The organism is Bradyrhizobium sp. SZCCT0148 (genome assembly GCF_018129985.1).
Classification (GTDB): domain Bacteria; phylum Pseudomonadota; class Alphaproteobacteria; order Rhizobiales; family Xanthobacteraceae; genus Bradyrhizobium; species Bradyrhizobium japonicum_H.
The window spans coordinates 113442-170340 of record NZ_JAFCKT010000012.1 but is presented as its reverse complement, the minus strand read 5'-3'; the positions used below and the strand labels follow the sequence as shown (position 1 = coordinate 170340).

49 protein-coding genes (1 of these 49 running past the window's edge) are annotated in these 56899 nt (G+C 65.5%); 29 read left to right on the top strand and 20 right to left on the bottom strand.

Annotated features, from left to right (window positions below):
* Positions 1 to 294 carry the 5' portion of a hypothetical protein gene (locus tag JQ580_RS27500; RefSeq protein ID WP_212283502.1) on the bottom strand. Its footprint begins 39 nt before the window's first position, so the window shows 294 of its 333 coding nt (coding positions 1–294); its start codon is at positions 292 to 294; the stop codon falls past the left edge of the window.
* 283 nt (positions 295 to 577) lie between these two features.
* Here JQ580_RS27500 and JQ580_RS27495 point away from each other — a divergent pair, with 283 nt between their 5' ends.
* On the top strand, positions 578 to 811 hold the full coding sequence (locus JQ580_RS27495) for a DUF3551 domain-containing protein (protein WP_212283500.1): 234 nt from the start codon (positions 578 to 580) through the stop codon (positions 809 to 811).
* 238 nt (positions 812 to 1049) lie between these two features.
* Entirely contained in the window at positions 1050 to 1994 is a 945-nt protein-coding gene (locus JQ580_RS27490; protein WP_212283498.1) for a hypothetical protein, read from the top strand.
* A gap of 51 nt (positions 1995 to 2045) precedes the next feature.
* Here JQ580_RS27490 and JQ580_RS27485 read toward each other — a convergent pair whose 3' ends face one another.
* Together JQ580_RS27485 and JQ580_RS27480 are read right to left on the bottom strand one after the other, a co-directional pair.
* Entirely contained in the window at positions 2046 to 2564 is a 519-nt protein-coding gene (locus JQ580_RS27485) for a hypothetical protein (RefSeq protein ID WP_212283496.1), read from the bottom strand.
* A 184-nt stretch (positions 2565 to 2748) separates the two neighbouring features.
* A complete protein-coding gene (locus JQ580_RS27480) occupies positions 2749 to 4296 on the bottom strand; it encodes an acetolactate synthase large subunit (protein WP_212283494.1) in 1548 nt (515 codons plus the stop codon).
* A gap of 251 nt (positions 4297 to 4547) precedes the next feature.
* On the opposite strand from JQ580_RS27480, the gene JQ580_RS27475 reads away from it, so the two are divergent.
* From JQ580_RS27475 to JQ580_RS34275, 3 genes are all read left to right on the top strand, one after another.
* Entirely contained in the window at positions 4548 to 5126 is a 579-nt protein-coding gene (locus JQ580_RS27475) for a L,D-transpeptidase (protein ID WP_212283492.1), read from the top strand.
* A gap of 81 nt (positions 5127 to 5207) precedes the next feature.
* Positions 5208 to 6023 carry a DUF2927 domain-containing protein gene (locus JQ580_RS27470; protein ID WP_212283490.1) on the top strand — a complete coding sequence of 272 codons (816 nt, stop codon included), beginning with the start codon at positions 5208 to 5210 and terminating at the stop codon, positions 6021 to 6023.
* On the top strand, positions 6020 to 8527 hold the full coding sequence (locus tag JQ580_RS34275; RefSeq protein WP_212283488.1) for a glycosyltransferase: 2508 nt from the start codon (positions 6020 to 6022) through the stop codon (positions 8525 to 8527). Before JQ580_RS27470 ends, JQ580_RS34275 begins: the two co-directional genes overlap by 4 nt.
* Before the next feature lie 22 nt (positions 8528 to 8549).
* Here JQ580_RS34275 and JQ580_RS27460 read toward each other — a convergent pair whose 3' ends face one another.
* On the bottom strand, positions 8550 to 9677 hold the full coding sequence (locus tag JQ580_RS27460; RefSeq protein ID WP_212283486.1) for a threonine synthase: 1128 nt from the start codon (positions 9675 to 9677) through the stop codon (positions 8550 to 8552).
* A 110-nt stretch (positions 9678 to 9787) separates the two neighbouring features.
* Here JQ580_RS27460 and JQ580_RS27455 point away from each other — a divergent pair, with 110 nt between their 5' ends.
* The 5 genes from JQ580_RS27455 (at position 9788) to JQ580_RS27435 (ending at position 14263) form a co-directional block, all read left to right on the top strand.
* On the top strand, positions 9788 to 10423 hold the full coding sequence (locus tag JQ580_RS27455) for a VOC family protein (protein WP_212283485.1): 636 nt from the start codon (positions 9788 to 9790) through the stop codon (positions 10421 to 10423).
* Between the two features lie 277 nt (positions 10424 to 10700).
* Entirely contained in the window at positions 10701 to 11957 is a 1257-nt protein-coding gene (locus tag JQ580_RS27450; RefSeq protein ID WP_106948944.1) for a GTP cyclohydrolase II, read from the top strand.
* Positions 11958 to 11964: 7 nt separating this feature from the next.
* The gene (locus tag JQ580_RS27445) at positions 11965 to 13203 is read left to right on the top strand and encodes a URC4/urg3 family protein (RefSeq protein ID WP_212283483.1); all 1239 of its coding nucleotides are present in this window, start codon (positions 11965 to 11967) and stop codon (positions 13201 to 13203) included.
* A 154-nt stretch (positions 13204 to 13357) separates the two neighbouring features.
* Complete coding sequence (gene upp, locus JQ580_RS27440; protein ID WP_166474048.1) at positions 13358 to 13987, top strand: uracil phosphoribosyltransferase; 630 nt, start codon at positions 13358 to 13360, stop codon at positions 13985 to 13987.
* A gap of 63 nt (positions 13988 to 14050) precedes the next feature.
* On the top strand, positions 14051 to 14263 hold the full coding sequence (locus JQ580_RS27435; protein ID WP_212283481.1) for a hypothetical protein: 213 nt from the start codon (positions 14051 to 14053) through the stop codon (positions 14261 to 14263).
* A gap of 16 nt (positions 14264 to 14279) precedes the next feature.
* On the opposite strand, the gene JQ580_RS27430 is transcribed toward JQ580_RS27435, so the two are convergent.
* Positions 14280 to 15392 (bottom strand): M48 family metallopeptidase, encoded by a 1113-nt coding sequence (locus JQ580_RS27430; protein WP_212283479.1) that lies wholly within the window; start codon positions 15390 to 15392, stop codon positions 14280 to 14282.
* 3 nt (positions 15393 to 15395) lie between these two features.
* A complete protein-coding gene (locus tag JQ580_RS27425; RefSeq protein ID WP_311982495.1) occupies positions 15396 to 16550 on the bottom strand; it encodes a DUF898 family protein in 1155 nt (384 codons plus the stop codon).
* A gap of 295 nt (positions 16551 to 16845) precedes the next feature.
* On the opposite strand from JQ580_RS27425, the gene JQ580_RS27420 reads away from it, so the two are divergent.
* Positions 16846 to 18111: a cytochrome P450 gene (locus tag JQ580_RS27420; protein WP_212283477.1), complete on the top strand. Its 1266-nt coding sequence runs from the start codon at positions 16846 to 16848 to the stop codon at positions 18109 to 18111.
* Between the two features lie 167 nt (positions 18112 to 18278).
* On the top strand, positions 18279 to 19553 hold the full coding sequence (locus tag JQ580_RS27415) for a cytochrome P450 (protein ID WP_212283475.1): 1275 nt from the start codon (positions 18279 to 18281) through the stop codon (positions 19551 to 19553).
* Positions 19554 to 19828: 275 nt separating this feature from the next.
* Here the strand turns inward: JQ580_RS27415 and JQ580_RS27410 are convergent, their stop codons facing one another.
* The gene (locus tag JQ580_RS27410) at positions 19829 to 20749 is read right to left on the bottom strand and encodes a LysR substrate-binding domain-containing protein (protein ID WP_212283474.1); all 921 of its coding nucleotides are present in this window, start codon (positions 20747 to 20749) and stop codon (positions 19829 to 19831) included.
* A 126-nt stretch (positions 20750 to 20875) separates the two neighbouring features.
* On the opposite strand from JQ580_RS27410, the gene JQ580_RS27405 reads away from it, so the two are divergent.
* From JQ580_RS27405 to mdlC, 4 genes are all read left to right on the top strand, one after another.
* Complete coding sequence (locus JQ580_RS27405; RefSeq protein ID WP_212283472.1) at positions 20876 to 22045, top strand: acyl-CoA dehydrogenase family protein; 1170 nt, start codon at positions 20876 to 20878, stop codon at positions 22043 to 22045.
* 10 nt (positions 22046 to 22055) lie between these two features.
* A complete protein-coding gene (locus JQ580_RS27400; RefSeq protein ID WP_212283470.1) occupies positions 22056 to 23159 on the top strand; it encodes a CaiB/BaiF CoA transferase family protein in 1104 nt (367 codons plus the stop codon).
* A 14-nt stretch (positions 23160 to 23173) separates the two neighbouring features.
* Positions 23174 to 24025 (top strand): HTD2 family dehydratase, encoded by an 852-nt coding sequence (locus JQ580_RS27395; protein WP_212283468.1) that lies wholly within the window; start codon positions 23174 to 23176, stop codon positions 24023 to 24025.
* 175 nt (positions 24026 to 24200) lie between these two features.
* The gene (gene mdlC / locus JQ580_RS27390) at positions 24201 to 25823 is read left to right on the top strand and encodes a benzoylformate decarboxylase (RefSeq protein WP_212283466.1); all 1623 of its coding nucleotides are present in this window, start codon (positions 24201 to 24203) and stop codon (positions 25821 to 25823) included.
* A gap of 125 nt (positions 25824 to 25948) precedes the next feature.
* Here the strand turns inward: mdlC and JQ580_RS27385 are convergent, their stop codons facing one another.
* Together JQ580_RS27385 and trhA are read right to left on the bottom strand one after the other, a co-directional pair.
* Entirely contained in the window at positions 25949 to 26743 is a 795-nt protein-coding gene (locus tag JQ580_RS27385; RefSeq protein WP_212283464.1) for an SDR family oxidoreductase, read from the bottom strand.
* A gap of 59 nt (positions 26744 to 26802) precedes the next feature.
* Positions 26803 to 27498: a PAQR family membrane homeostasis protein TrhA gene (gene trhA / locus JQ580_RS27380; RefSeq protein ID WP_212283462.1), complete on the bottom strand. Its 696-nt coding sequence runs from the start codon at positions 27496 to 27498 to the stop codon at positions 26803 to 26805.
* A 178-nt stretch (positions 27499 to 27676) separates the two neighbouring features.
* Here trhA and JQ580_RS27375 point away from each other — a divergent pair, with 178 nt between their 5' ends.
* Positions 27677 to 29146 carry a YcjX family GTP-binding protein gene (locus JQ580_RS27375; protein WP_212283460.1) on the top strand — a complete coding sequence of 490 codons (1470 nt, stop codon included), beginning with the start codon at positions 27677 to 27679 and terminating at the stop codon, positions 29144 to 29146.
* A complete protein-coding gene (locus JQ580_RS27370) occupies positions 29143 to 30171 on the top strand; it encodes a YcjF family protein (protein WP_212283458.1) in 1029 nt (342 codons plus the stop codon). Before JQ580_RS27375 ends, JQ580_RS27370 begins: the two co-directional genes overlap by 4 nt.
* Positions 30172 to 30351: 180 nt before the next feature.
* Here JQ580_RS27370 and JQ580_RS27365 read toward each other — a convergent pair whose 3' ends face one another.
* Complete coding sequence (locus JQ580_RS27365) at positions 30352 to 31857, bottom strand: glycosyltransferase family 39 protein (protein ID WP_212283527.1); 1506 nt, start codon at positions 31855 to 31857, stop codon at positions 30352 to 30354.
* 392 nt (positions 31858 to 32249) lie between these two features.
* Between JQ580_RS27365 and JQ580_RS27360 the strand changes: the two genes are divergently transcribed.
* The 4 genes from JQ580_RS27360 to JQ580_RS27345 all read left to right on the top strand — a co-directional run bounded on the left by JQ580_RS27360 (position 32250) and on the right by JQ580_RS27345 (position 36249).
* The gene (locus JQ580_RS27360) at positions 32250 to 33983 is read left to right on the top strand and encodes an adenylate/guanylate cyclase domain-containing protein (protein WP_212283456.1); all 1734 of its coding nucleotides are present in this window, start codon (positions 32250 to 32252) and stop codon (positions 33981 to 33983) included.
* A gap of 337 nt (positions 33984 to 34320) precedes the next feature.
* Positions 34321 to 35520, top strand: a complete 1200-nt coding sequence (gene sorA, locus JQ580_RS27355) for a SorA family sulfite dehydrogenase catalytic subunit (protein WP_212283454.1) — start codon at positions 34321 to 34323, stop codon at positions 35518 to 35520.
* Positions 35521 to 35531: 11 nt separating this feature from the next.
* Positions 35532 to 35840 (top strand): SorB family sulfite dehydrogenase c-type cytochrome subunit, encoded by a 309-nt coding sequence (gene sorB, locus JQ580_RS27350; protein ID WP_212283452.1) that lies wholly within the window; start codon positions 35532 to 35534, stop codon positions 35838 to 35840.
* Positions 35841 to 36048: 208 nt separating this feature from the next.
* Positions 36049 to 36249: a cold-shock protein gene (locus tag JQ580_RS27345; protein WP_008134691.1), complete on the top strand. Its 201-nt coding sequence runs from the start codon at positions 36049 to 36051 to the stop codon at positions 36247 to 36249.
* 169 nt (positions 36250 to 36418) lie between these two features.
* On the opposite strand, the gene JQ580_RS27340 is transcribed toward JQ580_RS27345, so the two are convergent.
* A complete protein-coding gene (locus JQ580_RS27340; RefSeq protein ID WP_106948963.1) occupies positions 36419 to 36880 on the bottom strand; it encodes an Lrp/AsnC ligand binding domain-containing protein in 462 nt (153 codons plus the stop codon).
* 114 nt (positions 36881 to 36994) lie between these two features.
* Between JQ580_RS27340 and putA the strand changes: the two genes are divergently transcribed.
* The 3 genes from putA to JQ580_RS27325 all read left to right on the top strand — a co-directional run bounded on the left by putA (position 36995) and on the right by JQ580_RS27325 (position 42110).
* Positions 36995 to 39994: a bifunctional proline dehydrogenase/L-glutamate gamma-semialdehyde dehydrogenase PutA gene (putA, locus tag JQ580_RS27335; RefSeq protein ID WP_212283450.1), complete on the top strand. Its 3000-nt coding sequence runs from the start codon at positions 36995 to 36997 to the stop codon at positions 39992 to 39994.
* A gap of 115 nt (positions 39995 to 40109) precedes the next feature.
* Positions 40110 to 41315, top strand: a complete 1206-nt coding sequence (locus tag JQ580_RS27330) for a CaiB/BaiF CoA transferase family protein (protein ID WP_212283448.1) — start codon at positions 40110 to 40112, stop codon at positions 41313 to 41315.
* A gap of 147 nt (positions 41316 to 41462) precedes the next feature.
* Positions 41463 to 42110 carry a glutathione S-transferase family protein gene (locus tag JQ580_RS27325; RefSeq protein ID WP_212283446.1) on the top strand — a complete coding sequence of 216 codons (648 nt, stop codon included), beginning with the start codon at positions 41463 to 41465 and terminating at the stop codon, positions 42108 to 42110.
* A gap of 120 nt (positions 42111 to 42230) precedes the next feature.
* Here the strand turns inward: JQ580_RS27325 and JQ580_RS27320 are convergent, their stop codons facing one another.
* The 6 genes from JQ580_RS27320 to JQ580_RS27295 form a co-directional block, all read right to left on the bottom strand.
* Positions 42231 to 42395: a hypothetical protein gene (locus JQ580_RS27320; RefSeq protein WP_212283444.1), complete on the bottom strand. Its 165-nt coding sequence runs from the start codon at positions 42393 to 42395 to the stop codon at positions 42231 to 42233.
* Between the two features lie 34 nt (positions 42396 to 42429).
* A complete protein-coding gene (locus JQ580_RS27315) occupies positions 42430 to 43938 on the bottom strand; it encodes a P-loop NTPase family protein (RefSeq protein ID WP_212283442.1) in 1509 nt (502 codons plus the stop codon).
* 92 nt (positions 43939 to 44030) lie between these two features.
* Positions 44031 to 45035: a hypothetical protein gene (locus JQ580_RS27310; RefSeq protein ID WP_212283525.1), complete on the bottom strand. Its 1005-nt coding sequence runs from the start codon at positions 45033 to 45035 to the stop codon at positions 44031 to 44033.
* Positions 45036 to 45347: 312 nt separating this feature from the next.
* Entirely contained in the window at positions 45348 to 45845 is a 498-nt protein-coding gene (locus JQ580_RS27305) for a TPM domain-containing protein (RefSeq protein WP_212283440.1), read from the bottom strand.
* A 5-nt stretch (positions 45846 to 45850) separates the two neighbouring features.
* Positions 45851 to 46741 carry a TPM domain-containing protein gene (locus tag JQ580_RS27300; protein WP_212283437.1) on the bottom strand — a complete coding sequence of 297 codons (891 nt, stop codon included), beginning with the start codon at positions 46739 to 46741 and terminating at the stop codon, positions 45851 to 45853.
* A 132-nt stretch (positions 46742 to 46873) separates the two neighbouring features.
* The gene (locus JQ580_RS27295) at positions 46874 to 47482 is read right to left on the bottom strand and encodes a LemA family protein (protein ID WP_100178068.1); all 609 of its coding nucleotides are present in this window, start codon (positions 47480 to 47482) and stop codon (positions 46874 to 46876) included.
* Between the two features lie 179 nt (positions 47483 to 47661).
* On the opposite strand from JQ580_RS27295, the gene JQ580_RS27290 reads away from it, so the two are divergent.
* Genes JQ580_RS27290 through JQ580_RS27280 form a run of 3 tightly spaced genes read left to right on the top strand, consistent with a single transcriptional unit; the run spans position 47662 to position 50873 of the window.
* Positions 47662 to 48516: an enoyl-CoA hydratase gene (locus tag JQ580_RS27290; RefSeq protein ID WP_212283435.1), complete on the top strand. Its 855-nt coding sequence runs from the start codon at positions 47662 to 47664 to the stop codon at positions 48514 to 48516.
* A gap of 5 nt (positions 48517 to 48521) precedes the next feature.
* Positions 48522 to 49661 carry an acyl-CoA dehydrogenase family protein gene (locus JQ580_RS27285; protein WP_212283433.1) on the top strand — a complete coding sequence of 380 codons (1140 nt, stop codon included), beginning with the start codon at positions 48522 to 48524 and terminating at the stop codon, positions 49659 to 49661.
* 15 nt (positions 49662 to 49676) lie between these two features.
* Positions 49677 to 50873 (top strand): acyl-CoA dehydrogenase family protein, encoded by a 1197-nt coding sequence (locus tag JQ580_RS27280; RefSeq protein ID WP_212283431.1) that lies wholly within the window; start codon positions 49677 to 49679, stop codon positions 50871 to 50873.
* Between the two features lie 199 nt (positions 50874 to 51072).
* Here the strand turns inward: JQ580_RS27280 and JQ580_RS27275 are convergent, their stop codons facing one another.
* Both JQ580_RS27275 and JQ580_RS27270 read right to left on the bottom strand, forming a co-directional pair.
* Positions 51073 to 53397, bottom strand: coding sequence for a xanthine dehydrogenase family protein molybdopterin-binding subunit (locus JQ580_RS27275; RefSeq protein WP_212283429.1), 2325 nt, complete (start codon positions 53395 to 53397; stop codon positions 51073 to 51075).
* A gap of 196 nt (positions 53398 to 53593) precedes the next feature.
* The gene (locus JQ580_RS27270; protein WP_212283427.1) at positions 53594 to 54469 is read right to left on the bottom strand and encodes a dihydrodipicolinate synthase family protein; all 876 of its coding nucleotides are present in this window, start codon (positions 54467 to 54469) and stop codon (positions 53594 to 53596) included.
* 177 nt (positions 54470 to 54646) lie between these two features.
* Here JQ580_RS27270 and JQ580_RS27265 point away from each other — a divergent pair, with 177 nt between their 5' ends.
* Positions 54647 to 55783, top strand: a complete 1137-nt coding sequence (locus JQ580_RS27265) for a GGDEF domain-containing protein (protein ID WP_212283425.1) — start codon at positions 54647 to 54649, stop codon at positions 55781 to 55783.
* Positions 55784 to 55799: 16 nt separating this feature from the next.
* Here JQ580_RS27265 and JQ580_RS27260 read toward each other — a convergent pair whose 3' ends face one another.
* On the bottom strand, positions 55800 to 56765 hold the full coding sequence (locus JQ580_RS27260; RefSeq protein ID WP_212283423.1) for a VOC family protein: 966 nt from the start codon (positions 56763 to 56765) through the stop codon (positions 55800 to 55802).
* Between the last annotated feature and the right edge of the window lie 134 nt (positions 56766 to 56899).

The following is a 56899-nucleotide window of genomic DNA, read 5'->3' as shown; positions in this document are numbered from 1 at the left end:
GGGCACCGAGCTGCGATAGCGCGCGGGCACGGTGCCGCTGTCGACCGAGTGGTCGATCTCCTGCTGCCGCGTCATCTTCTTCGCCGGCTTCTTCGACGCGCTCTTCTTGGCGTCGGTCGGCTGGCTGGACGTGTCGGTGGCCGCAGCCGGCGCCGTCGTCGCGGCCGGCGCAACGGTCGTTGCCGCGGGCGCGGCGGTTCCGCCGGCAGCCGGCGTGGTCTGGGCCGGAGCGAGCGATGTTTGCATGATGAGCGCCAGCGCCGCTGTCGCGGCCAGCAAATATGATCTTTGCATGAGAACCTCCAAAAATGACCTGACCCGAACGAGACAGCATGAGCCTCAGGGAAAGCAACGCGAGCGGGTTCGATCACGTTAGGCCAAACGGCCGTCCGCGAACTGTGGCCGAGATCACATTGCTCGCCGCTGCTTGGCGCATCATAGACGCATGTCGAACGCAATGCCCACTCCGGACACCAAGACATATACGACAAAGTGTCGGGCCCATCCCGGAACCCGCGCATCGCGCTGCGTGTTCTCTCGTCAACTGTTCTTCCAACCATCCTTCAAGGAGACCGAAATGCGCCGCACCATCCTCACCCTTGCCTCGTTCGCGGCCCTGATGGCCGCGATGGCTCCGATGGCTCAGGCTCACGCCGCAAACGACAGATATTGCCTGCAGGGCCGCATGTGGGGCTATCCCGGCAACTGCCAGTTCGCGAGCTATCAGCAGTGCCAGGCCTCCGCCTCCGGCACGTCGGCCTATTGCGGCATCAACCCGCGCTACGCCTATTCGCAGCAGCGCGCCTACTGACGAGACGACGGCTGAAGACATGCGGCGTGCGTTGGGACGCACGCCGCGCGCCGGGGGGACCAAGCCTATGGCTTGGGCCGTCCTGGCCGTCGCGTGTGGTGCTCACTTGCCACAACGCCTCGCGAACAGACTGCATGTTCGAGGCTGCCGATTGCCCGGTTTCGGCAAGTCATGACAATTGGCGTCAGGATGCCTATTCCGATTCGCATGGCATCGTGACAGGCAGTCCGGGGACGTCGTGCACAAGGCAGCATTCATCGCATCCGGCCTCTTCATCCTCACCGCTCCGGCATTCGCCGCCGATCTGCCGATCAAGGCCATCAGGCCTGCCGAGCCGTTCAATCCCTGGCAGATCGAGGTCGGCGCACGGTACTGGTACAGCATCGGCCGCACGGCTTACGACTTGCACACCAGCGGCGCACGATCTTCCCCGGTCATTTCGCGGCTCGACTATCACAACATGAGCACGCATTCGGGAGAGATCTTCTTCCGGATCGACAGCCCCGCGAAGTTCTTCGTGAAGGGCTATGGAGGCTTTGGCGGCATCAGCGGCGGCACCATGAACGACGAGGATTTCCCGCCGTTCTTCAACGGGCCGTACACGAAGACGGAGAGCCAGACGCGCGGCTTTCTGGGTTACGCCAATCTCGATGTCGGCTATTCATTCTACGAATCCCGTCCCGTCAATGCGGAGCCGCGCCTTCGCCTGGGTGGCTTCGTCGGCTATCATTACCGCGGCGAACTGGCCGACGCATGGGGCTGTCGGCAGACCGTGCCCGGCGGTCAGATCTGCGAAGCTGCCGGCGTCCTCGCCGGCAACGTCAAGGTCATCACCGAGCGCGACATCCTGCACACGGTCCGCGCGGGCGCCGTGGCCGATCTCTGGTTTACGCCGGCGCTCAAGCTGACCGTCGATGCCGCCTACACCTATTCCGACGTGAGAGCTTTCGACACGCACTACTTCACCTTCGGCACCGAGCCCTCTCGCGGGTACGGCCACGGCTTTCAGCTCGAGACGGTGATGTCCTACGCCGTGACGCCCAACGCAAATGTGGGGATCGGCGCTCGCTACTGGCACGCCGGACTCAACAACTTTACCGAGCCGGCTGCCCAGGCCGGGCAGGCGGAGACCTATCAGGTCGACCGCTACGGCACCTTCATCCAGAGCAGCTTCAGGTTCTGAGCAAGGAGCCCTCGCCAGGGCCGCTCGAGAATCTACCGCGAGCCACCTCCCTCATGACGTCCCGGCAAGACCCGCCTCGTTCAGCCGATCGGCGAACCACACCGCCAAGGCCCGGTCGGGCACGCCGCCGAAATAAACGTCCGACAACACGACGCCGGATTTATCCAGCACCAGCAGCACGCCGATCGTGTAGGCGAACCAGATATGCGGATCGGTGAGCGCCCTCAGCTTGTGCTCGTCGTGCTCCAACGGTGTATGATTGCTGGCCTTGCGGATCTCCACGGTGAGCAGATTGTTCGGGATCTCGCGCTGGTGCACGGCGACGTCGGGATAGATCGACTTGCCGAGATGGTCGTCGGTCGAGATGATGGTGCCGTGCGGCAGATGCAGCGTGCGCTCGCCGAGCCGGTCGTAGTTGCAGTCGACCGACCAGCCGGCGAACTGCTTCTCGAGATGCACGGCGAAGCGGTGCGTGACCGCGCGCTCGCCGACGTCCTTTTCGAACAGGAAACCTTCTCGGGCGTAGAAGTCCCCGAGCGCCGCGATCACCTTGTTCAGCTCGGTCTGCATGATGCCTCCGGGCTCCACGCGCACTCACGTGCGCCGCCGCCGGACCCTCATGGTAAGGATGCGCGGAACGCGCGTCTCGAACCATGCAGGCCCGTATCCCGCCTCTAGCCATCCTTCGAGGCGCCCGCGTGCCGCGGGCCCCTCAAAGATGAGGCCAGGAATTCGCGGCGCGATCGGCCAGACCTTACATCTGCACTTCGATCAGCCGCGGACCCGGCTCGGCCACGGCCTCGGCCAGCGCCTTGTTGAACTCGTCGGCATTGGTGACGGCGCGGCCGGGCACGCCCATGCCCTTGGCCAGCGCCACGAAATCCAGCGTCGGCCGGTCGAGCCGGAGCATGTCGTTGGCGCGCTGCCCGGGTTCGCCGGCACCGACATTGTCGAATTCGCCGCGCAGGATCTGGTAGATGCGATTGGCGAACACGATGGTGACGATGTTGAGGTTTTCGCGGGCCTGGGTCCACAGCGACTGGATCGTGTACATCGCGCTGCCGTCGCCGACCATGCAGATCACCTTGCGGTCCGGGCAGGCAATCGCGGCGCCGATCGACAGCGGCGTCGAGAAACCGATCGAGCCGCCCATGTTCTGCAGCCAGTCGTGCGGGGCGGCCGCCGCGGTTGGCGGGAAGAAGGCGCGGCCGGTGGTCAGCGACTCGTCGACCAGGATCGCATTCTCGGGGATCGCGTAGGCGATCGACTGCGCGATCGAAGCGTGGGTCAGCGCACCGGTGGGCTTGACCAGTTCCTGCAAGGCTTGCGGCTTGACATCCTTGGCGCTGGCCTTCACGGCCCCGGCCAGCGCTTCGAGCGCGGCGACCGAGTTCTCACCCCAGGCCGTCATGCGGTGCACGTCGCAGCCCTCGGGCCTGAGCACGCTCGGCTTGTTCGGATAGGCGAAGAACGCCACGGGATCGTCGGACTCAACCAGCACGATGTGACGGAACCTGGCCAGCATCGGCAGCGCCTGATCGATGACATAGTGGATGCGGTCGATCGAGTAGCGGCCGCGGCCGCGGGCCATCCTGGGCCGGAAGGTCGGACCCATCACGGTGCAGCCGGTCTTGGCGGCGATGCGCTCGGCGAGCGCCAGGCCCTCCTCCGAGAGCGCGCTGCCCGTCATCAGCAAGAGCGTGCCCTCGCCGTCGCCATGCAGGATCTTTGCGGCCTGCTCGACCGCCTGGGGCGAATAGCTCGCACGCTGCTGCTCGGCGGGCACCTCGGCGATGCCGTCGGCCTCGTTCCAGGCGGTGTCGGCGGGCAGGATCAGGGTCGCGATCTGCGGCGGCGCGCTCTTGGCGGCGGCAATGGCGGCGGCGCCGTCGGCGGCGACCGACTTCGAATCCGGTGATGTCCGGACCCAGGACGACATGGGCCGGGCCAGGCCTTCGATGTCCGAGGTCAGCGGCGCGTTGTAGCCGATGTGGTAGACGGCGTGCTGGCCGACGATGTTCACGATGCCGGAGTTGGCCTTCTTGGCGTTATGCAGATTGGCAAGGCCGTTGGCGAGGCCGGGGCCGAGATGCAGCAGCGTCGAGGCGGGCGTGCCCTTCATGCGGAAATAGCCGTCGGCGGCGCCGGTCACCACGCCTTCGAACAGGCCGAGCACGCAGCGCATGCCGGGCACGCGGTCGAGCGCTGCGACAAAATGCATCTCGGAGGTGCCTGGGTTGGTGAAGCAGACGTCCACCCCACCCTTGACCATCGTCCGCACCAGGCTTTCCGCACCGTTCATCCGCAAGCTCCCGCAACCGCCATATCCAGAGTTCCGTTTGATCAATCATTGTTCGCTCGCCCCGTCAAAGCAATAGGCGGCATCGCGGCCCTGCCCTGTGTGGGTTTGGCTAACGCTTTTCGGCAAACGGCATGGTTGCCGATTTGATAACGCCTGTGCCCGACGATGTCCCTCACGGGGCCGTGGCTTGCGAAAAGCCCGCAAATATGGCCTGTGGCCTTTGTTGAATGGTTTTTTTGCTGGGGGAAACAATGATCCGGTTTTTTGCCGCTCCGATTGCCGCCATCGCACTGCTGTCGGCCATGGCGGGCGGCGCACGCGCCGAAGAGTTCGACTCGCGTGACATCATGGGCGGCGGCCCGAACTTCTTCCGCGGCGGCTCCAGCCCGATCCCCCGCACCACCGTCATGTACAACGGCAATTACGCCCCCGGCACGATCGTGGTGAACACCACGGAGCGCCGGCTGTATCTGGTGCTCCAGAATGGCCAGGCCTTGCGCTACGGCATCGGCGTCGGCCGCGACGGCTTCCGCTGGGGCGGGGTGCACAAGATCACCGCCAAGAAGGAATGGCCGGACTGGACGCCCCCGTCGCAGATGCTGGCCCGCCGGCCCGATCTGCCGCGGCACATGAAGGGCGGCATCGACAATCCGCTCGGCGCGCGCGCGATGTATCTGGGCTCGACGCTGTACCGCATCCACGGCTCCAACGAGCCGGAGACGATCGGCCAGGCGGTGTCCTCGGGCTGCTTCCGCATGACCAATGAGGACGTCAGCGATCTCTACGGCCGCGTCGGGGTCGGCACCACGGTGGTGGTGCTGAACAACTAGGCGCACGCTTTCGGGAACCCGCAGGCCGCGTAAATCTGCGGTCTTGTGCGCCCGACGCGAATACGGCAGCGTCGCACGACGATGAGCGCACTGAATCCGTCCCCGGCTGCCCTTCGCATCGCGCTGCTGGCGTTCGCCGCGCTCACATGCCCGCCTGCCCCCGCAACCCCGGCGGCGGCGGGCGAATTGCCCGCAGTCGCCTCGCGCCAGCGCGCCGAGAAGAAGAATTTTACCGACGGCGAAATCGTCGACGGTTTCCTGAAGACGGCGTTCGGCGCCGAATATCATCTCGCGGGCCGTGTCGACCGCATCCGCAAATTCGACGGACCGGTGCGCGTCTACGCCGAGAGCGACCGCGCCGACCGCAAGACGCAGCTCGCCAAGGTCGTGGCCGACATCGGCAAGCGCGTGCAGCATCTCGACATCGCGATGATCGACAGCAACGAAGCGGCCAACGTGCGGGTGAAGCTGGTGCGCGACCGCGATCTGTTCCGCACCCTTACCAGCTTCTACGGCGCCGAGAAGGCGCGCGAGATCCGCACCTCGCTCGACCCGCAATGCCTGTCCGGCTTCCGCAAGAACGACAATTTCGAGATCGAGCATTCCGACGTCATCCTCACCGTCGACAATGGCGATTTCGTCTTCCTCGACTGCGCCTATGAGGAGCTGTTGCAATCGCTCGGGCCCATCAACGACACCGCGAGCGTGCCCTGGACCATGTTCAACGACAACGTCTCGATGGGCTATTTCGACGTCTACGACCAGTACATCCTCAATCTTCTGTACGATCCCCGCATCAAGGCAGGCATGACCATCACCGAGGTCAAGGCGGTGCTGCCCACCGTGCTCGCCGACGTGCGCCGCTGGGTGAAGCGCGTTAACGATCTGAAGGAGTGAGCGGCCTCTCGCTTCCCATTGCCGATCTGTCGGGAGCGTGTATCCTCCGCAAAGGCTTGCATCGTGACCGGCGCAGGACGTCGCGGCAGAAGAAAACAATTGTCGCGGCAGACCAGCAGATATCGCTCTTTTCGGCAGACTGCCTGGTTTTCAGGCCCAGCCGCGAACCGTTGCATAACGACGATTTCAGGCGTCGCCAAGGATCGGCGCCGTCACGAGATGATATTTCCGAACGATCAGGCAATTTCCGCATGCACGACGATTCCGTCCGAGTCGGCTGGATCTCCCCCAGTACCGAGGCAGATAAGGTCGCTCTCCTATCGGGTCTGACGGAGGACCAACGGCGCATATTTCCGTGGACCCTGTCCCGCTTTGCATTCGGGAATGATCGCGAGACGCTTCAGGCCATCCACGCTGCCGCGTCGTCGCATGACGGCTTCATCGTGTCGGGACTATCGCTCACACAGATCGAATCCCTCTTCAATCTCCGCGCGTTGCAGCTGCTCGATCGCCAGGCGCGGTATGACATGCCCTCGGTCATCATCCTCGAACCGGGATCGTCACCGACATGCTTTCACCGCCTCGGTGACCGCATGCGCAGCGGCTGGCCGTTCCGGTCGGCGCTCTTCGTCGGGGATCCAGACTGCGTCGAACGACTGCGCAACGAGGGCCTGTTCGCCCTCGCGCACGCGGAGGCGAACCGGCACGGCCTTGCCGCGCTGCTTGAACGCCGGGACGGCGCATTCGAGAGCATGCTGGCGGATCAGGTGCTCGCCGTTCAGTTCCAGCCGGCCTGGTTCTACGGAGGCAGCCATACGGTTTTTTCCAACCAGATCGAGGCGATGCTCGACCGAGGGTGGTTCGTCCTGCGCATCATCGTCGAACCGGAAGGCTGCCCCGGCCCCACGATGCGGCGGCGCATAGCGAAGTTCGTCGAAGAAACAAACGTCGATGCGACAACGCACATCGACACGCTGGCATGCGCCACCGGCTTGCCGCCAATCGTCGACGATCGCGAGGCAGACGAATATTTGCGCCATTCGATCCGCGGCCGAATAAATCTCGTCATTCCCGACGATCTGATGTCGGATCTCGTCGCGCGCGCCGACATTGCCGTCATCAACTATGTCTATCACATGGGCTTCGCACTCACGGCGTGTCCCGCCGCGAAATATGTCCTGGAAACCCACGACGACATCACCTGCATGCGGCTGACACAGTGGCGCGTGCTGCCCGAAGCGCCCGCATTCTCCGCGCCCGGAACCTTGAAAAGGCATCTCAGGCTGGAGCGGCTCGCCTGGCGCACCGTCGACGTCTGCATCGCGCTGTCGCTCTCGGACCTCAGGAAAATCCGCCGGCACGCGTCCCGGTTTGTCTTCGTTTTGCCGAGGCCCTACGCGCGCCCCGCCCTCAAGGCCGGCCCCGATGCCCTCTGGGACATCCTGATCGTGATGAACCCACACCATTTCAACGTCCCGGCGCTCGATCGCTTCCTCAACGACGTCATCGCCTGCGATCCCGTGCTGGCAAACCTCAGGATCGCCATCGCGGGCCGCGTCAACGAGGTCCTCGAAGCGGATTGGAAGCACAGGCTGCCCGCGACGCGATGGTTCGGCTTTGTCCCGGACATCGATTCCTTGCGCGATTCATCCCGCATTTCGGTGTGCCCCGACGAGCATGGTACGGGCATCGCGATCAAGACGCTGACGGCGATGGCAGCCGGCCACCCCATGATCGCCACGCCCACCGCGCTGCGTGGGCTGCCTGACGAAATTCTCGAACTGATCCCGCCCGCGAATGGCGCAGCCGAAATGCAGAATCAGATTGGAACACTCTTGAGCGACGAGAGCCTGCTGGAGCAGCGACGCAACGCCGTTGCCGTCGCGGCAGGTCTGCTCTGGCCCGCGACAGGTCACGGGCAGGCACTGAGCATGGCGATGGAGTCCGGCCCCGGCACGTCGCGACGTCGCGCGGACTTCCTGGCCTCGCTGGGGCAGGAATTGCCTCCTCCTCCAATCAACCTGGATGAGAGGTGCATTCGCTTCGGCGCCGGGGGCAATGACCGACCTTTTCTCGGCCGCAACTGGCTCAACGACGAACCGGGTGGCCGATGGAGCGACGGATCGTCAGCGACCGTCAGGCTTCCAGGTGCCTGGATGATGGCGGCCTGCCGGCTCAAGATCACGTTCATGGAGTCGTTCCAATGCACGAGGATCACGCTCAGACATCGCGGCATCTCGCTTAAAGGGAGGGTGAGATCGCCCGGCAAGATGACGTTCGATCTCGACCTCGAGGACCGCGCTCACGACGACGTCGTGGAGCTGGAGATATCGTGTCCAGCCGCCTTCTGCCCCAGCGAGGACGGCATCGGCAACGACGAGCGCGTGCTCGGCATGCACATTCGCACGATCGAGATCGTCCCTCAGCCCTGGCACGCCGCGCTCATCGCAGGAGTACGAAAGAAGTTCGGCGACAAGACGCTGGTCCAGCGAACGAGCGCCTGAGCGCCGCCTCCGCGATCGTTCCCTACTGCACGAGATCCGCGACGGTGGTCGCGGCCTTCAGGCCCGTGCCGGTAAGGACGACGACCGTGGTCTCGCTTACATTGATGGCACCGGCAGCGGACAGCTTCTCCAGTGCGGCGGCCGCGCTGGCGCAGGTCGGCTCGACGAACAGGCCCTGGCGCGCGAGGCGACGCAAGGCGGCGACGATCTCGTCTTCGGTGAGCGCGACGGTGCCGCCGCCGCTCTCGTGCAGGGCAGCGATGATCTCGCGCAGGCGCAGGGGATTCTTGATCGCCGTGCCCTCGGCGATGGTCTTGCTGACCTCGCGCGCCACGGGCGTATCGACGCCGGCCTTGAAGCTTGCATCGATCGGCGAGCAGTTCAGTGGCTGGGCCGCGAACAGCCGCGGCAGCTTTGTGATCTGGCCGGCCTTCCTGAGCTCGCGGAAGCCGAATGCGCAGCCGAGCAGGCTCGAGCCGGCGCCGACGGGAACGATGACGTTGTCGGGCGCGCGGAAACCGAGGTCTTCCCAGATTTCATAGGCGAGCGATTTGGTGCCCTCCAGAAACAAGGGCTGCCAGTTGTGGCTGGCATAGAAGGTCTGGCTCGACTGGCGGATCGCCTCGGCCTCCGATTCCTCGCGCGGACCCTCGACGAGCTGCACCGTCGCGCCATAGGCGCGCACCTGCGCGATCTTGGCCGGCGACGTCGAGGCTGGCGCCAGGATCTTCACGCGGAGGCCGCCGGCGGCGCCAAGCCCCGCCATCGACGAGCCGCCATTTCCTGAGGAGTCTTCCAGGATGGCGTCGACGCCGATCTGCCGCAGGAAGGACAGCATCACCGCCGAGCCGCGATCCTTGAAGCTGCCGGTCGGGTTGAACCATTCGAGCTTGAACAATGGCCGCAAATCGCCCCACGCCTGCTGGACCAACGGCGTACAACCCTCGCCGAGCGTGATCGGCCTTGCGATCTCGACCGGCAGCGCCGCGCGATAGCGCCAGAGCGATCGCGCGCGGGTGTCGATGTCCTCGCGCGAGATGCCCGCTCCCGGCGTCACCATCAACGGCGTGCGCTCGTCCGAGCACCAGCGCGGCTGCTCGAGCGGATAGAGCTGTCCGTTGCGGGGATCGATGTAGCTGGCGGCAGGCATGGGGGTCTCCGGGGCAGAGCCGATCCAGTCGATATGTCTGAATATGCTGATCTTATCCAGTCAATCGTTTGGAGGGTGTGGACGCGGCCAATTCGTGCAAGATGGCGGCCATGCTTCATCTCGACCACATCACCGTCGCCGCGAACGACCTTGCCGAAGGCGTCGCCTATGTCGAAAAGGCACTCGGCATCGCCCCGCCGGCCGGCGGGGCGCATCCGCTGATGGGGACGCATAATCACCTGCTGCGGCTAAGCGGGACGAGCTTCCTCGAAGTCATCGCGCCGGACCCGCAGGCCTCCGCGCCAAGCCGGCCACGCTGGTTCGCATTGGACGATCCGCAGACGCATGCGGCACTCGCATCCTCGCCGAAGCTGATGACCTGGGTCGTGAGCACGTCCGACATCAAGTCCGCGTGTGCCAACATCCCGGAGGCAGCGAGGCCGGCGATCACGGTGACGCGCGGCCATCTCGAATGGCTGATCACCGTTCCGCCCGACGGCTCGATGCCGTTCGGTGGTGCGTTTCCGACCCTGATCGAATGGCCGGAAGGCCCGCATCCGGCCTCGCGCATGCCCGACCTCGGCTGCGCGCTGGTGGCGTTCGAGATCCGGCACCCCGCGGCGGACACGATCCAGGCGGCGCTTTCGGGCGTTCTGGACGACGCGCGCATCCGCTTCCGCCTCGACCCGGAGCCGTCGTTTCGCGCGGTGATCCGGACACCCCGGGGCGAGCGGGAATTGGGCTAGCCGGGTCCGGACCGCCCCTTAAAAAACGCAAACAATTTCATATATATAATCAGCCATCCCAAGGGCCACGCCGGTGCCGGCCCACCATTCGGGGGCGGCACGCCGATGCCGATATGAACGGCATCGACCGTGAGACGGCGCTGTCACGCGACACCATTAACTTGTCTGTCGCGGCTCGCCGCTACAATATGTTGGATTGATCTTGCGCCGCCGGTGGCGGCGCGACCAAGCCAGGCCCGTCCGAGCGGCGGGCCGTCGGCTTTTTGGGAGTTTGGTCATGAGCCGCGCGAACCGTACCGACCACATCCGCCTCACCTCCCATCCGGAGCCGGGCCGGGCAGCTGCCTTCCCGATCCATTGGGGCGCCGCGGACGCGCGCGCGCGAGGGCCGATCATCGGCACGGTGTCGCGCGCCGGAGATCGCAACGTGATCGGCAGCCATGGCGGGTCCTATGCGATGTACCGCGCGCTGGCAGTGTCCGCCGGCGCGCTCGATCCCATTCGCAGGCCCGATCTCACCAATACCTTTCCGGCGGCGACCATCGGGCCGTTCGAGCAATGGCGCGATCCCGCCAAGATCGTCGCGCTCGATCCCTGGGGGCATCTGGTCGCCGAGAATTTCGGCAAGGAGATCGCAGAGGGGTCCGACATCCGCCCCAGCATCGCGGTGACGCGGGCGCGGCTCGACCTGCCAGAGATCCGCGAGGCGCTGGCAGCAAAACGCCTGCGCGCCGACGGCGAGGTCGTGCACGCCAATGGCAGCGTGTCCGTGGTGAAGATCGCGATCGACCCGGTCTGGTACCTGCCCGGCCTCGCGGAGCGCTTCGGCACCGGCGAGACCGAGCTACGCCGCACGCTGTTCGAGCAGACCGCCGGCATGTTCCCCGAGCTCGTCACGCGTCCGGACATGAAGGTGTTCCTGCCGCCGATCGGCGGCACCACGGTCTACATGTTCGGCGATGTGACCAAACTGCCGGACCATCGCACCAAGATCACCTGCCGCGTGCATGACGAGTGCAACGGCTCCGACGTGTTCGGCTCCGACATCTGCACCTGCCGGCCCTATCTGATCCACGGCATCGAGGAATCCGCGCGCGGTGCGCAGGAGGGCGGCCTCGGCCTCGTGATCTATAACCGCAAGGAAGGCCGCGCGCTCGGCGAAGTCACCAAGTTCCTGGTCTACAACGCGCGCAAGCGCCAGGAGGACGGCGATGCGGCGGCCGCTTATTTCGAGCGGACCGAATGCGTCGCGGGCGTCCAGGATGCGCGCTTCCAGCAATTGATGCCGGACACGATCCACTGGCTCGGCCTGAAACGCATCGACCGCTTCCTGTCGATGAGCGACATGAAGCACGACGCGCTGACCTCGCAGGGCATCGATATCGTCGAGCGCGTGCCGATCCCGCTGGAGCTGATCCCCGCCGACGCCCATGTCGAGATCGCCGCCAAGAAAGCCGCCGGCTATTACTCGACCGACATCGCGCCGGAGAAGGACGTCAACGGCGTGGTCGGTCGCTCGCTGGAAAAATACTGATCGCGCGATGGCGGACGCTTTGGAATTGCAGGCACGCTCGCTGCTCACCGCAGATGCGGTGCGCGCGCGGGCGGGGCAGATGCTGGAGATCGGCCTTGCTGGCGGCTTGAGCCATTTCACGATCGATCTCGCCCGGATGGACGGCGTCGCGGAGGCCGTGCTCGCGGTGACACGCAAAGCCTATCCGACGCTGAAGATTCCGTTTCACGCGCGCTGGCGGCACTTCGTGCTCGGCGGCGTCGATCGCTGGGCGAGGCTTGCAGATGCGGCCTCGTGGCCGGATCGCGCGGCGCGGGCGCGCGCGGAGTTCGACCTCGCCATCGTCAGCGTGCTGCTCGATGCGGGCGCGGGTGCGGCGTGGCGATATCGCGACGCCGTGACGGGCGAAAGCATCGGCCGGTCCGAGGGGCTGGCGATCGCGAGCCTCGACATGTTTGCGGGCGGCCTTTTCTCGGGTAACGCGCAGAGCCCCTTCAGGGCCGATGCCGAGGTGCTGGCAAAACTGCCGCTCGCCGCACTCACCTCAGCCTTTCAGGTGAGCGATGCCAATCCGCTGGTCGGGCTCGACGGGCGCACCGATCTGTTGCGGCGTCTGGGCCGGCACGTGGCCGAGCGCGCCGATGTCTTTGGCTTGAACGATCCGCCGCGCCCGGGCGGCCTGTTCGACCACATCGCGGCGCAGGCGAATGCCGGCGCCATTGCCGCGCCCGCGATCCTGTCGGCGGTGCTGAACCAGCTCGGGCCGATCTGGCCGTCGCGGCTGGAGCTATCAGGCATTCCGCTCGGCGATTGCTGGCGACATCCCGCGATCAAGGCAGACGACGGCACGGCCGGCCTCGTGCCGCTGCACAAGCTGTCGCAATGGCTGAGCTATTCGCTGATCGAGCCGCTGCAGCGCGCCGGCTTTGCGGTCACCGACATCGACGGCCTGACCGGGCTTGCGGAATATCGCAACGGCGGGCTGTTCGTCGATCACGAGATGCTGCGCCTGCGCGATGCCGCGGACGCCGAGCGGGCGCATGCGGTGGATTCGCTGCTGGTCGTGGAGTGGCGTGCGCTGACGGTGGCGCTGCTGGACCGGCTCGCCGAACTGGTTCGCGCAAAGCTCGGCCGGACGCCGGAGACCTTGCCGCTCGCCAGCATTCTGGAAGGCGGTAGCTGGGCCGCTGGCCGCGCCATCGCCTTTTCGCGTCGTCCCGACGGCTCGCCGCCGCTCAAGGTGATCAGCGACGGCACGGTTTTCTAACCCTCTCCTTTGGGAGAGGGCGCCTCGCGAAAGCGAGGCAGGTGAGGGGTCTGTCTCCGCGGGCATATCTCTCAGTGAAGGTCGCGGAGAGAACCCCTCATCCGGCGCTTCGCGCCACCTTCTCCCGCAAAGGGGAAAGGAAGAAAGGCATCCCATGGAAGGCGTCACGATCGTCGATCATCCGCTGGTGCAGCACAAGCTGACGCTGGTGCGGGACAAATCGATTTCGACAAAGTCGTTCCGCGAGCTGATCAAGGAGATCGGCATGCTGCTGTGCTACGAGGTGACGCGCGACCTGCCGCTCGCCGACACCGTGATCGAGACGCCGCTGGCAACGATGCACTCGGCCAAGATCGCGGGCAAGAAGCTGGTGTTCGTGCCGATGCTGCGCGCCGGCACCACCTTCGTCGACGGCATGATGGATCTGGTGCCGACTGCGCGCGTCGCCCATATCGGGCTCTACCGCGAGCCGCACAGCTTTGCCGCGGTCGAATATTTCTTCAAATCGCCGTCCGACCTCAGCGAACGCCTCGCCATCGTGGTGACGCCTGTGGTCGCCACCGCCAACACGACTGTGGCGGCCATCGACCGGCTCAAGGAGCGCGGCGCCAGGGACATTCGCCTCGCCTGCCTGATCGCAGCGCCGGAAGGGCTCGAACGGCTCCGCGGCCTGCATCCGGACGTACCGATCTGGACCGCGGCGGTGGATGAGGGCCTGGACGACAACGGCTTCATCCTGCCGGGCCTTGGCGATGCCGGCGACCGCGCCTACGGAACGCGATGAGTATCCCCATTTAGGAACCGCGACCCCGGCACGAGGTTCTCCTGCTCAAGCATGGAGACATTGATGCCCCTTCAGAACGATAATCCCGGAACCAACCGAGCACGCCGCAACAGCCCGGTCGGCTGGGTCATCGGCGCGATGTTCGTGATGGCCGTGATCGCCACCGTGTTCTTCTACAATGGGCGCCAGGTTGGCCCTCAGACCACGACCGCGAACCCGAACACGGCGCCAAACGTCACGACCGGGTCTAACCCGCCTGCCGCGCCGACGAAGTAACGCTGAAGGCGCGCCATCACACCTTGCCGCTGCCGCAGATCAGCTTCAGCGACTGCCACTCCTTGTCCGACAGCAGCGGCGGGCCGGAGGCCGGGCGATCCTCTTTCGTCATGCGGGCGAGGCGGTCCTCGGTCAGCGGGTGGCTGGCGAGGATCGAGGTGAGCGTCGAGCCGCCCTCCTTGCCGGTTATGCGGAACATCAGCTCGGCCGCGGGCTTCGGCGAGCGGCCGAGCCTGTGCATGACCTCGATCGCGAACGTATCGGCAGCGGTCTCGGCCTCGCGCGAATAGGAGGCTTCGACGACGCTGCGCGAGGCGAAGATCACGGCGGACGAGCCGGTGACGTCGCCGAACAACAGGCCGATCAGGAACGAAGTGCCGCCGTTGTAGATCAGGCCGCGCATGTTGTCGTAATGCTTGAGATGGCCGAGCTCGTGGGCGAGGATGCCGGCCAGCTCGTCGGGGTTCTGCGCCTTGTCGAGCAGGCCCCTCAACACATAGACCTTGCCGCCGGGCAGCGCGAACGCGTTCGGGACCGGGGTCGGCAGCACGCCCGCCGTCATGGAATCGTCGTCGAGGCCTGCGGCATCGCGCAGGCGGTTCACCAGCTTGGTGAAGGCGGCCTTGCCTGCGGGGTCTTCACACACGCTGCGGCCGAAGATGGTCTTCACCTGGACTTCGGAGGCATCGCCGATGCGCCGCTCGAGCGGTTTCGGCACCAACGGCGCGAGACGGTCGGCGGCGAGCGGCACACCGAACAGCACGACGCAGACGATGGAGATGGTAGCGGCCATCGACCAGCCGACGATCCTTGCGACGCCGCGGGGTGAGGTCCCGTGCTCGTCGAGGTGAGTGCAGCGGGAGGTCACGTCGGCGGCGAGCGCTGCGTCGCGGATCTCGAGCCGCGCCAGCGGCGGCGCCGTGGTGCACGCCAGGCGCAAAATCCCGGCCGGACTGTCGGCGCGGCGGATCTCGGCATAGGCCCATCGAACCGGCGCCGCGCCCTCCTCGAGGATCTCGAGGGCATCATGGAGCACCAGGGTCACCTGCCGTCTTCGGCTCGACGTGCCGTCGAAGAAGATGGTCGGCTTGGCGGACTGCGCCGGCGCCTCGGCAAACACGTCACTCACAGCTCAGAATCCCGCGACATCGAGACCGTCGGCAAAACCTTCGCCGAGCGCGCTGGCAAGCTGACCACTGCCGCGCACGTCCGCCGCGGCCGCGATATCGTGCAACTCGACGGTCTCCAGCACCTTGGCCCAGAGATCACGCTGAAGATAGACCCGCATGACGATGTTGATCGCGAGCGCGAGGGCGAGATAGCCGACCACCATCATCACCATCAACGGGATGCTCCTGGCGGCATTGTCGGAGCCGAACACCTGCTCCGCCGGAACACCGCTCAGCTGGACCACCAGCAGTGCGGAGCCGCCGATATAGGCTGCGAAAGCCATCGAGAGCAGCGTCCACCAGCCGATCACCTTCCAGTACAGACCATAGAAGGCATCGTGCGGCAGGGTCGAGGACAGGCTGACGCCGCCGATGCGGATGCCGTCGAGCCACCAGCGCCATTCACGCGCCTTGAACTCGGCATAGAAGAACGGCGCGAGCGGGAAAATCAGGACCGCAATCGGGCTGAGCAGCCAAAGCCACCAGGCGCGCTTGAAGAAGGTCCAGCCGTCGCCCTCGAAATCGCCGCGGAGATCGCCGTAATGGCTGTGCTGCATCTTGTACCGTTCGAGCGCGGCCGCACGCCAGGGCAGCGCCAGGCCGAGCGTCAGCAACGTGAGCAGGCCCCACGCCATGGCGCGGAGCGAATAGGCCCAGCCAGAGCCGTCCATCCAGAAGCGGACGCCGCGCCAGACCGTGCGCGTCAGCCGGTAACGTCGCGCGCGAAAGATCGCGAACTGGCCAAAGGCGTAGAAGCCGATGAACAACGGCGTCGAGGCAAAGCCCTGCCAGCGCTCGAATTCGATGCCAATCAGGAAGTAGGCGAGGTAGATCGGCACCAGGATCGCGAGCGCGAACAGGAAGCCGACCAGAAGCTCCTTGGCGCGGCCGGTATATTCGGCCGCATCGCCGTCGATCGCGGTGTTCGCCCACAGATGACGGCGAATGTCGGTGACGAGCCAGAACCGGTAGAAGCCGAAGGTGACGAGCTCCAGCATGGCACCCTTGGTGACCATTTTCCGGAATTCGGAGCGGTTGCCTGAAAAGTCGACCCGCGTGGGCGGCAGTGGCGGCGGAATGGGCTCGGAGCCGATCGGCGTCCATTGCATGTCGTTCACGGCGGCAACCTCGGGATGCGATCTTTATCTGGTCAAACTATAGATGAGAGGTTAGTCGGTCCCCAAGGTGGCGGGGTTCGATTTAGCTCGATTCCAGACGGTTTTTGGCACGAATTCACGACAAACGGTGTGCGCGGGATCACGCTCGACGTAACCCCGCGGCCCGGCCACGCCAAGGGTTGGATGTGGCAAAACTCTCCCTTGCTCCGGCGCGGACAACCGGCTGTAATTGCAAATCAAATACCGCAGCGCAGAATTCAACGAGAACGCGCGGTACGTGCCAGGGAGAACGGTCATGCATGGGACCATCGAGAGCGCGGCCAAGCTCGACGCACTTCGCGCGCGCGCCACGACACTGCCGCTGGAGCAATTCGATCCCGGCGATCCGGAATTGTTCAGGACCGATACGTTCTGGCCGTATTTCGACCGGCTGCGCCGGGAAGATCCCGTGCACTATTGCAAGGACTCGATGTTCGGGCCGTATTGGTCGGTGACGCGCTACAACGACATCATGGAGATCGAGACCAACCACTCGGTGTTCTCCTCGGCCTCCTCTCTCGGCGGCATCACCATCCGCGACATCGACCCCGACCTGCGCCGCGAGAGCTTCATCTCGATGGACCCGCCGCGCCATGCCGCGCAGCGCAAGACCGTCGCGCCGATGTTCACGCCGACGCATCTGGACAATCTCGCCCTCAACATCCGCAAGCGCTCGGCCGAGTGCCTGGACAATCTGCCGCGCGGCGAGGTCTTCGACTGGGTCGATCGCGTCTCGATCGAACTCACCACGCAGATGCTCGCGGTGCTGTTCGACTTCCCCTGGGAGGACCGCCGCAAGCTGACGCGCTGGTCCGATATTGCCACCACGATTCCCGGCCCCGACGGGCTCGTGGCGACCGAAGACGAGCGACAGGCCGAACTGACCGAATGCGCCGGCTATTTCGCGAGGCTGTGGAAGGAGCGCATCGCGCAACCGCCGAAGAGCGACCTGCTCTCGATGATGGCGCATGGCGAAGCGACACGCGACATGGACGCCAAGAACTTCCTCGGCAATCTCGTGCTTTTGATCGTCGGCGGCAACGACACCACGCGCAACACCATGTCGGGCTCTCTGCTCGCGTTGAGCCAGCATCCGGAGCAATACCGCAAGCTGCGCGACAACCCCGCGCTTCTCGACAGTTTCGTTCCCGAAGTGATCCGCTGGCAGACGCCGCTGGCGCACATGCGGCGCACCGCGCTCAACGACTTCGAGTTCCGCGGCAAGCAGATCAAGAAGGGGGACAAGGTCGTGATGTGGTACGTCTCGGGCAACCGCGACGAGGCGGCGATCGAAAAGCCCTACGATTTCATCATCGACCGCGCCCGGCCGCGCACGCATCTGTCCTTCGGCTTCGGCATTCACCGCTGCGTGGGTCTCAGGCTTGCCGAACTCCAGCTCAAGATAATTTGGGAAGAAATCCTCAGGCGTTTCGACCATATTGATGTGGTCGGCGAGCCGAAGCGGGTCTATTCCAGCTTCGTGAAGGGTCTGGAAGAGCTGCCGGTGAAGATTGCGGCGTGAGTTAAGTCCCTGTCCCCGTTCTTACAGGGAAAGGGTCAGGGTAAGGGCTCTCGCCGGCGACAGCCGCATCGCGGAAATGCCCCTCACCCGGACCGCATCTCCGATGCGATCCGACCTTTCCCCGCCAGCGGGGCGAGGTGAAGGAAGAACCAACTGGAGCCACGACGATGAACATTCAAGCGCCGGTTAAAATGGACAAGGCCGAACGCATGCGCAGGGCTCGCGAGGAAGCCTATGCGACGCCTTTGTCGCAATTTCATCCCGGCGCGCCCCGGCTGTTCCAGGACGACACGCTGTGGCCATGGTTCGAGCGGCTGCGCAAGGAAGAGCCGGTGCACTACTGCACCAATGCGCCGATCGAGCCCTATTGGTCGGTGGTGAAATACGACGACATCATGCATGTCGACACCAATCACGGCATTTTCTCCTCCGACTCCAAGCTCGGCGGCATCTCGATCCGCGACGTGCCGGAAGGCTATGACTGGCCGAGCTTCATCGCGATGGACCAGCCGAAACACTCGTCGCAGCGCAAGACGGTGTCGCCGATGTTCACCCCGACACATCTGGACGAGCTGGCCAAACTGATCCGGCAGCGCTCGCAAACCGTGCTCGACAATCTTCCGCGCAACGAGACCTTCAACTTCGTCGAGCGCGTCTCGATCGAGCTGACGACGCAGATGCTGGCGACCCTGTTCGACTTCCCTTGGGAGGAACGGCGCAAGCTGACGCGCTGGTCGGACGTTTCGACCGCACTGCCCAAGAGCGGCATTGTTGCGTCGGCCGAAGAGCGCCGCCGCGAGATGGATGAGTGTTACGCCTACATGTCCAAGCTGTGGAACGAGCGCGTCAACTCGGCGCCGCGCAACGATCTCCTGTCGCTGATGGCGCACAACGACGCCACGCGCCACATGGACCCCGACAACCTCATGGGCAACATCATCCTGCTCATCGTCGGCGGTAACGACACCACGCGCAACACCATGACCGGCTCGGTGCTGGCGCTGAACGAGAACCCCGAGCAATACGACAAGTTGCGCGCCAATCCGGAGCTGATCGATTCCATGGTGCCCGAGGTGATCCGCTGGCAGACGCCGCTGGCGCATATGCGCCGCACGGCGTTGCAGGACACCGAGATCGGCGGCAAGCACATCAAGAAGGGCGACCGCGTCGTGATGTGGTACGTCTCCGGCAACCGCGACGAGGAGATGTTCGAGAAGCCGAACGATTTCATCATCGACCGCCCGCGCCCGCGCACCCACCTCTCCTTCGGCTTCGGCATCCACCGCTGCGTCGGCATGCGCCTCGCCGAGCTGCAGCTGCGCATCGTCTGGGAGGAGATGTTGAAGCGCTTCGACCGCATCGAGGTGGTCGGCGAGCCGAAGCGGATCTATTCGAGCTTCATCAAGGGATACGAGACGCTGCCGGTGCGGATACCGGCGTAGGCTCTCTCTGCAAGTACGTAGCCGTCGCTCAACTCCGCTGTCATGCTCCGCGAAGGCGGGGCATCCACGCCGCCGCGGCTTCTCGGCTCAATCCCTGCGGCCTCTGGAATACTGGATTGCCAGCCTTCGCGGACAATGACACTGAGGATGAGGCAAAGAGTGTCATCTTCCCTCACTCGGCAAACGCCAAGCCCCAGCTATAAAATTCTGGCATGACAGCTCGCGCCAGATGCGAAGGCCCGACAGTGCCCGACTGGTCTACGACGTCGGCCCATCTAACTCAGTTTGATGTCCCACACGCCGTCCTTGCGGCAGGCGGCGACCTCGTCGCGCAGGAGCGCCGTCACGGCGAGCGAGGCCGTCGAGACCGACCGGTCGATCGGAGAAGCGAAAATGAGCTCGCGCGACATCGGCTTCGAGACCACGGCAGTTTCCAGCCGCCCCTCCGCGACCTCGCCATGGACCGACGACGGCGGCAGCAGCGCGAAGCCGAGCCCCTCCTCGACCAGGCTCGTGAGCACGCGAAATGAATCCGCTTCGAGCTGGACGTCGAGCTTGATCTTGCGCTGGGCGGCCGCGTGCTCGATCAACGCGCGGAGGCCATGCGAATGAGAGGGCAGCACCAGCCGTTGCCGCAGCAGCCAGCCGATGTCGACGCTTTTCTTGCGCGCGAGGCCGCAGCCGCGGGGGCCGACTGCGACGATGTTGTCGCGGCCGAGGCTCTGCACGTTGAGATGCAGATCGGCAGAGCGGCCGTAGAGGATGCCGAGATCCATCTCGCCGCGATGCAGCCATTCGACCAGATGGCCGCTGTAGCTCTCGACGATGCGCAGCGAGATGCCGGGAAATTTTTCGACGCAGCGCCGCGCAAAGCGCGCCGACAGCACGCTGCTCACGGTCGGAACGAGGCCGAGCACGACCTGGCCGGACGGCGGCCCCTTGGCCGACTGGATGTCGTCGCGGATCTGGTCGATCTGCCGCACGATGCCGGAGGTCCGCGCCAGCAGCAACCGACCGGCTTCGGTCAGCACCATGCCGCGGCCGTTGCGGGTGAACAGCTCGGTGCGCAGCTCGTGTTCCAGGAGCTTGATCTGTCTGGAGAGTGCCGGCTGCGCTACGCGCAGCGTGTCGGAGGCCTTGGACAGGCTGCCGAGCTCGGCCACGCAACTGAAGGTCCTGAGCTGACGAAAATCCATGCTTGCCAATCCTGGAAGGCTATTCCATACGCTATAACAAATAAGCATAGGGGGCTGGCGTTGTTTCCACAACGCCTCGGGATCGGCCGGCGTTATCTTGACTGCCGATAGAGAATTGGAAACGCCATGAGTGAAGATCACCACACCGAAGATTACGCCGACATCCGCGACGCCGTCGCAAAACTCTGCGCCCAGTTTCCCGGCGAATATTGGCGCAAGCTCGATCGCGAGATGGCCTACCCGAAGGCATTCGTCGATGCGTTGACTGAGGCCGGGTACCTCTCGGTGCTGATCCCCGAGGAATATGGCGGCGCGGGGCTGAAGCTGTCGGCGGCAGCCGCAATCCTGGAAGAGATCCAGCGCGCCGGCTGCAACGGCGGCGGCTGCCACGCCCAGATGTACACGATGGGCACCGTGCTGCGGCACGGCAACGACGAGCAGAAGGCAAAGTACCTGCCGAAGATCGCCAGCGGCGAATTGCGCCTGCAGGCCTTCGGCGTCACCGAGCCGACCAGCGGCACCGACACCTCCTCGCTGAAGACCTTCGCGCGCAAGGACGGCAACGACAGCTACATCGTCAACGGCCAGAAGATCTGGACCAGCCGCGCCGAGCATTCCGACCTGATGGTGCTGCTGGCGCGCACCACGCCGAAGGAGCAGGCGAAAAAGCGCACGGATGGCCTCTCGGTATTCATCGTCGACATGCGCGAGGCCAAGAACAACGGCCTCGAGATCCGCCCGATCCGCACCATGATGAACCATGCCACCACCGAAGTGTTCTTTACCGACATGAAGGTGCCGGCGGAGAACCTGATCGGCGAGGAGGGCAAGGGCTTTCGCTACATCCTCTCCGGCATGAATGCCGAGCGCATATTGATCGCAGCAGAATGCGTCGGCGACGCCAAATGGTTCATCGCCAAGGCGACCAACTACGCCAAGGAGCGCAGCGTCTTCGGCCGGCCGATCGGCCAGAACCAGGGCATCCAGTTCCCGATCGCCAAGGCGTACGCTTCGATGCGCGCGGCCGAGCTGATGGTGAAGGAAGCCACGCGCAAATACGAGGCCGGGCTCGACTGCGGCGCCGAGGCCAACATGGCCAAGATGCTGGCGGCGGACGCGTCCTGGGAAGCGGCGAACGCCTGCATCCAGACCCATGGCGGCTTCGGCTTCGCCGAGGAATACGACGTCGAGCGCAAGTTCCGCGAGACGCGGCTGTATCAGGTCGCGCCGATCTCGACCAACCTCGTGCTGTCCTTTGTCGCCGAGCACGTGCTCGGCATGCCGCGCTCGTATTGAGGCCGCCACCATGGGAGCATTGGACGGGATCAGGGTGATTGCGGTCGAGCAGGCGGTGGCGGCGCCGTTCTGCTCCTCGCGGCTGGCGGATGCCGGCGCCGAAGTGATCAAGATCGAGCGGCCCGAGGGCGACTTCGCCCGCGGCTATGATGCGGCGGCCATGGGCCAGAGCAGCTATTTCGTCTGGCTCAACCGTGGCAAGCAATCCGCCGTGGTCGATCTCACGACGAAGGAAGGCCGCGCCGAGCTGGAGACGCTGATCGCCAGCGCCGACGTGCTGATCCAGAATCTGAAGCCGGGGTCGATGGACAAGCTCGGTTTTTCGCGCGAGCGGTTGCTGAAGGACTATCCGAAGCTGATCTCGTGCACGATCACCGGCTATGGCGACGAAGGCCCCTACGCGCACCGAAAGGCCTATGATCTGCTGATCCAGGCCGAGAGCGGCCTTGCCTCGATCACCGGCAATCCCGACGGCGCCTCGCGCGTCGGCATGTCGATCGTCGACGTCGCCACCGGCGCCACCGCGCATGCGGCGATCCTGGAGGCGCTGATCGCGCGCGGCCGAACCGGCAAGGGCGCCGACATCCGCATCTCCATGTTCGACGTGATGGCGGACTGGTGCACCGTGCCGCTGCTCAATTCCGAGGCCGGCAATCCGCCCAAGCGCATGGGCCTGCGTCACCCCTCGATCGCGCCTTATGGCGTATTCACCTCGAAGGACGGCAAGGACATTCTGATCTCGATCCAGAGCGAGCGCGAATGGAAGACGCTATGCGCCAAGGTGCTCGGTCAGCCCGACCTTCCCGCCGATCCGCGCGTCGCCAACATGGTCGAGCGCGTGCGCAACCGCGACTTCACCGACACGACGGTTGCAGAGGCCTTCGGCAAGATGACGCGCGACGAGCTGCTCAAGCGCCTGTCGGACGCCGACATCGCCTTTGCCGAGGTCAACACCATGGCCGATCTCACCAAGCATCCGCATCTGCGCCGCATTGAGGTGGACACGCCAAACGGGCGCGTCAGCTATCCCGCGCCGGCGCCGATCATCGTCGGCGAGACGCGCAGCTATGGTGCCGTGCCCGCAATCGGCGAAAAGCCAAAGTCGAACAAGTAACAGAGCGAGGCGTCATGACCGAGAAGCTCGACATCGATCACTTGCGGCAATGGATCGGCCGCAGCACGGAGGCCACCGACATCGTCACCGCGCAGCTCGTCATGGGCCTGCGCGCGACGCTGTTCCAGGAGGTCGGCGAACCCAAAAAGGGCGACGCCGCGCCGTTCACGGTGCATTGGTGCCTGGCGCAGCCGGTGTTTCCGATGTCGATGCTGGGGCCCGATGGCCATCCGACCCGCGGCGGCTTCCTGCCGCCGGTGCCGCTGCCGCGCCGGATGTGGGCCGGCGGCGAGATCGAGTTCCTGCAGCCGCTGCAGGTCGGAGATGAATCGACGCGGACCTCGCGCATTGCCGACGTGCAGGTAAAGACGGGCTCGACCGGGACGCTGTGCTTCGTTTCGGTCGAGCACAGCATCTCCTCGCCCCGCGGCACCGCCATCCGCGAGCGCCAGGACATCGTCTATCGCGAGATGACGAGCAATGCGCCGGCGAGCGCGAAGGCCCCGCCTCCGCCGCCTAAGGCGCAGCACCGCGAGACCCATGTCTCGGATCCCGTGCTGCTGTTTCGTTATTCCGCGCTGACCTTCAACGGGCATCGCATCCATTACGATCGCGACTACGTCACCAAGGTCGAGGGCTATCCGGGGCTGATCTTCCACGGGCCGTTGCAGGCCGCTCTGATCATCGAGATGGCGGCGAAGCTGCATGGCGGCAAGGCGCCGAAGAAGTTCACCTATCGCGGACTCCAGCCGCTGTTCGAAGGCAGCGAGTTCTCGGTGAACGCCAACGAGACCGACGCCGGCATGGAGCTGTGGACCGCAAACGCCGAGGGACAGCCGACGATGAAGGGCACGGCGGTGTGGTGACACACCGCTCTCGCCTCGTCATTGCGAGCGGAGCGACGTGTCCGCCGAAGCTTTAGCGAAGGCGGAAGCAGTCCAGAATCCCTCCGCGGAGGCAGTCTGATTGCTTGGTCGCTTCGCTCCTTGCAATGACGGCTGGAGCTGGCAGCGCGGCAATCAACAACAGGGAACGGAAACCATGGCCAAGAACGGCAAGAGCGGCAGCAAGTCCGTCACCGTCAAGCAGGCGACGCTCGACCTGATCCGCTCGTTCGGCATCAAAAAGGTATTCGGCAATCCCGGGTCGACCGAGCTGCCGTTCCTCAGCGACTGGCCTGATGACATCGACTACGTGCTGGCGCTGCAGGAAGCCAGTGCCGTCGGCATGGCGGATGGCTACGCCCAGGCGACGCGCAATGCCGGCTTCGTCAATCTGCATTCGGCCGCCGGCGTCGGCAATGCGCTCGGCAACATCTACACCGCGCACCGCAACCAGACGCCGCTCGTGATCACCGCGGGCCAGCAGGCCCGCTCGATCCTGCCGCTGCAAGCGTTCCTCTATGCCGAGCGTGCCTCGGAGTTCCCGCGGCCTTACGTGAAATACAGCGTCGAGCCGGCGCGGCCCGAGGACGTGCCGGCCGCGATCGCGCGCGCCTATTACACCGCGATGCAGCCGCCATGCGGGCCGACCTTCGTGTCGATCCCGGTCGACGATTGGGCGCATGCCTGCGCGCCGGTCGAGGCGCGCAAGGTCAGCCGCGAGATCGGCCCCGAGCTCGATGCGATGAAGGCGCTGGTCGCAGCGCTCGGCTCCGCAAAGCACCCTGCCCTCGTCGTCGGCCCAGGTGTCGACCGTGCCGGTGCGGTCGACCTGATGGTGCGCGTCGCCGAGAAGGCGAAGGCGAGCGTGTGGGTCAGCCCGTTCTCGGCGCGCTGCTCGTTTCCCGAGCGGCATCCGCAATTCGCAGGCTTCCTGCACGCTTCGCCCGCACAACTCTCCGACGCGCTGCGCGAGCACGACCTCGTCGTCGTCATCGGCGCGCCGGTGTTCACCTTCCACGTCGAGGGCCACGCCGCGATCTTCGATGGCGGCGCGACGATCTTCCAGATCACGGACGATCCGGATGCCGCGGCGGTGACGCCGGTCGGCACCAGCATCATCGCCACCATGAAGCCGGCGCTGAGCCTGCTGCTCGACCTGCTGCCGGAGAGCAAGCGCGCCGCGCCAAAGGGCCGCACGCTGCCGCCGGCGCCGCAAGCCGCCGATCCGCTGCCGGTCGAATTCCTGCTGCACGCGCTGTCGCAGGCGATGCCGGATGGCGCCTCGCTGGTCGAAGAAGTGCCCTCGCACCGGCCGGCGATGCAGAAATTCATGCCGATGCGCGGCCAGGACAGCTTCTACACCATGGCGAGCGGCGGCCTCGGCTACTCCCTGCCCGCTGCCGTCGGCATGGCGCTCGGCAAGCCGAAGCAACGCACGGTGTGCCTGATAGGCGACGGCTCGGCGATGTATTCGATCCAGGCGCTGTGGACCGCCGCGCAGCGCAAGCTGCCGCTCACCGTGGTCGTCATCAACAATTCCGGCTACGGCGCGATGCGCTCGTTCAGCCAGGTAATGCAGGTGAGGAACGTACCCGGGCTGGAGCTGCCGGGCATCGATTTCGTCCGGCTCGCCGAAGGCATGGGAAGTCACGCGGTACGGGTCACGAAGGCCGCGGAGTTGGGCGAGGCGCTCGAGCGCGGGATGGCGCATGAGGGCACCAGCCTCGTGGAGGTCGTCGTGGATTCGACGGTGCCGGTGCTGTACGGGCAGAAGCATTGAGGTAGCCCGCATGAAGGCGGGCGATCCAGCACTCCGTGATGTCAGTGATTCAATCGAGAAGCTGCGCGAACTGGATGCCCCGCCTTCGCGGAGCATGACGGCGCCAATCGCAGCAACAGCTCCGACTACTTCCCGAACTCCTCCCGCATCTTGGCCTGGATCTTGGCCATACCGCCAAGCCAGCGGTCGTAATTCTCGGTCTTCTTGCGCATGTAGCCGAGCACCTGGGGATGCGGCAGGATCAGAAAAGTCTCCTGCTCGAGGCCGGCGAGGACGTCTTTCGCGACCTGCTCCGGCGTGAGGTCGCCGTCGCCGGATTGCGGGCCCTTGGGGATCGAGCGCAGCATGTTGGTGTCGACGCCCTGTGGGCAGAGGATCGAGACCTTGATGTTGTCGGCCTTGTGCGAGATCGCGAGATTCTCGGCAAAGCCGACCGCGGCGTGCTTGGTGGTCGAATAAGCGGGGCTGCCGACCTGCGACAACAGGCCCGCGGCCGAGATGGTGTTGAGGAAATAGCCGCCGCCACGCGCCTTCATGCGCGGGATGAGATGCCGCGCGGCATAGACATGGGCCATGACATGGATCGCCCAGCTGCGCTGCCAGGGCTCGTCGGAGGCGCCCCCGGCGTTGACCGACATCGGATCGAAGCCGCCGCCGATGCCCGCGTTGGAGCAGAACAGCCCGATCGGACCGAACTGCCGCTCAGTCTCCTCGATGACATGCGCGATGTCCTTTTCTTGCGCGACGTCGCATTTGAAAGCCGCGCCGTCCACCATGGCCGCAACCGCCCGGGCATTGTCGGCGTCCAAGTCGGCGACGACGACCTTGGCCGCGCCCGCCTTGTGAAACGCCTCGCACAGCGCCTTGCCGATTCCGTTGGCGCCGCCCGTGACGACCACGACCTTGCCGGTCACCTGCATGCGACGTCTCCTCTCGTACCGATTTGGATCGCGCGCTTATTCCGCGCCGCGGATCCTGCTCAGCTCAACATGAGGTCGAGCACCGCGGTATAATGGCATGCCGCGCCGGCCAAGACAAAGCCGTGCCAGATCGCATTCTGGAAACGCAGCCGCCGCCAGGCGTGGAAGATCACGCCAAAGCTGTAGAGCAGTCCGCCCGCAAGGATGAAGCCCAGCACCAGCGCGGGCAGCGCCCTGACCACGGCGTCGTAGAGCATCACGCCGCTCCAGCCCATCGCGAGATAGATGCCGACTGCGACGCGGTCGAACCGGCCGGGATAAAACAGCTTGAGCAAGATGCCGAGGATCGCGACGCACCAGACGCCGGCGAGCAGCACCAGTGCGAATCCGCTGTCCTTCACCTCCAGAATGAACGGCGTATAGGTCGCCGCGATCAGGAGATAGATCGCGGAATGGTCGAACCGCCTCAGCAGCCATTTCGCCGGTGACACCGGCCAGAGGTTATAGGTCGCCGACAGCAGCAGCATCGACAGCAGGCCGACGACATAGATCGAGACGCCGACGATATCGGTGGCGTCGGCATAGACAGCCGTCAGCACCACCAGCACGGTCGCGGCGATGATGCCGGAGAGGACGCCGATCGCGTGGATGATTCCGTCGGCGATGAGCTCGGCGCGGTCGTAGTTCCAGCCCATCGCGTCGGCGGCGGCGTGAACGGAGGTGGATGCGAAGTGTTTCAGTTGGAAGACGGTCATGGCAATCCGCAAGGTGAGGTAAAGCCCTCTTCTATGGGTCTTTCGGGATCGGCGCGTCGTTCAAACGGCTGACTCGCCGGCAAAGAGGGTGGAAGTATGGAGCTTGATTTTCCCAAGGCAATTGCCACTTTTGTGATCGGTCACACAGTCCCTCTTCCCCCGGTCCATTAACGTTCATATGGCATTCAGTTTCCAGGACATGGTCGAAGAAGCGCGGCTGTCCGCGCAGGCGCTGATCGACTATGGCGAGCACTTCTTCAATCCGACGGTGCGGTTAGGCGTTACCGGCTTGTCGCGGGCCGGCAAGACCGTGTTCATCACCGCGCTGATCCACGGTCTCACCCGCGGCGGCCGGTTTCCGGTGTTCGACGCCTATGCCTCGGGCCGGATCGCGCGGGCACATCTGGCGCCGCAGCCTGACGATGCCGTGCCGCGGTTTGCCTATGAGAGCCATTTGCGCGCGCTGGTCGAGGAGCGGCATTGGCCGAGTTCGACCGTCGACATCAGCGAGCTCAGGCTCGTCATCGACTATCAGCGCCCGAACGGCGCCGACCGCACGCTGACGCTCGACATCGTCGACTATCCCGGCGAGTGGCTGCTCGACCTGCCGCTGCTTCAGAAGAGCTTTGAGCAATGGTCGGCGGAGAGCCTCGCGTTATCGCACGAAGCGCCGCGCGCGCATCTCGCGAGCGAATGGCACGCGCATCTCGCAACGCTCGCGCCGGCGGCCCGCGAGGACGAGCAGGCGACGCTGACGGCCGCAAGGCTCTTCACCGATTATTTGCGCGCCTGCCGCGACGAACGCTTCGCGATGAGCCTGCTCCCGCCCGGCCGCTTCCTGATGCCGGGCAATCTCGCGGGCTCGCCTGCGCTGACCTTCGCGCCGCTCGACGTGCCCGTTGGCGGACAGGCACCGGAGGGATCGCTGTGGGCAATGATGGTGCGCCGCTTCGAGGCCTATAAGGACGTCGTGGTGCGGCCGTTCTTCAGGGATCATTTCGCCCGGCTCGATCGCCAGATCGTGCTGGCCGACGCGCTGTCGGCGTTCAACTCCGGCCCCGAGGCGCTGCACGATCTCGAAGCAGCCCTCGCCGGCATTCTCGATTGCTTCAACATCGGCCGCAGCACGATCCTCTCCAGCCTGTTCCGCCCGCGCATCGACCGCATCCTGTTCGCGGCGACCAAGGCGGACCATCTGCATCATTCCAGCCACGACCGGCTCGAGGCTGTGCTGCGCCGCGCCGTCTCCGGCGCCGTTGCGCGCGCGGAAAACACGGGCGCGGCGATCGACGTGGTGGCGCTCGCCGCAGTGCGCGCCACAAGGGAAGCGCAGGTCGCGCACGGCCGTGACAAACTGCCGTCGATCCTGGGAACACCGGCCGCGGGCGAGAGTGCCGGCGGCGAGTTCTTCGACGGCAACACGGAAGTGGCAACCTTTCCGGGCGATTTGCCGTTGAATCCGGAGCCATTGTTCAACGGCAATGCCGCGTTCCGCGGCCTCTCGACGCTGGCCGCGGAGAAAAGCGATTTCCGCTTCCTGCGCTTCCGCCCACCCAAGCTCGAGCGCGAGGGAGCGAACGAGCCGACGCTGCCGCATATCCGCCTCGACCGTGCCTTGCAGTTCCTGATCGGAGACAAGCTCGCATGAACGACCGATCGAAGCCACGGCGGCCGGCGACGTTCCGGCTTGACGATCCCGGCGTAGTCGTCACCGAGGCCGACGAGACGGCCCGGCTCAGCCGCGCCACCATCCAAATCACGCCGGAGCCGGATCCGGCGATGCTGCCGGTGCCGATCGCGGCCGCGCTGCCGGCGCGCCGCGGTTTTCCCTGGGGCACGTTGTTCTGGTCCGGCCTCGGCGGATTGACCCTGCTCGGCGTCGGGCTCGGCGTCGTCCATCTGATCGAGGACCTGTTCGCGCGCAGCGAGACACTCGGCTATGTCGGCCTCGCTTTTGCCGTCGTTACCGCGCTTGCGCTGGCCGTCGTGATCGGACGCGAGGCGTTCGGCCTCGCACGCCTCGCGACGATCGAGAAGCTGCATGAGCGCGCGGCATCCGTGCTTGCCAGCGACGACCGCAGGGAAAGCCGCGTCATCGTGCAGGATCTGCTCAAGATCGCGCACCAGAACCCGCAGCTCGCGCGCGCCCGCGCGGCGTTGGAGAGCCACACCGGCGAGATCATCGACGGCGCCGACATGATCCGCCTCGCCGAGCGCGAGCTGATGTCGCCGCTGGATGCGGAAGCACGGCGGCTGGTGTCGTCGGCCGCGCAAAAAGTTTCGATCGTGACCGCGGTCTCCCCTCGCGCCGCGATCGACGTGCTGTTCGTGCTGGTCGCCGCGCTGCGCCTGATCCGCCAGCTCGCTTTCCTCTATGGCGGCCGCCCCGGCGCGCTCGGCATGATCCGTCTGCTGCGTCACGTTATCGCCCATCTTGCCATTACCGGCGGCATGGCCGCGAGCGACAGCCTGGTGCAGCAGATGCTCGGCCACGGCATCGCGGCAAAGCTGTCGCAGCGGCTCGGTGAAGGCGTGCTGAACGGGTTGCTGACGGCACGGCTGGGCCTCGCCGCGATCGACGTCACGCGCCCGCTGCCGTTCGCGGCGCTGCCGCCGCCGAAGCTGTCGGACCTCGCGACGGATCTGCTGCGGAAGAAGGACGGGGAGGAGTAGCACGGCTCTTATCCTCCCCTGGAGGGGGAGGGTCGGCTCGCATTGAGCACAGCGAAATGTGAGACGGGGTGGGGTGACGGTCTCTCCCCATCCAACGGTGCCCGAGTGGAGAGATCACCCCACCCCGCTCGCGCTGCGCGCGATCGACCCTCCCCCTCCAGGGGAGGGTAAGCAAGGCGACTAGACCCACTCCCGCTTCTCGAATTTCCACGCCAGCACCTTCCACCAAAACAGCGGCGAGTCCTTTGGCGGCGACAGCTCCGGGGTCCAGCCGGTGATCTTCTCGATCACGTAGGTATCCGAGCGAACACCGCGCCAACGGCGTTCGACTTCGCCGAGTTGCTCGCGCTTTGCCGGGATGTTCTCCCACAGCGACGAACGATCGTCCGGCTCGCGCCCGACATAGATGCCGGCGTGGCCCCTGATCCAGTCCATGCCGGGATCGCGGAAATCCTGGAAGCGCCCGCGCTCGTTGATCTCGATGACGGGCACGCGGCCCCTGAACAGCCAGCGCATCATGGCGTAGGTGCGGTAGTCCGTCGTCGCGATCCAGGTCGCGCCTGTTTCGTCGAGCGCGGCTTGCGCGCGTGCGGCGACCTGCTCGTAGCCGGCCTCGGCGCCGATCGGGTCGATCTTGCCCAGGAGATTCCAGGGCGCGGCGACGTAGTAGAGGAACACGATCACGACGAAGGCGATGCCGGAGCCGACCGCCGTCCTCGCCCAGAACAGCGACGAGTTCAGCAACCGGGCCGACCAATCCTCCTTCATCATCGTCGCGAGGTTCACGGCCGTGGCAGCGAAGCCGACGGGCCACATGAACATCGGCCAGGTGTCGCCGACCCGAAGCGTGGTCGACTTCGCGAGGAAGTACAGAAACGGCACCAGCACCGCGGTCGACAGCAGGATCGCCACCGGCTCGCGCGTGCGAGCGCCGCGCCATGCCGTCAGCACCAGCCCGCTCAGCACGACCGGCAATAGGACGAAGCCGACCAGGCCGAACTGCAGGCCGATGAAGTCGCCGAGCGTGCGCAACGAGATGCCGTAATTGGCGGTGGCGCGCACGCCCTGGAAACGGAACGAGGCCCAATCATGCTGCGCGTTCCAGACCAGCACCGGCGAGAACACTGCGATTGCCAACAGCACCGCAAGATAAGGATACGGGCTGCGCAGCCAGCGCCAGCGCCAATCCGGCACCAGCAGAAAGGCGGCAACGGCTGGGGCGAACATGATCGCGGTGAACTTCGACAGCATCGACAGACCGGCGAACAGACCGGCCGCAATCCACCAGCGTCCGTCGCCGCTTTGCGCCAGCCGCACCAACGACCACATCATCGCCATTGCAAACGGGATCATGGCGACATCGGGCGCGACCTTTGCCATCAGCAGGCCGTAATAGAGCGCAGCTTCCGGCATGAGCACGGCGAACACGACCGCGCGCGCATCATGGGTGAGGCGACGAACGATGTCGGCCAGCAGACACTGAGTCACCAGCATCGCGACGATGCCACCGAAGCGAACCCCGAGCGTGGTATCGCCGAAGATCGCGGTGCCGAACCGGATCAGCCAGGCGATAGCAGGGGGATGATCGAGGAAGCTGAGCGCGCCCTCCTTCGACCAGGTCCAGTAATAGGCCTCATCGGTGCGCAGCTCGATCGCGGACGCGTAGACGATGCGCAGCAGCGTCATCGCGGCAATGACGAGCACGGCAACAAGGATGAGACGGCGTTCGGCGCCGTCCGGCTTCGCGGAGATATCGGGAGCGATCGTCACGGCCGCGCTTTTCCCCAACTTGGGAGGGGGAGTCAATGTTGGGGGGGGCCCAACACAGGTGTCGTCCCGGGCAAGCGATGCGCAGACCCGGGACCCTTACCAAAGGGCGGGTTTGGCAAAGATTCGGAGTTGCCAGCCCGCCACAACCAGGCCCTGGGGTATGTGGCCCGGATCGGCGCGCGCCTGCTGGGCGCGCTTGTCCGGGACGACAGCGGCTCCTTGCCGCGCATGTGACCCCGCCAGCTGTCCACGCCGGGAATTAAACGCTACGCTGGCTGTTCTCATGGGTGACCTGATACGAGCGAATCATGGCCAGCGCTCCCGCACAGATGTCCGAACTCGTCCGCGCGACCAGCGTGCGGCAGGTGCGGCTCGTCTGCGGCGTGATCCTGTTCTGTTATGTGATCAGCCATTTCCTCAACCATGCACTCGGCAATATCTCGGTCGAGGCCATGGAGGCCGCGGTCTACTACCATACCCTGTTCTGGCAGTTTCTCCCCGTCGCGATCGTGTTCTACACCGCGGCACTCACCCATATGGGGCTCGGCATCTATGCGCTGTATCAGCGCCGGCAGTTCCGCTGGCGGACGATCGAGCCGCTGCAGCTCGTGCTGGGTCTGAGCATCCCCGCACTGGTGATGGCGCACGTGGTCGGCGTACGGCTCGGCTACACGCTGTACGATCACCAGAAGCTCTATCCGCAGGAGCTCTATCTGTTCTTTGTCGCTGCACCGGCCCGGCTCTGGCAGATGACGATCCTGCTGCTCATTGCCTGGGTCCACGGCTGCATCGGGATTTATTTCTGGCTCCGCCTCAAACCGTTCTTCACGCGCGCCGCACCCTACCTACTCGCCGCCGCGGTGCTGGTCCCGACATTGGCGCTGCTCGGTATCTATCAGGGCGGTCGCAGCGTCGCGATCGAGGCCGATGACGGGGAATGGCGCACCCACAACCTCACGCGACGTCAAGTCGGCACGGTCGCGGAAGGCAACACACTCGATCGCATCAGCGGCGCCTTCACCATCACCTATTTCGGTCTACTGGGACTGGCGCTGGCGGCACGCGGCGTGCGAGCCTGGCGCGAGCGGCGCGGCGGCATGATCGCGCTGTCCTACGGCAACGGCAAGACGGTGCGGGTTCCCAAGGGCCTCTCCGTGCTGGAGGCGAGCCTGCGCCACAATGTACCGCATGCCAGCGTCTGCGGTGGCCGCGCCCGCTGCTCGACCTGCCGCATCCGCATCATCGGCGACCATGACGCCCTGCCCGCACCATCGCAGCGCGAGGCCTTCGTGCTCACCCGTGTCGGCACCGCCGATCCTTCGATCAGGCTGGCCTGCCAGCTGCGGCCGACGTCCGACCTCTCCTTCTTCCAGCTCTTCACGCCTCACACGCATTCGACGGACGGGCACGCCTCGACCCCGGCCAGGATCGGCCAGGAGCGCTATCTCGTCAGCCTGTTCGTGGACATGCGCGGCTCGACCCAACTCGCCGAAAAACGGCTGCCGTTCGACACCGTCTTCATCGTCAACCGTTTCCTCGGCGCGGTCTCGCAGGCCGTGATCGAGAATGGCGGCCAGCCGAACCAGTTCGTCGGCGATGGCATGCTGGCGCTGTTCGGGCTCACGGCCGATCCGCAAACCGCCTGCCGGCAGGCGCTGAAGGCGACCGCCAGCATCGCCACGCATATCGACGAACTGAACCAGCTTCTGAGCCACGATCTGCGCCAGCCGATCCGCTTCGGCATCGGCATTCACGGCGGCGAGGTCATCATCGGCGACATCGGCTACCGCGATCACATCGTCTTCACGGCGCTGGGCGATGCCGTCAACGTCGCCGCCCGCCTCCAGGACATGACCAAGTCTCTGGCCTGCGAGGCGATCGTCTCGGACGAAATCCGCAGCACGGCGGGCCTCGCCGACGATGCGCTCCCGCAACAGGAGGTCGCGATCCGCGGCCGCGACGAGCCGATGGTCGTCCGCATCGTCGCGGATGCGCGGGGGCTGGCGGCGCTCGTCGATCGAAGCGAGCGCGTGGCGGCGTAAGGTAGGTGCGAGCCAAGCGAGAGGTGCGCTCCACCTCCCGCTTGCGGGAAAAGGTTGGAAGAGGGTGTCTCTGCAACGGGACAATCCCCCGGAGAAGAAAGCCCTCACCCGCGCCTTCGGCGCGACCCCTCCCGCGAGCAAGAGAGGTGCAGCGAGCGCGCGGCGAGATCGAATCAAACAACCGCCCCCGTCACCGCGTAACACCGGCCTGCTGCAACGCAGCGGCATGGGCCTGCTGCGAAAGCACGAATTGACTTCGCCTCGCGGGTTGCGACAGATGAGCGCGGGCTCGCGGTGATGACCGCGAACCAACGAAAAGCTCCCGGGAGGGGACCAGATGTTCGATCGACGCGACCTGCTCAAAGGAGCGGGGTTCACCGCACTCGCGGCCACGCTGAATTCCAGCAAGGCGCTGGCACTCGACACCGTCACGCTGCCCTTCGCCAATGGCGAGCGGCCGCTGGTGAAATATCCGCAGAAGCGGCCGATGATCGGCCTCACCAGCCGGCCGCCGCAGCTCGAGACCCCGTTCGCGATCTTCAACGACGGCCCGATCACCCCTAACAATGCGTTCTTTGTGCGCTATCACCTCTCTGACCTCCCCTACAATCTCGATCCCGACAAGTTCACGCTGGAGGTCAAGGGCAAGGTCGACAAGCCGCTGAAGCTGTCGCTGAAGGACATCAGGAAGATGAAGGCGACCGAGATCGTCGCCGTCAACCAGTGCTCCGGCAACAGCCGTGGCTTCTTCGAGCCGCGCGTCGCCGGCGGCCAGCTCGCCAACGGCGCGATGGGTTGCGCGCGCTGGCGCGGCGTGCCGCTGAAGGCCGTGCTTGACATGGCCGGCGTACAGGCCGGCGCCAAGCAGGTCACGTTTGGCGGCATGGACGGGCCAGTCAGCGACAAGACGCCCGATTTCGTCAAGGCGCTCGATCTCGATCACGCCAGTGACGGCGAGGTGATGCTGGCCTATGGCATGAACGGCGAGGATCTGCCGTTCCTCAACGGCTTCCCGCTGCGCCTGATCGTGCCCGGCTATTACGGTACCTACTGGGTCAAGCACCTCAACGAGATCACCGTCGTCGACAACGTCTATGACGGCTTCTGGATGAAGTCGGCCTATCGCATTCCGGACACGCCGAACAATTCGGTCGAGCCCGGCACCGCACCGAAAGCGACGATCCCGATCAACCGCTTCACCATCCGCTCCTTCATCACCAGCGTGCCTGATGGTGCAAAGCTGAAAGCGGGACGCACGACGCTGCGCGGCATCGCCTTCGACGGCGGCAAGGGCATCAAGCAGGTCGAAATCTCCACCGACGGCGGCAAGACCTGGACCAGCGCCAAGCTCGGCAAGGATCTCGGCAAATATTCGTTCCGCGAATGGATGCTGCCGGTGAAGCTCGCTGCCGGCCAGGTCGAATTGAAGGTCCGCGCCACCGGCAATGGCGGCGAGACGCAGCCGGATACGCCGCGCTGGAACCCAGCGGGTTATCTGCGCAACGTCGTCGAAACCGTTCGCGTCACCGTGGCCTGAGGAGAATGACCATGCAGCGCACCGTCTTCCTCGCCATCACGCTTACCCTCGCCATCGGCGTCGCGGCCGTGACCGCGGCGCCCGTCAATTACAAGCTTCCGGACGAGGTCGCGGCTTTCAAGGCCGGGCCCAATCTCGAAACCGTGCAGGGCAATTGCAGCGCCTGCCACTCGGCCGACTACATCAAGACGCAGCCGCCGATGAAGGACAAGAAAAGCTTCTGGCAGGCCGAGGTGACCAAGATGATCAAGGTCTATGGTGCACCGATCGACGATGCCGATGTCGGCAAGATCGTCGATTACCTGGCCGCGACGTATTGACTGACCACGCAAATCGCGCAGGCCAAGTGACCGCGAAACGGGCAAAAACGGTAAAAGCGCCGCGAAGTTGAGCGGAATTCGGCGAAAGGCGGATGTGGTTTGAGCTACCAAGCCAGCCACATTCCGCGTATCCTGTTAGGACCGAACCGGCCGGTTGGCGGGGATTGGCGGTTCGAGATCTCGGAGGAAGACCCGCGGAGAAGTCGTGATGGCTAAAGGTACGGTCAAGTGGTTCAACCCGACGAAGGGTTATGGATTTATCCAGCCTGCGTCGGGCGGCAAGGATGTGTTCGTGCATATCTCGGCAGTGCAGAAAGCCGGTCTGTCGTCCCTGAACGAAGGACAGACGGTGGAATACGAAGAGATCGCAAACCGGGGCAAGACTTCCGCAGAGAACCTCAAAGTATAAGCCCGCCAGCTATTGCTGCCTCCCGGATCGATCCGGGAGCCGGGCCAAGAAAATTTTAGAAGACGGCCAGTGCATTCGACGACAGGCGTTGCGACTGCACACGGAGAGCTATTTCCCGCGAGGACCGCTCGTTCAACGCCCCAGCAATGACAATCGCGACGGCACTTCGTCAGCCCACCGGTAACGGTGCGTCGCGCTTGATCTCCTCCATCACCGCATAGGTCCGCGTCTCGCGCACACCCGGCATCGACAGCAGGGTCTCGCCGAGAAAGCGTCGATACGCCGCCATGTCGGCAAGCCGCGCCTTCACAAGATAGTCGAAACCGCCGGCAACCATGTGACATTCGAGCACTTCAGGCGCGAGTTTCACCGCGCGCGCAAACCGCTCGAAATTGTCCGGCGTGGTCTTGTCGAGCAGCACCTCGACGAACACCAGGAGGCCGAGACCGAGCCGGTGCGGGTTGAGCCGCGCGCCATAGCCTTCGACGAAGCCCTCGCGCTGCAAGCGCTTCAGCCGCTCTCCAATCGAGGTCGGCGACAAGCCGATGCGCTCGGCGAGTTCGACATTGGCGATGCGCCCGTCCTCCTGCAAAATCGAGAGGATCTTCCGGTCGATTCGATCAAGATCCATACTTCATCCGGCCTTACGGCATCATACCTTCATTTTCTAAGGCAAATCGACGATATTGTCTATCGAACTACGGTCACGCGGACCTTATCCTGGATTTGCACCACAGGACACGCCATGCCGAACGTTCCGCAGCCCTTCACCGCACCATACGCACCCGATGATGCCGAGATCGCCGCGCGGCTGTTGCCCGCGTCACATCTCAGTCCGCCGCATGAGGCCTGGATCGACCGCACCGCGACCCGGCTGATCGAGGCGATCCGCAAGCGCGATGACCGGTTGGGCGGGGTCGAGGACATGCTGCGGGAGTTCGCACTTTCGACCAAGGAAGGGCTCGCGCTGATGGTGCTGGCGGAGGCCCTGCTGCGCGTGCCCGACGCGCGCACCGCCGACCAGTTCATCGAGGACAAGCTCGGCGAGGGTGACTTCATCCACCACGAGACCAGATCCACGGCGTTCCTGGTCAACGCTTCGGCCTGGGCGCTCGGCCTGTCGGCGCGGGTGATCCAGCCCGGCGAGACGCCAGACGGCACCATCGGCCGCCTGGTCAAGCGGCTCGGCGCGCCTGCGGTGCGTACCGCCACGCGTCAGGCGATGCGGCTGATGGGCAATCATTTCGTGCTGGGCGAGACCATCGCGCAGGCGCTGGAGCGGGCAAAGCCGCGCTCCGGCGAGAGGCCGCGCTATTCCTTCGACATGCTCGGCGAAGGCGCGCGCACGGCTACGGACGCCAAGCGCTATTTCGATTCCTATGCCAGCGCGATCGAGACCATCGGCAAGGCTGCAGGCAGCAATCCCCTGCCCGACCGGCCCGGCATTTCGGTCAAGCTCTCGGCATTGCATCCGCGCTTCGAGGCGATCAGCCGCGACCGCGTAATGGCCGAGCTGGTGCCGCTGCTGCTCGACCTCGCGCAGCGTGCCAAGGCCCATGACCTGAACTTCACCGTCGATGCCGAGGAGGCCGATCGGCTGGAGCTGTCGCTCGATGTGATCGCGGCAACGCTCGCCGATGTCTCGCTGAGAGGTTGGGACGGATTTGGCCTCGCGATCCAGGCTTATCAGAAGCGCGCCGGGGCGGTGATCGACTACGTCGACGCACTCGCGCGCGCACATGACCGCAAGCTGATGGTGCGGCTGGTCAAGGGCGCCTATTGGGACACCGAGATCAAGCGCGCGCAGGAGCGCGGGCTGGACGGCTATCCGGTGTTCACGCGCAAGGCGACGACGGATTTGAACTATGTCGCCTGCGCGACCAAGCTGCTTTCCTTGCGGCCGCGCATCTTCCCGCAATTCGCCACCCACAATGCGCTGACGGTCGCGACCGTGCTGGCGCTTGCCGGGGATGGCGGCAGCTTCGAATTCCAGCGCCTGCATGGCATGGGCGAAGCGCTCTACGAGCAATTGGCGAAGGACCATCCTGACATCGCCACCCGCACCTATGCGCCGGTCGGCAGCCACCGCGACCTGCTCGCCTATCTGGTGCGGCGGCTGCTGGAGAACGGTGCCAATTCCTCGTTCGTGGCGCAGGCCGCGGATGATCGCGTGCCTGTCACTGCGCTGTTGCAGCGTCCGGCCGACGCCATCGTCCGGCCGCAGGCGGCGGCCCATCCGAAGATTCCCCTGCCGGGCGATCTCTACGCGCCGGAGCGGCGCAATTCGCGCGGCGTCGAATTCGGCGAGCGCACCGCGCTTGACCGCTTGCTCACCGACGTCAAGTCTGCAGCGACCCCTCTCGAGCCGATCGCGGATGCCACGCCGGATCAAACCCATGCGGCGGTGGCCAAGGCGCGCACGGGCTTTGCGGCCTGGAGCCGGACACCGGCGGCCACGCGTGCGGCAGCGCTGGAGCAGGCCGCACTTCTCCTGGAGAGCCGCAGCGCCCGCTTCATTGCACTGCTGCAGGCCGAAGGCGGCAAGACGCTCGACGACGCGCTGTCGGAGCTGCGCGAAGCCGTCGACTTCTGCCGCTATTATGCCGCTGAGGGCCGCAAGGAATTCGGCAGCGCGACGGCGATGCCGGGCCCGACCGGCGAGAGCAATGCGCTGGCGATGCGCGGCCGCGGTGTCTTCGTCGCGATCTCGCCGTGGAATTTTCCGCTGGCGATCTTACTTGGCCAGGTCACGGCGGCCCTGATGGCCGGCAACAGCGTGGTGGCCAAGCCGGCTGAACAGACGCCGCGCATCGCGCGCGAGGCCGTCGCCCTGCTGCACGAAGCGGGCATTCCGAAAGATGCGCTGCATCTCATTGTCGGCGACGGCCGCATCGGCGCCGCCCTCACCGCGCACGCCGATATCGCCGGCGTCGTTTTCACCGGCTCGACCGAGGTGGCGCGCTTGATCAATCGGACACTCGCCGCCAAGGACGGGCCGATCGTGCCGCTGATCGCGGAGACCGGCGGCATCAACGCCATGATCGCGGATGCCACAGCGCTGCCCGAGCAGGTCGCCGACGACGTCGTGACATCGGCGTTCCGTTCCGCCGGCCAGCGCTGCTCGGCGCTGCGGCTGTTGTTCGTGCAGGAGGACGTCGCCGACCGCATGATCGAGATGATTGCGGGCGCTGCGCGCGAGCTCAAGATCGGCGATCCCAGCGACGTCGCAACCCATGTCGGCCCGGTGATCGACATGGAGGCCAAGCAGCGGCTGGATGCGCATATCGTGCGGCTGACGAGCGACGCACGGCTGCATTTCGCCGGCGCTGCGCCGCGGGGCTGCTTCGTCGCCCCGCATATCTTCGAGCTCAAAGACGCCGGCCAGCTCACCGCGGAGGTCTTCGGCCCGATCCTTCACGTCGTGCGCTACCGCGCCGAAAACCTCGAGCGCGTGCTTGCTGCGATCGAGCGCACCGGCTACGGCCTCACGCTCGGCATCCATTCCCGCATCGATGACACCGTCGAGGCCATCATTGACCGCCTCCAAATCGGCAACATCTATGTCAATCGCAACATGATCGGCGCCGTGGTCGGCGTGCAGCCGTTCGGCGGCAACGGCCTGTCGGGAACCGGCCCCAAGGCTGGCGGCCCGCACTACCTCGCCCGCTTTGCGACCGAGCAGACCGTGACGATCAACACGGCCGCAGCCGGCGGCAACGCGGCGTTGCTTGCGGGGAAGGAGTGAGGCCCTGCGCCGGACGCCGTTGCATCCCGCGGAAACATCGGTCTAATGCTGCCATCACCTGCCCGCGTCAATTCCAGCGCGCGGGAAACGACAAGAGCGAGGGAGCTACGCCGCGATGGAAAAGGGCATCTTTTCGGGCCTGAAGGTTCTGGACTGCGCGAGCTTCATCGCAGCGCCCGCGGCCGCGACCGTGCTGTCGGATTTCGGCGCCGATGTCATCAAGATCGAGCCGCCCGGCGCCGGCGATCCCTATCGCAATTTGCCGAACCTGCCTGGCTATCCCACTGGCGAGCATAATTTCGCCTGGCTGCTGGAAGCGCGCAACAAGAAGAGCATCGCGCTCGACCTCGCAAAGCCCGAGGCGCAGGCCGTGCTCTACAAGCTGGTCGAAGAAGCCGACGTCTTCATCACCAACATGCCGCCGCCGGTGCGCGCCAAGCTTGGCATCACCTATGACCATCTCGCCCATCTCAACGACCGGCTGATCTACGCTTCCTTCACCGGCTATGGCGAAAAGGGCGAGGAGGCCAACAAGCCCGGCTTTGACAGCAACGCCTATTGGGCGCGCTCCGGCCTGATGGATCTGGTCCGCGCCGACACCGACACCACCCCGGCCCGCTCCGTCGCCGGCATGGGCGACCACCCCTGCGCCATGGCGTTCTACGGCGCCATCGTCACTGCGCTGTATCAGCGCGAGAAGACCGGCAAGGGCTCGCACGTCGCCTCCAATCTGATGGCGAACGGCGTCTGGGCCGCGAGCGTGCTGGCGCAGGCCAAGCTCTGCGGCGCCACATTCGGCGAGCGGCGTCCGCGCGAACGCGCGCTGAACGCGGTCGCCAACCACTATCAGTGCAAGGACGGCCGCTGGCTGATCCTGTCGCTGCTGAGCGAGGAGAAACAGTTTCCCGCGCTGGCGAAGTGCCTGGGGCGCGAAGACCTCATCAACGATCCGCGCTTCGCCACCAAGGCCGACCGTCACGCCCGCTCGGTGGAGCTGATCAAGATCTTCGACGAGACCTTCGCAACCCGGGACCTCGCCGAATGGCGCAAGATCCTCGACGGCAACGGCCTCGTGTTCGGCGTCGTCGCCATTCTCGACGACATCCCGAACGACAAGCAGATGCTGGACAACGAGGTGCTGGTGCCATTCGAGAACGATACCATGCTCACCATCTCCAGCCCGATCTGGATCGACGGCACCAAGAAGGTCCAGCCGCGCAAGCCGCCCGGCGTCGGCGAGCACAGTGACGAGATTTTGCGTGAGGCGGGATACGACGAGGCCGCGATCAGGCAGCTACGGTCATCGGGGGCGGTAGGGTAGGCTCGCCCCGCAAGCTCCTTCCCTGCGAGCGCAGCTAAGCACCCCGGAGTGTCGCCGCGGATGCATTGCTGGATTGCTTCGCCGCGCTCGCAAGGACGATGCGGGGCGATGTAGCTTCGCCGCCAACATCACGCCTCGCGAGGTCCCATGCCCAACTACCGCCTGCACTACTTCCCCGAATCCGGCAACAGCTACAAGCTGGCGCTGATGCTGACGCTGTGCGGCGAGACGTTCGAGCCGGTGTGGACCGATTTCGGCGGCGGCGTCACGCGGACGGCGGAATGGCGCAAGGCCGTCAACGAGATGGGCGAGATTCCCGTCCTTGAAGTCGACGGCGTGAAGATGACGCAGACGGCGCCGCTGCTGTTGAAGCTCTCCGAGCAATACGGCCGTTTCGGCGCCAAGACGGAGGACGAGAAGTTCGAGCTGCTGCGCTGGCTGTTCTGGGACAACCACAAGCTTACCGGCTACATGGCGACCTACCGCTTCATGCGCGCCTTCACCGAGAAGAACGACCCGCAGGTGCTGAAGCACTTTCGGCGCCGGCTCGAGGACTTCCTCGGCATCCTCGACGGCCATCTCCAGCACAATGACTTCGCGATCGGTGCGAGGCCGACGGTCGCCGACATCTCGATGATGGCCTATCTGCACTATCCCAGCGACGAGCACGGCTTCGATTTCGCGGCGAGCCATCCCGCCATCCACGCCTGGCTCGGCCGGATGGCCGCCCTCCCCGGCTGGAAGCCGGCCTATGATCTGCTGCCGGGCAACCGGATGACGAACTACGCGAAGTGAAATGCGCCAGCGCGGAAGCGCGGCTCCGTCGTGGCCGGGCCTGTCCCGGCCATCCACGATCTTGAGCGCTGAGACGAGAACGTGGATGCCCGGACAAGCCCGGGCATGACGACAGCGCCGCTACCGCATCCCCAGCCAGCCGAGCGTGAAGAGGATCCCTCCTGCGATGACGGCCACCGCGATCGCCCAGAGGCTGACGCGAGCGCTGCCGGCGACCTGCTTGGCTTCCTCATTGCGCGCGATCTCGCGATTGCGCGACTTGTTGGCGTTGCTGCTATCCGTCATGGGTCATCCAATCGCTTGCAGATCGCTCGTTGGCCTAACGCGTCTTGATGAAGCACATGCCGATGTGGCGTGAAGCCGTGGCGGCCTGACAGGTCAAGCCTGTAGCACAGCTCCATGACGTAAAACTCTTGTCCGGCGTTCCAGGTCCCGCCTGCAGGGAACAATGTGCGCCCCAGCCGTCTTCATACTCGCTCCCGGCGAGCTGGCGGCTACCGCGGGTCTGCGGCCGGCTCGCAAATCCGCGCGAGAAATCAGGACGCTTGCCCGCGGCGAAGGCGGTCAGGATGTCGCGGCGGCGGAGCTGGTCGCCGACAAAATGCGGCGACGCCGGCACGATGGTGGAATTCGACGGCTTGTCCGCCAGCCAATCCACGCCCGGAAAGTGAAAGCCACCGATGCCGCGGGTCTGGTGACAACCTGAGCAGGTGACGTCGTTGAGACGGCGCTGGAAGCCTGCGACCGAGCGGATGTTCTGCATGTCACCGCGCGCGGCCGCCTGCTTCAACGCACCGACCACGTCGTTATCGGTGAAGACCGGCTCGCCTTTGCCCTCCCCTTGCATCATGCCGAATTCAGGCTGCAGTGCCGAAGCATCGAGGCCGGCTGGCGTCGGCACCACCGCACTCCTGGCCAGGAATTTCTCGGGGATCAGCACGGTGCCGCGATCGAGCTCGCGAAGATTTTGGGGTGCGAGCAGCCAATCCTTGAAATCGCGCCGAAGCCCATCGTCCGCCATGATCCGGTCGCGGTCGATCTGGTTCTCCAGCGTCGATTCTGCGAATGTCTTGGTGGCGGCGTCGTATTTGAACACCTTGAGCAGATAGTCGGAGCGGAAATCATGCAGCGCCGATTTCGCCGCGACCGAGAGCTGAATATTGGTCTCGATGCGATCGAGCATGGCGTCGTCTCGACTGCCAATCAGCTCCTGCCAATTGCCATGGTCGAGCCAGCGCCGCGCGATCTCGGCGCAACTGATCGGCGTGCCCTGTGCGTCTGTCCGTCGTGCGTCGCGCGCCTTCATCACCAGATTGAGCGTCATCGGCAGCCGCGTCGCGGTCGTGCCGTCGAACCGCGCGAGACGGTAGATCAGCCGTATCTCGCCGCAGGACTCCTCCAACGCGTAGGCACGGTCCATGCGGTTGACGATGCCGGCCAGCACGAAGCGCGTGTCGCGGGAATTCAGATTGGCCCGATCGAACAGCTGCACGTCGAAGCCTTCGCCGACGCCGATGGTCTCAGTTGGATAGGCCGTCTTCTGGCTGACGATGTAGCGGTCGAACTCCGCATCGATCGCCGGCGGAATGTCCTTGAGCTGGGGCAGCGACGCGAACAGCCGCTCGGTCGTCAGCGGGCCGTCGGCCGTTCGTTCCGGCGACAACAGGCGCTGGAGCGTGAATGCATCGCTCTCGTCGAGCCTGCGCAGTAAAGCAGGATCGGTGACGGCCGTGCCGCGCGTCAACGGCGCAATCTCTGCGGCCGATAGCGCGGCGGCACCGCCAAGCAGGACGGCGGCAGCAAGGAGAATTCGCAACGCGCGGCTCATGCCTGACGTAACACCGCGGCGGTCGGCCTATTCAAGCAAAAAGGCGCTTCACATGGTGGTGAAGCGCCTTTCGAGAGCCGTATCCGGGCTGCTCAGCGCGAGACGATCAGCCCCTTGCTGGTGACGACAACCCAGCGGCCATCCTGGCGGCGGATTGCATCGACGCGGCCGAGGCCCGGGATGGGATCGCCGGGATAGACCTCGTAGAGCCCGTCGCGCCCCTCGATCAGTGCGCCGCCATTGCCGGCGTTGCGGAGCCGCCAGCCGTCGACCGTCGGCAGGCGACCGACATCGGCCTTGGGCGCGGCAGTCACCGGAGCCGGTGCGGCGGCGGCGGCGGTCGCAACCTGCGCCGGCGCGATCGAGCCGGTGGTCTCCTTTGCAGGCGACGCGGCGGCCTGTGCGGGGGCCGCGGGCGGCGCGGCACGGAGCTTGTCGACGGTCTCGGAGAGTTTTGCGATCCTGGCCATCGGCTCGGCCTGCGCCTTCTCGAGCTTGTCGAGACGGTCGTTGGCCCGGTTGAACTGGGTGACGCCGGTTTTCGAACTGTGCTCGACATTGGCCTTGAGCGCGACGAGGTCGGCATCGATCCGGGCAACCGAAGCATCGAGCGCGCTGGTATCGGCGACCTGCACCGGCGCCTGGGCCGGTGCGGCGAAATGCATCATACCGGCCGTTGCGAGCGCGCCGCTGATCGCGCCGACGCTCGCCGCGATCGCCACCACCGCGGCCATCGCGGACAGGCGGCGCTTGCTGCCGGTTTCGCGCGCCTCGTCCGCCTTCACATTCGGAGCAAAATCCTCGCGGTCCCGAGAGCCGTTCCACGACCGCTCCGAGGGCGCCATGACGATGAGCTTGCCGGGCTTCGGCTCGGGCCTGGTTTCGGCTTTGGCTTCGAGCTTTGGAGCCTCAATCCGGGATGCTTCGATTTTTGGCGGCTCGACCTTGACCGGATCAGGCTTGACCGGATCAGGCTTGGGCGGCGCCTCGTGGTCCGGCGCAATCGAGGGCGCCTCGATCCCGGCAGCCTCGACGGTCTGCGGCGCGGTCGCGGCAGCTTCGACGACGCCGGTGTCCTGGGCAGCCTGCTCGGGCATTGGTTCGCTCACGGCTCAAATACTCCAGTCTGGGTTGACCTTTTGGTAACTTTCATTGCTTGCGAAATCCTTACTTGCGGACCCGCTTACCGAAATTTTAGGAAGTCATCAGGGGCTGAATTGAGCCGGGAAGATGGAACCGGTGTGGCGGGCGTGAAACAATTTGTAACCGGGGCAAGATGAACGGCCGCGGAATAGGCTTGGCTCTCTCACCGTCATTGCGCGCGCAGCGAAGCAATCCGGGATCTTTCCGCAGAGGCGGTCTGATCGGCAATGACGGCGGAGGCAGCACCCACCTCACATCACACTCGCTCACATCACGACTGGCACATCCGGCAGCTCGTTGCTCTGCGGGCCCTGCGGCGGGAAGTGCCGCGACAATTCGCGCGACACCGCTGCGATGCCGCCGATCACGCCGCGCTCGAACTGGCCGGCGGCGAACTCGGCCTCCATCGCGCGGCAGATGCGCTCCCAGCCCTCTGCACCGACCTTGGCATGAATGCCGCGGTCGGCGACGATCTCGACGTCGCGGTCGGCGAGCAGGAGATAGATCAGGACGCCGTTGTTATGCGCGGTGTCCCAGATGCGCAGATGCGAGAACACGTCGAGCGCGCGAGCGCGCGCCGGCTGGTTGCGGAACAGCGGCGCGCCGTCGAGTGCGCCTTCGACCACGAAACGCACCTGGCCGGAATGGGTGGTCTCGCCCTGCTTGATCGCCTGCTCGATGCGTCCGAGCACGGCGGGCGGAAAGATCTGCTGTGCGCGCCAATGATGCTGCACGAGATGTCTGGCAATGCGCTTGATGCTCATGACCGCTACCAGCTCCCCGAGGCGCCGCCGCCGCCAAAACTGCCGCCCCCGCCGCTGAAGCCACCGCTGCTCGACGATCCGCTGCTCCAGCCACCCGACGACGAGCCGCTCGACCAAGAGCCTCCGCGCGAGCGGCCGGGGCCGGGCGTGATCGCCGAAAACAGATCGGCAATGAAGCCGATGACGAAACCGAGCGCACCAAGAGCCATGGCGAGCGTAAAAGAGCCGAGAATGAGCCAGCTGAGCGCGGCGATGATTCCGCCGGTCGCCAACGATCCGACCAGCCGCCCGAGCACCGCCCGGAAGAATCCACCGACCCCGATTGAAGCGAACAGCGTCACGATGAACAGCGGCGCAATATCGTCCAGATTGCCGAAATTCACGGTCGGCGACGGAACAGGCAGCGGCTCGCCGTCGATGACACGGATCATTCGGTCGACGCCATCGGAGATGCCGCCGCCAAAATCGCCGCTCCTGAATTTTGGCGTGATGATTTCGTCAATGATCCGCCGCGAGGTGACGTCGGTCAGCGCGCCTTCGAGGCCGTAGCCGACCTCGATGCGCAGATGCCGGTCGTTCTTGGCCACAACGAGGATGGCGCCGTCGTCGACCTTCTTGCGGCCGATCTTCCAGGCCTCCGCGACCCGGATCGAGAATTGCTCGATCGTCTCCGGCTGCGTGGTCGGCACGATCAGGACGGCGATCTGGCTCCCCTTGCGCGTCTCGAAGTCGCGCAGCTTTTGTGACAGCGAGGCGACGTCGCTGCTGGAGAGCGTGCCGGTCTGATCGACCACGCGGCCGGTGAGCTCGGGGACGGCGACATCGGCGGAGGCGGGGAGCGCGAAGGCGAGGACGAGTGCCGCAACGAAAACCGCGCGCCACACACTGAGCGTCATCGCCCGGCTTGACCGGGCGATCCAGTATTCCAGAGACGCCAGCAAGATACGGAAAGGCCGCGGCGTCCTGGATTCCCCGCCTGCGCGGGGAATGACAGCTGAGTGTGTGTTGGGCATCAAAGCCAAACGCGCTTACTTCGACGGCGCCGGTGCCGGGTTGAAGTCAACCTTCGGCGCGGTCGAGATCTCCTTCTCGTTTGCGACCGAGAAGTTCGGCTTCTCCTTGTAGCCGAACACCATCGCGGTGAGGTTGCTCGGGAACGAGCGGATGGTGACGTTGTAGTCCTGCACCGACTTGATGTAGCGGTTGCGCGCCACCGTGATGCGGTTCTCGGTGCCCTCGAGCTGCGACATCAAATCCTTGAACAGGGCATCCGACTTGAGCTGCGGATAGTTCTCGGTGACGACCAGCAACCGCGACAGCGCGCTGGAGAGCTCGCCCTGGGCGGCCTGGAACTTCTGGAACGCGGCGGGATCGTTCAACACCTCAGGCGTCGCCTGGATGCTGCCGACCTTCGCGCGCGCATTGGTGACGCCGAGCAGCACGTCCTTCTCCTGCTGGGCGAAACCCTTCACGGAGTTCACGAGGTTGGGCACGAGATCGGCGCGGCGCTGATACTGGTTCACGACCTCGGACCAATTGGCCTTGATCTGCTCGTCCTCGCTCTGGATCGCGTTGTAGCCGCAATTGGTGAGGCTCAGCGAGGCCAGCGCCGCCAGCACGGTCAGGATCTTGCGCATTCAATTTCTCCCGGTGGAATCGGCGCAAACTACCAGATTGAGCGCGCGTGGTGCCAGACATCTTGTGCCGGCGGCGCGAAAAGCAGCCGACTGACGCAAGCCTCTTGCCTATCCCTGGCCGACATAGTCAACTTGGCGGAACAATAAGATCAAACTGGCAACGCTGAGGGGGAAGCGCGATGACCTCGTTCGAGACCATCCTGGTGGAGAGGCCGGATCCGGCGGTCACCCGGGTCGTGATGAACCGGCCGGAGGCGCGCAACGCGCAGAACCTGCAGATGACCTACGACCTCAACGCCGCCTTCGACGCGGCGGTGCAGGACGACGAGGTCAAGGTGATCATCCTCGCCGGAAACGGCCCGCACTTCTCCTCCGGCCACGATTTGCGTCCCGGTGGCAAAAATACCGCCGGCGTCGATTTTCCACCGATCGGGAATTGGGGCGGCTTTGCCGAACCGAATGCTCATGGCCGCTTCGCGCGCGAGCAGGAAATTTATCTCCAGATCACCCGGCGCTGGCGCAACCTGGCAAAACCGACCATTGCCGAGGTGCACGGGAAGTGTATCGCCGGCGGGCTGATGCTGGCCTGGGCCTGCGACCTGATCGTTGCCAGCGACGACGCGCAGTTCTGCGACCCGGTCGTGACCATGGGCGTCTGCGGCGTCGAATGGTTCGTGCATCCCTGGGAGCTCGGTCCGCGCAAGGCCAAGGAGTTCCTGTTCACCGCCGACAACTGGAGCGCCGAGGAGGCGCATCGGCTCGGCATGGTCAATCAGGTCGTGCCGCGTGCGGAGCTGACTGCGAGCACGCTGGCGCTGGCGCGCAGGGTCGCTGCAAAGCCAGCCTTCGCGCTGAAGATGACCAAGGAAGCGGTGAACCGCTCGGTCGACGTGATGGGCCAGCCCGCCGCGATCGACCAGGCCTTTGCGCTGCATCAGCTCTGCCACGCGCACAATCTCCAGGAGTTCGGAATGATCGTCGATCCCTCGGGCCTGCATCCCTCGGTGCGCAAGCCGCCGGCGGCCGCGGAGTAGCGGCGATGGACCTCAATCTCAGTGACGAGCAAAGGCTGCTGCGCGAGAGCGCGGAGCGCTTCGTGGCTGGAAGCTACAATGCCGATCACCGCCGCAAGATGGCGAACGATCCGCTCGGCTTCAGCCCGGCGGTGTGGAAGCAGTTCGCCGAGCTCGGCTGGCTGGCACTGCCGCTTCCCGAGGAGTTCGAGGGCCTCGGCGGCGGCGCGGTCGAGATCGGCATCTTGATGGAGGCGTTCGGCCGTGGGCTGGTCTCGGAGCCCTATGTCGCGACCGTGGTGCTGGGCGCCGCACTGATCGCCAGATGCGGAACCAATGGGCAGAAGCAGGCGAGCCTGCCCAAGATCGCCGATGGATCCCTGAAGCTCGCGTTTGCGCATTCGGAGCGCGCGTCAAGGTTCGATCTTGCCAAGGTCGCGACATCGGCGACCAGGACGACGCAAGGCTGGCGCCTCGCCGGCAGCAAGATCGCGGTGCTCGATGGCCACGCCGCCGATGAGATCATCGTCTCCGCCCTTATTCACGATCATCATGGTCCTTCCGGGCGGATCGGCCTGTTCGTGGTCCCGGCAACAGCGCCGGGCCTCGCGATTTCCGACTATCCGCGCCTCGGCGGCGGTCGCGCCTGCAACGTCACACTGTCCGATGTGCATCTGCCAGAGGACGCGCTGCTCGGCGACGGTCACGACACGCTGCCTGCGATCGAATGGGCCATCGACCGCGCCATGGCCGCATTAGGGGCGGAGGCCGTCGGCATCATGCAAACGCTGCTCGACTCCACGCTCGACTACACCAAGATCAGAAAACAGTTCGGCCGGCCGCTCTCGGCCAACCAGGTCATCCGCCATCGTCTGGCCGACATGGCAATGCAGGTCGACGAGGCGCGCTCGATGGCGCTGCGGGCTGCGTTGAAGGTCGATGCCGCGCCGACCGAGCGTGCCCGGGCGGCGTCGGGCGCGAAAGCCAAGATCGGCAGATGCGCGCGCTTCGTCGGCGAGCAGTCGATCCAGCTTCACGGCGGCGTGGGCGTCACCGAGGAGCTCGAGGTCGGCGCCTATTTCAAGCGCCTCGTCGCCTTCGACACGCTGTTCGGCGGCAGCGCGCATCATTATGCCCGTCACGCCGAACTCGGCCGCAAGGCCTGACACCGGGAGAGATTCATGGACCTGTCGTTCAACGCCGAAGAGCGCGCCTTCCAGGACGAGGTGCGCAGCTTCATCGCAAAGAATCTCACCGAGGAGATGAAGCGCGCGACCGCGCTGACGCCGTCGGTGTTCTCCGACCCGGACATCGGCATGGCCTGGCAGCGCGCGCTGCATAAACAAGGCTGGGGCGCGCCGGGCTGGCCGGTCGAATATGGCGGGCCGGCCTGGACACCGGCGCAACGCTGGATTTTCGAGACGGAGTCCGCACGCGCCGGCGTGCCCAACGTCAACGTGATGGGCGTGAAGATGGTCGGGCCCGTCATCATCGGTTTCGGCAGCCCCGAGCAGAAGAACTTCTACCTGCCGCGGATCCTCTCCGGCGAGGACTATTGGTGCCAGGGCTATTCCGAGCCGGGCTCCGGCTCCGATCTCTCTTCGCTGAAGACGCGCGCGGTTCGCGACGGCGACGACTACGTCATCAACGGCACCAAGATCTGGACCACGCACGCCCACCACGCCAACCGCATGTTCGCGCTGGTGCGCACCAGCGACGGGCCGCGACAGCAGGACGGGATCAGCTTCATCCTGATCGACATGACAACGCCGGGCATCACCACGCGTCCCATCCTCACGATCGGCGGCGACCATGAGGTCAACCAGGTGTTCTTCGACGACGTCCGCGTGCCCGTCGCCAACCGCGTCGGCGAGGAAGGCAAAGGCTGGACCTACGGAAAATATCTACTCGAGTTCGAGCGCGGCTCCGGCATCGCCTCAGCCAAGCTGCGCGAGGGCTTGAAGGCGATCGCGGATCTCGCTGAATCGGATCTGACCGGCCGCGCCATCGACAGCCCCGATATCGCCTCTCGCATCTCCGAAGTCGAAGTCGACATCGACGCGCTGGAGATGACCGAGCTGCGCGTGCTCTCGGCGCTGCAGACCGGGCAGAATCCCGGCGCGGTGTCCTCGATCCTTAAGCTGCGCAACAGTGAAATACGCCAGGCCGTGACGCGGCTCGGGGTCGACGTCATCGGCCACGACGCCCTCGCCGTCGAGCCGATGCGCCCGCTCTACAAGCTCAACCACGAGCCGGCGACGCCCGAGGAGATGCTGACGGTGGTGCCGGAATATCTCAATGGCCGGGCGTACACGATCTTCGGCGGCACGTCGGAGATCCAGCGCGATATCATCGCGAAGATGATGCTGGGGATTTGAGGAATCCGCCCCTGCACCCTCGGTGTCGTCCCCGCGAAGGCGGGGACCCATAACCGCCGGAAAATGTGGTCACGGGGACTCAGAGTTGCCAACTTCCCACCACAACCACTCCCTGTGGTTATGGGTCCCGGGCTCGCGCTGCGCGCCCCGGGACGACAGTTGAGTGTGTCGCGACAGCCGGTGTAACAAACCGCTGCCCTTAACCCGCCGCCTTCGCGTCCTTGATCGCCTTCCAGATCTTCTGCGGCGTCAGGGGCGTATTCAGCTGGGTGATGCCGAGCTCGGCGAGCGCGTCCATCACGCCGTTGGTGACGCAGGGCGGACCGCCGATGGCGCCGGATTCGCCGCAGCCCTTGGCGCCGAGCGGATTGGTGCGGCAGGGCGCGGAATCATCCAGCGTCACCACGATCGGAGGCACGTCGTCGGCGCGCGGGATGCAGTAATCCTGGTAGCTCGCGGTGAGGAGCTGGCCGTCGGCATCGTACGAAACGCCCTCATACAGTGCCTGGCCGATGCCTTGCGCGACGCCGCCGTGGATCTGGCCGGTGACCAGCATCGGGTTCACGGCGACGCCGACGTCGTCGACCGTGGTGTAGCGCACGACCTTGGACACGCCGGTCTCCGGGTCGATCTCGACCTCGCAAATATGCGTGCCGTTCGGCCAGCTCGGACCGTCGACCTCGCCTTCGGAATCCACGCTGAGCTTGGCGCCACCTTCCTTCTCGGCGAGATCAAACAGGCTGATGCGGCGGTCGGTGCCGACCACGGTGAGCATGCCGCCCTGATATTCGATGTCCTCGATCGAGGTTTCCAGTACGTTCGCCGCCTTCTCGCGCGCCTTCTGGATCAGATCGTTGGAGGAGACCGCGACCGCGGTGCCGCCGACGAACAGCGAGCGCGAGCCGACGCTGCCGAAACCCTGCGCGAGATCGGTGTCGCCCTGGACGACGTCGATCTTGTCCATGGCAATGCCCAGCGTGTCGGAGATCATCTGGGTGTAGGTGGTCTGCAGTCCCTGCCCCATCGCCATGGTGCCGGAATGCAGTACGACGCGCCCCTGCGAGGTCGCGTGCAGGCTGACCTTCTCGGTGTGGGCGCGGCCGCCGGTCCATTCGATGTAGGAGGTGAGACCGCGGCCGTAGAGCAAGCCCTTCTTCTTCGCCGCCTTCTTGCGCGCGGCAAAGCCGTCCCAGTCGGCGAGCTTCACGGCGCGATCGAGCATGTGGGCGAACGCGCCGGAATCGTAGACCTGCCCGGCCGCGTTGGTGTAGGGCAGCTGCGCCGGCTTGATGTAATTGGCTTTGCGGATCGCGCGGGGATCCATGCCGATCTTTCGCGCGGCGGCATCGAACAGCCGCTCGACGATGAACACCGCCTCGGGACGGCCCGCGCCGCGATAGGCGCCGACCGGTGCGGTGTGGGTCATCACCGACTGCACCTCGAAATGCACCAGCGGCAGGTCGTAGACGCCGGTCTGCACGAACGGCCCGAGCACCAGCGGAATGATGTTCGCGGCACCCGAGGAGTACGCGCCGGTGCAGCCAATCGACTTGACGCGATAGGCCAGCACCTTGCCCTTCTCGTCCAGCGCGAACGACGCGGTCGAGGTCAGATCGCGGCCATGGGTGCCGCCGACGAATTCGTCGGTGCGGTCGCCGCGCCAGCGGATCTTCTTGTTCAGCTTGGTCGCGGCGTAAGCGACGATGCCGTCCTCGGGATAAAGATTAGTCTTCTGGCCGAAGCCGCCGCCGATGTCGCCGACCAGCACGCGGATGCTATCCTTGGGACGCTTCAGCACGGCCTCCGCCAGCACGTCGCGGGTCGAGGCCGGCGTCTGCGATTGCACGTGCAGCAGCAGGCGGCCGGTCTTCTTGTCGATCTCAGCAATGGTGGAGCGCGGCTCCATCGCTGACGGCACGAGGCGCTGGCTCACGAGATCGAGCTCGACCGTGTGCGCGGCCTTGGCAAAAGCCTCGTCCACCTTGGCGGCATCGCCGTAGGACATCGCGCCGACGATGTTGTCAGGCGCCTCCGGCCACACCACGGGCGCACCTGGCTTCACGGCCTCGACCGGGTCCACCACCGCGGGCTGCACGTCGTAGTCGACGACGATCGCCTCGGCCGCGCTCTGGGCGTCCGCGCGCGAGGCCGCCACCACTGCGGCCACGGCTTCGCCCGCATAGCGCACGACCTCATGGGCGAGCAGGCGGCGCGGCGGCACCGTCATCGGTTTGCCGTCGGGGCGCTTGAAGATGCTCAAGGTCGGGATGGTACCGATGTCGTCCTTGACGAGATCCGCCCCGGTGTAGATCGCGGCAACGCCGGGCATCGATGCCGCTGCTCCGGTGTCGATCGAGACGATCCTGGCGTGGGCATGCGGCGAGCGCAGCACGTACAACCATAGCGCGCCTTCTTCCGGCTTGTCGTCGATGAACTGCCCCTTCCCGGTCAGCAGTCGCTGGTCTTCCAAACGCTTGACGGGCTGGCCCGCTCCGAAACGCAAATTGCCGGGAAGAATGTTCATTCCGTGGGATCCTCGAAGTCTCTTGAAATGCGGCAGCCTTTTAGCGGATCGAGGCATGCGAGGCCAGCCGCGGTTTTGGGCGGCGGGGCCGTGGATTCGTCATGCTCGGGCTTGTCCCAGGCATCCACGTTCGTGCTTCCGTGCTTGAGACGTGGATGGCCGGGTCAAGCCCGGCCATGACAACGGGGAGAGAAGCTCACGCCAGCTCCCGCAGCGCCGCTTCCACGACCTTGCGTGCATCGGCCGTCAGCGGTGCCTGCGGCGGAATGGGATCGCCGACATCATAGCCCTGGCTCGCCAGCCCCGCCTTGATGCAGGCGGCGAGGTTGAAGCGCGCGAAGGCCTCGTTGATGCGCCACAGCTTGCGCTGGAGCGTCATGGCCTCATCCCAGCGGCCGGCCTTGCAGAGATCGTAGAGTGCGACGCTCTGGCGCGGGATGATGCAGGCCGGGCCCGCCATCCAGCCGAGCCCGCCGATCAGCATCACCGCGGCCGGGATATGGGCGGAGGCCGAGAACACCCGCAGGGAGTCCCCGCAGCGGTTCATGATCGAGAGCAGCCGGCCGGTGTTGGTCGAGGCATCCTTGATGTAGCCGATGCGCGGATGCCCGGCGAGCCGCGCGATGACATCGAGCGTGAGATCGGAGCGCTGGAATTGCGGGTTGGTGTAGATGACGACGGGAATGTCGACGGCATCCGCGATGGCGCGGAAATAGGATTCGATCTGGGCGTCGGTGAGCGGGAAATAGGCTTCCAGAATGGCCAGGATGCCGTCGGCGCCGAGCTTCTGATAGGCCTTCGCCTGCGCCACCGCGTCCGCCGTCGAGGTCGAGGCGACGCCGGCGACCACGGGCACGCGCCCCCTCGCGGCCTCGATCGTGGTCCGCACGATCTCGGTCCGCTGCGCCGGATTGAGATAAGCGAACTCGCCGGTCGAGCCGAGCGGCGTCAGTCCGTGCACGCCGGCGTCGATCAGATCGTCGCAAAGCTTTGCAAGCACGCCCGTGCGCACCGTGCCGTCGGCATCGACGGGCGACACCAGATAGGGGAAGACACCGCGAAATTCCGACATGGCGGGCAAGATTCCCAAGGCATCGGGGCGCTGCAAGGCCCCGTTAACCGCTGCTAACATGCGAGGAAATCGTCGGCAAGCTCGCGCATTGACCACTCCTTAAGGACGTTGCGCGCCGGCCATCATGTCGCGCCGACTGCCTACCCCATGTTAGGGAGTGGCGGCGATGGTGCCGGCATGCCTCTCACAATGCTGTCCAGGTATTTGCATCCCGATCCGCGCATCCGGCGCGAGCTCGTCGATCTCCTGTACACGTCGCTGCCGCAGGTGTCCGCCATCGGCCTCACCTCGGTGACGGGTGCCGTGGCGCTTGCCGTCATGAGCGGCGATATCGGCTATGCCGTCATCTCGGTCTTCATCTTCGTCACGGCCGCGGCCCGCATCTACTCCCTGTTCCGCTACCGGTCGCGCGCGGCGCAATTCTCCGATGCCGACGTGATCCGATGGGAACGGCTGTATGGGGCCGGCGCATCCGCCTTCGGCCTTGCGCTCGGCATGCTCTCCTATCGTGCGCTCGAGATCGACGACGACCCCGGCGCCTGGATCGCGTTCGGGCTCTCGATGTCGTTCTGCGTCGGCATGGTTTCGCGCGCGGCGATCCGTCCGTGGATCATCCTCAACACGGCGGCCATCCTGTTGATGCCGACCATCGTCGGCGGCCTGCTGCGGCCCGAATTCGCCTATAAGATCGGCGCGCTCATGCTGGTGTTCTTCTGGCTGACCTTGCGCGAGGCCTCCAGGCATCTCAGCGCCGCCTTCGTGGAGCGCCTCGAAGCCAAGCACCGGCTGGCGCGGCAGGCCACCCACGACTTCCTCACGGGACTGCCGAACCGCGCCGCGTTCTTCCAGGCGCTGGCGGAGACACAGGACGACTTCGCCATCGTCGCCATCGATCTCGACGGCTTCAAGCCGGTCAACGACCGTCACGGCCATCAAGCCGGTGACGATTTGCTGCGTCAGGTCGCGGAGCGGCTGTCGTCCTGCGTCGGCAGCGTCGGCATTGCTGCACGCTTCGGCGGTGACGAATTCCTGATGCTCAAACCGGTTGCGGCAGGCGACGACGGCCGCGAGCAAGCGCTCGCGCTGACGCGCCAGGCCATTCGCGATCTCTCGATGCCGTTCCTGCTGGCGGACATTCCGGTCCGCATCGCGGCGAGCGCCGGCATTCTCGTCAGCACCGGACCGGTGGCCGCAGCCAAGGCCTCGCAGCTGCTGGATCGTGTCGACCGCGCGCTCTACGCCGCCAAGCGCAGTGGAGGCGGACGCTGGAGCTGGTCGGACCAGGACGTCGTCGCCGAGCGTGCTGCAGGCTGAAGTAGCCAGCTCTCGTTCAGGCCTTGAGCAGCCGCACCCGCGTCCCCCAAGGATCGATCGCCTCCAGCCCGTCTGCGAGCGCCGTGACTTGCGCGCCGCCCTTGCGCAGGCGCTGCTCCTGGGCGGCGAGGATGTCCGGCTTGTCCGTCACCAGCGAGAACCAGGCCAAGCCGGTCATCCGGTCGTCGCGCTGGCCGGCGCCCTGGCTCTGCCAGACGTTGATGCCGAGGTGGTGATGATAGCGGCCCGACGACAGGAACGCCGCGCCATTTCGGCTGCGGGTCGGATCGAGGCCGATCGCGCCGTGATAGAAGCCTGCGGCCTGCGCGAGATCGCCGACGCGCAGATGCATGTGGCCGATGCGGAGGCCGTCCGGCGCCTTGCCATAATCCGGCACGCGCGTGTTGGTCAGCGACAGGAGATCGGGAATGTTGAGCTCGTCGGACGCCATCTTCACGCTGCCCTCGCTCCACTGCCATTGCGAAGGATCGCGATCGGCATAGACTTCGATGCCGTTGCCTTCGGGATCATCGAGATAGACCGACTCACTGACGAGATGATCGGCGAAGCCCGACAGCTTCACCCGATGCGAGGCCGCGTGAACCAGCCAGCGCGCAAGGTCCTTGCGGGTCGGCATCAGGAAGGCGGTGTGGTAGAGGCCGGCGGCGTTGCGCGGCTCGATGGCCGCATCGGGGCGGGCCTCTAGCACCAGCAGCGTGAGGCCTGATGTGCCGAGCCTTGCAGCGGTCGCCGAGCGCTCCATCACGGTGAGGCCGATCACATCGCGATAGTAGTCCGCGACCGTGTCGAGATTCTTCACCCGCAGCGTCACCATGCCGACCCGCATCGGCGTGCGGCTGGCATAGGTCGGCCCGGCGCCTTGCAGCGTCCCCTCGGCACGCGCCGCAGCTGCGGCCGCCATCGCAAGCGAGGTGGCGCCGGCGAGTTGCAGCAGGATGCGGCGGGTGAGATCGATGGTCATCAGTCGGGCTCGCTGAAATTGGTTGAGGCCGTGTGGCGCAATGTGCGGCCGATTGCTACACGTTCGCGTGAGCGGCTCCCAATCACATATTCGTCGGCCGCAATAGGCTCCGTCCTGACCACCCGGCCAGTTTC

Excerpts from the sequence above, each read along its gene's own strand:
- JQ580_RS27495 (WP_212283500.1), top strand. The coding sequence starts at position 578 with ATGCGCCGCACCATCCTCACCCTTGCCTCGTTCGCGGCCCTGATGGCC.
- JQ580_RS27485 (WP_212283496.1), bottom strand. The coding sequence starts at position 2,564 with ATGCAGACCGAGCTGAACAAGGTGATCGCGGCGCTCGGGGACTTCTAC.
- JQ580_RS27480 (WP_212283494.1), bottom strand. The coding sequence starts at position 4,296 with ATGAACGGTGCGGAAAGCCTGGTGCGGACGATGGTCAAGGGTGGGGTG.
- JQ580_RS27475 (WP_212283492.1), top strand. The coding sequence starts at position 4,548 with ATGATCCGGTTTTTTGCCGCTCCGATTGCCGCCATCGCACTGCTGTCG.
- JQ580_RS27470 (WP_212283490.1), top strand. The coding sequence starts at position 5,208 with ATGAGCGCACTGAATCCGTCCCCGGCTGCCCTTCGCATCGCGCTGCTG.
- JQ580_RS27460 (WP_212283486.1), bottom strand. The coding sequence starts at position 9,677 with ATGCCTGCCGCCAGCTACATCGATCCCCGCAACGGACAGCTCTATCCG.
- JQ580_RS27455 (WP_212283485.1), top strand. The coding sequence starts at position 9,788 with ATGCTTCATCTCGACCACATCACCGTCGCCGCGAACGACCTTGCCGAA.
- JQ580_RS27450 (WP_106948944.1), top strand. The coding sequence starts at position 10,701 with ATGAGCCGCGCGAACCGTACCGACCACATCCGCCTCACCTCCCATCCG.
- JQ580_RS27445 (WP_212283483.1), top strand. The coding sequence starts at position 11,965 with ATGGCGGACGCTTTGGAATTGCAGGCACGCTCGCTGCTCACCGCAGAT.
- upp (WP_166474048.1), top strand. The coding sequence starts at position 13,358 with ATGGAAGGCGTCACGATCGTCGATCATCCGCTGGTGCAGCACAAGCTG.
- JQ580_RS27435 (WP_212283481.1), top strand. The coding sequence starts at position 14,051 with ATGCCCCTTCAGAACGATAATCCCGGAACCAACCGAGCACGCCGCAAC.
- JQ580_RS27420 (WP_212283477.1), top strand. The coding sequence starts at position 16,846 with ATGCATGGGACCATCGAGAGCGCGGCCAAGCTCGACGCACTTCGCGCG.
- JQ580_RS27415 (WP_212283475.1), top strand. The coding sequence starts at position 18,279 with ATGAACATTCAAGCGCCGGTTAAAATGGACAAGGCCGAACGCATGCGC.
- JQ580_RS27410 (WP_212283474.1), bottom strand. The coding sequence starts at position 20,749 with ATGGATTTTCGTCAGCTCAGGACCTTCAGTTGCGTGGCCGAGCTCGGC.
- JQ580_RS27405 (WP_212283472.1), top strand. The coding sequence starts at position 20,876 with ATGAGTGAAGATCACCACACCGAAGATTACGCCGACATCCGCGACGCC.
- JQ580_RS27400 (WP_212283470.1), top strand. The coding sequence starts at position 22,056 with ATGGGAGCATTGGACGGGATCAGGGTGATTGCGGTCGAGCAGGCGGTG.
- JQ580_RS27395 (WP_212283468.1), top strand. The coding sequence starts at position 23,174 with ATGACCGAGAAGCTCGACATCGATCACTTGCGGCAATGGATCGGCCGC.
- mdlC (WP_212283466.1), top strand. The coding sequence starts at position 24,201 with ATGGCCAAGAACGGCAAGAGCGGCAGCAAGTCCGTCACCGTCAAGCAG.
- JQ580_RS27385 (WP_212283464.1), bottom strand. The coding sequence starts at position 26,743 with ATGCAGGTGACCGGCAAGGTCGTGGTCGTCACGGGCGGCGCCAACGGA.
- trhA (WP_212283462.1), bottom strand. The coding sequence starts at position 27,498 with ATGACCGTCTTCCAACTGAAACACTTCGCATCCACCTCCGTTCACGCC.
- JQ580_RS27375 (WP_212283460.1), top strand. The coding sequence starts at position 27,677 with ATGGCATTCAGTTTCCAGGACATGGTCGAAGAAGCGCGGCTGTCCGCG.
- JQ580_RS27370 (WP_212283458.1), top strand. The coding sequence starts at position 29,143 with ATGAACGACCGATCGAAGCCACGGCGGCCGGCGACGTTCCGGCTTGAC.
- JQ580_RS27365 (WP_212283527.1), bottom strand. The coding sequence starts at position 31,857 with ATGACGCTGCTGCGCATCGTCTACGCGTCCGCGATCGAGCTGCGCACC.
- JQ580_RS27360 (WP_212283456.1), top strand. The coding sequence starts at position 32,250 with ATGGCCAGCGCTCCCGCACAGATGTCCGAACTCGTCCGCGCGACCAGC.
- sorA (WP_212283454.1), top strand. The coding sequence starts at position 34,321 with ATGTTCGATCGACGCGACCTGCTCAAAGGAGCGGGGTTCACCGCACTC.
- sorB (WP_212283452.1), top strand. The coding sequence starts at position 35,532 with ATGCAGCGCACCGTCTTCCTCGCCATCACGCTTACCCTCGCCATCGGC.
- JQ580_RS27345 (WP_008134691.1), top strand. The coding sequence starts at position 36,049 with ATGGCTAAAGGTACGGTCAAGTGGTTCAACCCGACGAAGGGTTATGGA.
- JQ580_RS27340 (WP_106948963.1), bottom strand. The coding sequence starts at position 36,880 with ATGGATCTTGATCGAATCGACCGGAAGATCCTCTCGATTTTGCAGGAG.
- putA (WP_212283450.1), top strand. The coding sequence starts at position 36,995 with ATGCCGAACGTTCCGCAGCCCTTCACCGCACCATACGCACCCGATGAT.
- JQ580_RS27330 (WP_212283448.1), top strand. The coding sequence starts at position 40,110 with ATGGAAAAGGGCATCTTTTCGGGCCTGAAGGTTCTGGACTGCGCGAGC.
- JQ580_RS27325 (WP_212283446.1), top strand. The coding sequence starts at position 41,463 with ATGCCCAACTACCGCCTGCACTACTTCCCCGAATCCGGCAACAGCTAC.
- JQ580_RS27320 (WP_212283444.1), bottom strand. The coding sequence starts at position 42,395 with ATGACGGATAGCAGCAACGCCAACAAGTCGCGCAATCGCGAGATCGCG.
- JQ580_RS27315 (WP_212283442.1), bottom strand. The coding sequence starts at position 43,938 with ATGAGCCGCGCGTTGCGAATTCTCCTTGCTGCCGCCGTCCTGCTTGGC.
- JQ580_RS27310 (WP_212283525.1), bottom strand. The coding sequence starts at position 45,035 with ATGCCCGAGCAGGCTGCCCAGGACACCGGCGTCGTCGAAGCTGCCGCG.
- JQ580_RS27305 (WP_212283440.1), bottom strand. The coding sequence starts at position 45,845 with ATGAGCATCAAGCGCATTGCCAGACATCTCGTGCAGCATCATTGGCGC.
- JQ580_RS27300 (WP_212283437.1), bottom strand. The coding sequence starts at position 46,741 with ATGACGCTCAGTGTGTGGCGCGCGGTTTTCGTTGCGGCACTCGTCCTC.
- JQ580_RS27295 (WP_100178068.1), bottom strand. The coding sequence starts at position 47,482 with ATGCGCAAGATCCTGACCGTGCTGGCGGCGCTGGCCTCGCTGAGCCTC.
- JQ580_RS27290 (WP_212283435.1), top strand. The coding sequence starts at position 47,662 with ATGACCTCGTTCGAGACCATCCTGGTGGAGAGGCCGGATCCGGCGGTC.
- JQ580_RS27285 (WP_212283433.1), top strand. The coding sequence starts at position 48,522 with ATGGACCTCAATCTCAGTGACGAGCAAAGGCTGCTGCGCGAGAGCGCG.
- JQ580_RS27280 (WP_212283431.1), top strand. The coding sequence starts at position 49,677 with ATGGACCTGTCGTTCAACGCCGAAGAGCGCGCCTTCCAGGACGAGGTG.
- JQ580_RS27275 (WP_212283429.1), bottom strand. The coding sequence starts at position 53,397 with ATGAACATTCTTCCCGGCAATTTGCGTTTCGGAGCGGGCCAGCCCGTC.
- JQ580_RS27270 (WP_212283427.1), bottom strand. The coding sequence starts at position 54,469 with ATGTCGGAATTTCGCGGTGTCTTCCCCTATCTGGTGTCGCCCGTCGAT.
- JQ580_RS27265 (WP_212283425.1), top strand. The coding sequence starts at position 54,647 with ATGCCTCTCACAATGCTGTCCAGGTATTTGCATCCCGATCCGCGCATC.
- JQ580_RS27260 (WP_212283423.1), bottom strand. The coding sequence starts at position 56,765 with ATGACCATCGATCTCACCCGCCGCATCCTGCTGCAACTCGCCGGCGCC.